This window comes from Paraburkholderia sp. (assembly GCF_050742655.1).
GTDB lineage: Bacteria > Pseudomonadota > Gammaproteobacteria > Burkholderiales > Burkholderiaceae > Paraburkholderia.
Genome location: NZ_JBOIGG010000005.1, coordinates 285548 through 331330, shown reverse-complemented (window position 1 = coordinate 331330; position 45783 = coordinate 285548). Strand labels below are relative to the sequence as shown.

39 protein-coding genes (1 of these 39 running past the window's edge) are annotated in these 45783 nt (G+C 65.3%); 21 read left to right on the top strand and 18 right to left on the bottom strand.

All coding sequences use genetic code 11. The annotated features are described in order from the left end of the window. Positions 1 to 75 precede the first annotated feature (75 nt). From pstC to phoR, 6 genes are all read left to right on the top strand, one after another. Positions 76 to 1077: a phosphate ABC transporter permease PstC gene (gene pstC / locus ACREXZ_RS10365; RefSeq protein WP_431763954.1), complete on the top strand. Its 1002-nt coding sequence runs from the start codon at positions 76 to 78 to the stop codon at positions 1075 to 1077. Next, positions 1074 to 1970, top strand: coding sequence for a phosphate ABC transporter permease PstA (gene pstA / locus ACREXZ_RS10360; RefSeq protein ID WP_431763953.1), 897 nt, complete (start codon positions 1074 to 1076; stop codon positions 1968 to 1970). The genes pstC and pstA overlap by 4 nt, the downstream gene beginning before the upstream one ends. A gap of 15 nt (positions 1971 to 1985) precedes the next feature. Further along, complete coding sequence (gene pstB / locus ACREXZ_RS10355) at positions 1986 to 2834, top strand: phosphate ABC transporter ATP-binding protein PstB (protein WP_431763952.1); 849 nt, start codon at positions 1986 to 1988, stop codon at positions 2832 to 2834. Between the two features lie 43 nt (positions 2835 to 2877). Further along, the gene (gene phoU, locus ACREXZ_RS10350; protein ID WP_431763951.1) at positions 2878 to 3582 is read left to right on the top strand and encodes a phosphate signaling complex protein PhoU; all 705 of its coding nucleotides are present in this window, start codon (positions 2878 to 2880) and stop codon (positions 3580 to 3582) included. A gap of 35 nt (positions 3583 to 3617) precedes the next feature. Beyond that, positions 3618 to 4319, top strand: a complete 702-nt coding sequence (gene phoB, locus ACREXZ_RS10345) for a phosphate regulon transcriptional regulator PhoB (protein ID WP_012400295.1) — start codon at positions 3618 to 3620, stop codon at positions 4317 to 4319. A 101-nt stretch (positions 4320 to 4420) separates the two neighbouring features. Next, positions 4421 to 5737, top strand: coding sequence for a phosphate regulon sensor histidine kinase PhoR (gene phoR / locus ACREXZ_RS10340; RefSeq protein ID WP_431763950.1), 1317 nt, complete (start codon positions 4421 to 4423; stop codon positions 5735 to 5737). 54 nt (positions 5738 to 5791) lie between these two features. On the opposite strand, the gene ACREXZ_RS10335 is transcribed toward phoR, so the two are convergent. Then, complete coding sequence (locus tag ACREXZ_RS10335; protein ID WP_431763949.1) at positions 5792 to 7822, bottom strand: FAD-dependent oxidoreductase; 2031 nt, start codon at positions 7820 to 7822, stop codon at positions 5792 to 5794. Between the two features lie 351 nt (positions 7823 to 8173). Between ACREXZ_RS10335 and ACREXZ_RS10330 the strand changes: the two genes are divergently transcribed. Beyond that, entirely contained in the window at positions 8174 to 8962 is a 789-nt protein-coding gene (locus ACREXZ_RS10330; protein WP_431763948.1) for a DUF4397 domain-containing protein, read from the top strand. Between the two features lie 126 nt (positions 8963 to 9088). Here the strand turns inward: ACREXZ_RS10330 and ACREXZ_RS10325 are convergent, their stop codons facing one another. Next, positions 9089 to 9229, bottom strand: coding sequence for an entericidin A/B family lipoprotein (locus ACREXZ_RS10325; RefSeq protein WP_431763947.1), 141 nt, complete (start codon positions 9227 to 9229; stop codon positions 9089 to 9091). A 265-nt stretch (positions 9230 to 9494) separates the two neighbouring features. On the opposite strand from ACREXZ_RS10325, the gene ACREXZ_RS10320 reads away from it, so the two are divergent. The 5 genes from ACREXZ_RS10320 to ACREXZ_RS10300 all read left to right on the top strand — a co-directional run bounded on the left by ACREXZ_RS10320 (position 9495) and on the right by ACREXZ_RS10300 (position 12977). Beyond that, positions 9495 to 9671, top strand: a complete 177-nt coding sequence (locus ACREXZ_RS10320; protein ID WP_431763946.1) for a DUF1328 family protein — start codon at positions 9495 to 9497, stop codon at positions 9669 to 9671. 84 nt (positions 9672 to 9755) lie between these two features. Further along, positions 9756 to 9917 carry a DUF1328 domain-containing protein gene (locus ACREXZ_RS10315; RefSeq protein ID WP_431763945.1) on the top strand — a complete coding sequence of 54 codons (162 nt, stop codon included), beginning with the start codon at positions 9756 to 9758 and terminating at the stop codon, positions 9915 to 9917. Between the two features lie 411 nt (positions 9918 to 10328). Further along, the gene (locus ACREXZ_RS10310) at positions 10329 to 11426 is read left to right on the top strand and encodes a catalase family peroxidase (RefSeq protein WP_431763944.1); all 1098 of its coding nucleotides are present in this window, start codon (positions 10329 to 10331) and stop codon (positions 11424 to 11426) included. Positions 11427 to 11467: 41 nt separating this feature from the next. After that, positions 11468 to 12013 carry an RNA polymerase sigma factor gene (locus tag ACREXZ_RS10305; RefSeq protein WP_431763943.1) on the top strand — a complete coding sequence of 182 codons (546 nt, stop codon included), beginning with the start codon at positions 11468 to 11470 and terminating at the stop codon, positions 12011 to 12013. Between the two features lie 37 nt (positions 12014 to 12050). Then, entirely contained in the window at positions 12051 to 12977 is a 927-nt protein-coding gene (locus ACREXZ_RS10300) for an anti-sigma factor family protein (protein ID WP_431763942.1), read from the top strand. A gap of 61 nt (positions 12978 to 13038) precedes the next feature. Here ACREXZ_RS10300 and galU read toward each other — a convergent pair whose 3' ends face one another. Beyond that, the gene (gene galU / locus ACREXZ_RS10295) at positions 13039 to 13920 is read right to left on the bottom strand and encodes a UTP--glucose-1-phosphate uridylyltransferase GalU (RefSeq protein ID WP_431763941.1); all 882 of its coding nucleotides are present in this window, start codon (positions 13918 to 13920) and stop codon (positions 13039 to 13041) included. 49 nt (positions 13921 to 13969) lie between these two features. Next, a complete protein-coding gene (locus ACREXZ_RS10290) occupies positions 13970 to 16852 on the bottom strand; it encodes a valine--tRNA ligase (protein WP_431763940.1) in 2883 nt (960 codons plus the stop codon). A gap of 258 nt (positions 16853 to 17110) precedes the next feature. Here ACREXZ_RS10290 and ACREXZ_RS10285 point away from each other — a divergent pair, with 258 nt between their 5' ends. Beyond that, on the top strand, positions 17111 to 19462 hold the full coding sequence (locus ACREXZ_RS10285; RefSeq protein ID WP_431763975.1) for a UvrD-helicase domain-containing protein: 2352 nt from the start codon (positions 17111 to 17113) through the stop codon (positions 19460 to 19462). Next, the gene (locus ACREXZ_RS10280; protein ID WP_431763939.1) at positions 19459 to 20250 is read left to right on the top strand and encodes a 5'-methylthioadenosine/adenosylhomocysteine nucleosidase; all 792 of its coding nucleotides are present in this window, start codon (positions 19459 to 19461) and stop codon (positions 20248 to 20250) included. Before ACREXZ_RS10285 ends, ACREXZ_RS10280 begins: the two co-directional genes overlap by 4 nt. A 473-nt stretch (positions 20251 to 20723) precedes the next feature. Here the strand turns inward: ACREXZ_RS10280 and ACREXZ_RS10275 are convergent, their stop codons facing one another. Both ACREXZ_RS10275 and ACREXZ_RS10270 read right to left on the bottom strand, forming a co-directional pair. Further along, a complete protein-coding gene (locus ACREXZ_RS10275) occupies positions 20724 to 22697 on the bottom strand; it encodes a propionate--CoA ligase (protein WP_431763938.1) in 1974 nt (657 codons plus the stop codon). 918 nt (positions 22698 to 23615) lie between these two features. Then, positions 23616 to 24866, bottom strand: coding sequence for an MFS transporter (locus ACREXZ_RS10270; RefSeq protein ID WP_431763937.1), 1251 nt, complete (start codon positions 24864 to 24866; stop codon positions 23616 to 23618). A gap of 389 nt (positions 24867 to 25255) precedes the next feature. Here ACREXZ_RS10270 and ACREXZ_RS10265 point away from each other — a divergent pair, with 389 nt between their 5' ends. Further along, the gene (locus ACREXZ_RS10265) at positions 25256 to 26938 is read left to right on the top strand and encodes a methyl-accepting chemotaxis protein (protein ID WP_431763936.1); all 1683 of its coding nucleotides are present in this window, start codon (positions 25256 to 25258) and stop codon (positions 26936 to 26938) included. Positions 26939 to 26953: 15 nt separating this feature from the next. Here ACREXZ_RS10265 and ACREXZ_RS10260 read toward each other — a convergent pair whose 3' ends face one another. The 4 genes from ACREXZ_RS10260 to ACREXZ_RS10245 are packed head-to-tail and all read right to left on the bottom strand — an operon-like array spanning position 26954 to position 31806. Further along, positions 26954 to 27814, bottom strand: a complete 861-nt coding sequence (locus tag ACREXZ_RS10260) for an efflux RND transporter periplasmic adaptor subunit (protein WP_431763935.1) — start codon at positions 27812 to 27814, stop codon at positions 26954 to 26956. 13 nt (positions 27815 to 27827) lie between these two features. Continuing rightward, positions 27828 to 28028 (bottom strand): DUF1656 domain-containing protein, encoded by a 201-nt coding sequence (locus ACREXZ_RS10255; RefSeq protein WP_431763934.1) that lies wholly within the window; start codon positions 28026 to 28028, stop codon positions 27828 to 27830. Beyond that, on the bottom strand, positions 28018 to 30240 hold the full coding sequence (locus tag ACREXZ_RS10250; RefSeq protein WP_431763933.1) for an FUSC family protein: 2223 nt from the start codon (positions 30238 to 30240) through the stop codon (positions 28018 to 28020). The genes ACREXZ_RS10255 and ACREXZ_RS10250 overlap by 11 nt, the downstream gene beginning before the upstream one ends. Before the next feature lie 12 nt (positions 30241 to 30252). Next, positions 30253 to 31806, bottom strand: coding sequence for an efflux transporter outer membrane subunit (locus tag ACREXZ_RS10245; protein ID WP_431763932.1), 1554 nt, complete (start codon positions 31804 to 31806; stop codon positions 30253 to 30255). 155 nt (positions 31807 to 31961) lie between these two features. Here ACREXZ_RS10245 and ACREXZ_RS10240 point away from each other — a divergent pair, with 155 nt between their 5' ends. Beyond that, a complete protein-coding gene (locus ACREXZ_RS10240) occupies positions 31962 to 32900 on the top strand; it encodes a LysR family transcriptional regulator (RefSeq protein ID WP_431763931.1) in 939 nt (312 codons plus the stop codon). 148 nt (positions 32901 to 33048) lie between these two features. Beyond that, positions 33049 to 33204: a hypothetical protein gene (locus ACREXZ_RS10235; RefSeq protein ID WP_431763930.1), complete on the top strand. Its 156-nt coding sequence runs from the start codon at positions 33049 to 33051 to the stop codon at positions 33202 to 33204. 30 nt (positions 33205 to 33234) lie between these two features. Here ACREXZ_RS10235 and ACREXZ_RS10230 read toward each other — a convergent pair whose 3' ends face one another. From ACREXZ_RS10230 to wrbA, 4 genes are read right to left on the bottom strand one after another with little or no spacing between them, the layout of a single operon-like run. Continuing rightward, positions 33235 to 34065: a metallophosphoesterase gene (locus ACREXZ_RS10230; RefSeq protein WP_431763929.1), complete on the bottom strand. Its 831-nt coding sequence runs from the start codon at positions 34063 to 34065 to the stop codon at positions 33235 to 33237. A 49-nt stretch (positions 34066 to 34114) separates the two neighbouring features. Then, positions 34115 to 35554, bottom strand: a complete 1440-nt coding sequence (locus ACREXZ_RS10225; protein WP_431763928.1) for an FAD-binding oxidoreductase — start codon at positions 35552 to 35554, stop codon at positions 34115 to 34117. Positions 35555 to 35597: 43 nt separating this feature from the next. Further along, positions 35598 to 36029, bottom strand: a complete 432-nt coding sequence (locus ACREXZ_RS10220; protein ID WP_431763927.1) for a DUF2069 domain-containing protein — start codon at positions 36027 to 36029, stop codon at positions 35598 to 35600. After that, positions 36026 to 36628, bottom strand: coding sequence for an NAD(P)H:quinone oxidoreductase (wrbA, locus tag ACREXZ_RS10215; protein WP_431763926.1), 603 nt, complete (start codon positions 36626 to 36628; stop codon positions 36026 to 36028). Before wrbA ends, ACREXZ_RS10220 begins: the two co-directional genes overlap by 4 nt. 154 nt (positions 36629 to 36782) lie before the next feature. On the opposite strand from wrbA, the gene ACREXZ_RS10210 reads away from it, so the two are divergent. Then, positions 36783 to 38063, top strand: a complete 1281-nt coding sequence (locus ACREXZ_RS10210; protein WP_431763974.1) for a YihY family inner membrane protein — start codon at positions 36783 to 36785, stop codon at positions 38061 to 38063. 108 nt (positions 38064 to 38171) lie between these two features. Here the strand turns inward: ACREXZ_RS10210 and ACREXZ_RS10205 are convergent, their stop codons facing one another. From ACREXZ_RS10205 to ACREXZ_RS10195, 3 genes are all read right to left on the bottom strand, one after another. Next, positions 38172 to 38492, bottom strand: coding sequence for an Mpo1-like protein (locus tag ACREXZ_RS10205; RefSeq protein WP_431763925.1), 321 nt, complete (start codon positions 38490 to 38492; stop codon positions 38172 to 38174). 101 nt (positions 38493 to 38593) lie between these two features. Beyond that, positions 38594 to 39439 (bottom strand): alpha/beta fold hydrolase, encoded by an 846-nt coding sequence (locus tag ACREXZ_RS10200; protein ID WP_431763924.1) that lies wholly within the window; start codon positions 39437 to 39439, stop codon positions 38594 to 38596. Then, a complete protein-coding gene (locus tag ACREXZ_RS10195; protein ID WP_431763923.1) occupies positions 39436 to 40743 on the bottom strand; it encodes an O-acetylhomoserine aminocarboxypropyltransferase in 1308 nt (435 codons plus the stop codon). The genes ACREXZ_RS10200 and ACREXZ_RS10195 overlap by 4 nt, the downstream gene beginning before the upstream one ends. Positions 40744 to 41073: 330 nt before the next feature. Between ACREXZ_RS10195 and ACREXZ_RS10190 the strand changes: the two genes are divergently transcribed. From ACREXZ_RS10190 to aroC, 3 genes are all read left to right on the top strand, one after another. Further along, a complete protein-coding gene (locus ACREXZ_RS10190) occupies positions 41074 to 41532 on the top strand; it encodes a CBS domain-containing protein (protein WP_431763922.1) in 459 nt (152 codons plus the stop codon). A gap of 211 nt (positions 41533 to 41743) precedes the next feature. After that, complete coding sequence (locus tag ACREXZ_RS10185) at positions 41744 to 43699, top strand: MFS transporter (RefSeq protein ID WP_431763921.1); 1956 nt, start codon at positions 41744 to 41746, stop codon at positions 43697 to 43699. A gap of 143 nt (positions 43700 to 43842) precedes the next feature. Continuing rightward, on the top strand, positions 43843 to 44943 hold the full coding sequence (aroC, locus tag ACREXZ_RS10180; protein ID WP_431763920.1) for a chorismate synthase: 1101 nt from the start codon (positions 43843 to 43845) through the stop codon (positions 44941 to 44943). Between the two features lie 80 nt (positions 44944 to 45023). Here aroC and ACREXZ_RS10175 read toward each other — a convergent pair whose 3' ends face one another. Next, a protein-coding gene (locus ACREXZ_RS10175; RefSeq protein WP_431763919.1) for a 4Fe-4S dicluster domain-containing protein crosses the window boundary here: on the bottom strand, positions 45024 to 45783 show its end. 914 nt of this gene lie beyond the right edge of the window; 760 of the gene's 1674 nt are visible here — the last part of the coding sequence; the start codon falls outside the window, past its right edge; it ends in the stop codon at positions 45024 to 45026.

The window sequence follows — 45783 nt, the reverse complement described above, 5'->3', positions numbered from 1 at the left end:
CGCGAAATGCGCGGCCGGGCGGCTGCAGTACCGGCGGCCGGCATCGTGTCGCGCCGCATCTGGAAACAGGCTCTCATGTCCGACATCCAATTCGTGTCGAACGCGCCCGGCGCCAGTCCGCCCGGTAGCGCGGCACAACAGAAAGCGCCCAGCCGTGCCGGCGACGTGATCTTCGGCGGCCTTACACGGGGCGCCGCGATCATCACCCTGCTGCTGCTCGGCGGCATCATCGTTTCGCTGATCGTCGCCTCGTGGCCGTCGATCCATCAATTTGGTTTCAGCTTCCTCTGGACCTCCGACTGGGATCCGCCCAGCCAGAAATTCGGCGCGCTCGTCCCGATCTACGGCACGATCGCCACGTCAGTAATCGCACTCGTCATCGCCGTGCCGGTCAGCTTCGGTATCGCGCTCTTTCTCACTGAGCTGTCGCCCGCGTGGCTGCGCCGTCCGCTCGGCATCGCGATCGAGCTGCTCGCCGCGATTCCGTCGATCGTCTACGGGATGTGGGGCCTGCTCGTGTTCGCACCGATCTTCGCGACGTGGTTCGAGAAGCCGCTCGGTCAGTTGCTCGGCGGCATGCCGGTCGTCGGAGCGCTGTTCCGCGGCGCGCCGATCGGCATCGGCATCCTGTGCGCCGGCGTGATCCTCGCGATCATGATCATCCCGTACATCGCCGCGGTGATGCGCGACGTGTTCGAGGTGACCCCCGTGCTGCTGAAGGAATCCGCGTACGGCATCGGCTGCACGACGTGGGAAGTGATGTGGAAGATCGTGCTGCCGTTCACGAAGTCCGGTGTGATCGGCGGCGTGATGCTCGGTCTCGGTCGCGCGCTCGGTGAAACGATGGCCGTCACGTTCGTGATCGGCAATACGAATCTGCTCGACAACGTCTCGCTGTTCTCGCCGGGAAACAGTATTACGTCGGCGCTCGCTAACGAGTTCGCGGAAGCCGACCCGGGTCTGCACATTTCGGCGTTGATGGAACTGGGCCTGATCCTGTTCGTGATTACCTTCATCGTGCTGACGATCTCCAAACTGATGCTGCTGCGTCTCGAGAAAGGGGAGGGCGCGAAATGAGCGAGCCGATCCTCAACATGCCGGGTCTTGCGAATCCGGCCGCGCTCGAAGCGACGCGCAACCGTCTGCAGCGCCGCCGTCGCGCGACCAACGCGCTCGCGCTCGCGCTGTCGCTCGCCGCGATGGCCTTCGGGCTGCTGTGGCTCGTCTGGATCCTGTACACGACGCTGAGTCTCGGTATCGGTGGCCTGTCGGTCGAACTGTTCACGCAGTCGACGCCTCCGCCGAACACCGACGGCGGCGGTCTCGCGAACGCGATCGTCGGTAGTCTGATCCTCGTGCTGCTCGCGACCTTCATCGGCACGCCGATCGGCGTGCTGGCCGGCGTCTACCTCGCCGAATACGGCCAGAAGCGCTGGCTCGCAAGCGTCACGCGCTTCATCAACGACATCCTGCTGTCGGCGCCTTCGATCGTCGTCGGGTTGTTCGTGTACGCGCTGATGGTGCCGACGATGGGGCACTTCAGCGGCTGGGCTGGTGTTGTCTCGCTCGCGCTGCTGCAGATTCCGATCGTGATCCGCACGACCGAGAACATGTTGAAGCTGGTGCCCAACGCGCTGCGCGAAGCCGCGTTCGCGCTGGGTACGCCGAAGTGGAAGATGGTGCTGTCGATCACGCTGAAAGCGTCGATCGCGGGTATCGTGACCGGTGTGTTGCTCGCCATTGCACGGATTGCCGGCGAGACCGCGCCGCTGCTGTTCACTGCGCTGTCGAACCAGTTCTTCTCGCTGAACCTGAACCAGCCGATCGCCAACCTGCCGGTCACGATCTACAAGTTCGCGATGAGCCCGTTCTCGCAATGGCAGTCGCTTGCATGGGCTGGCGTTTTCCTGATCACGCTCGGGGTGCTGGGATTGAACATCCTTGCGCGCTCGATCTTTTCGAACAAGTAAGGGCGGAGCAATCCGATGAACATGGCAGAAAGTCACTTCAATCCCGCTGAGCGTGCGACGTCGCCGTCGGGTTTCGATCCCGCCCAGGGCGAACAGGCTCATGCGCCGGCACGGCCGAAGATCGAGGTCAACGACCTGAACTTCTTCTACGGCAAATACCACGCGCTGAAGAACGTCAACCTGAAGATTCCCGAAGGCAAGGTGACCGCGTTCATCGGTCCGTCGGGCTGCGGCAAATCCACGCTGCTGCGCACCTTCAACAAGATGTACGCGCTCTATCCGGAGCAGCGTGCCGAAGGCGAAATCCTGATGGACGGCGAGAACCTGCTCGCGACGAAGCGCGACATCTCGCTGCTGCGCGCGCGCATCGGCATGGTGTTCCAGAAGCCGACGCCGTTCCCGATGTCGATCTACGACAACATCGCGTTCGGCGTGAAGATGTTCGAGTCGCTGTCGCGCTCGGAGATGGACGACCGCGTCGAGTGGGCGCTCACCAAGGCCGCGCTGTGGAACGAGGTGAAGGACAAGCTCGCGCAGAGCGGCTACGGTCTGTCCGGCGGTCAGCAGCAGCGACTGTGCATCGCGCGCGGCATCGCGATCCGCCCCGAAGTGCTGCTGCTCGACGAACCGTGCTCGGCGCTCGATCCGATTTCGACAGGCCGCATCGAAGAACTGATCGCGGAGCTGAAGAGCGACTACACGGTGGTAATCGTCACGCACAACATGCAGCAGGCGGCACGCTGTTCGGACTACACTGCTTACATGTATCTCGGTGAGCTGATCGAATTCGGCGATACCGAAAAGATCTTCATCAAGCCGCTCCGCAAGGAAACCGAGGATTACATCACCGGCCGGTTCGGCTAAGCGCCACGCGCTGCCGTCACGCAGCGCCAGAAGGGAGTACGACATGTCCGACAAACACCTCTCCAGCCAGTTCGATGCCGACCTGAACCTCGTTTCGTCGAAGGTTCTCGAAATGGGCGGCCTCGTCGAATCGCAGATCGTCAAGGCGATGCAGGCGCTGAACGGCTTCGACGGCGAGATCGCCGACGAGGTGATCGCCGCCGAAGAGCGCCTGAACACGATGGAAGTCGAGATCGACGAAGAGTGCAGCAACATCATCGCGCGCCGCCAGCCGGCCGCGCGCGACCTGCGCCTGCTGATCGCGATCTCGAAGACGATCACGAATCTCGAGCGCGCCGGCGACGAAGCCGAAAAGATCGCGAAGCGCACGAAGCGCCTGATGGAAGAAGGCTCGTCGCGCAACATCAACATCGCCGAGATCAAGCTGTCGGGCGAGATGGCCGTGTCGATCCTGCGCCGCGCGCTCGACGCGTTCGCGCGTCTCGATACCGTGGCCGCCGCGCAGATCGTGCGCGACGACAAGGCGATCGACGAGGAATTCCGCGCGTTCGTTCGCAAGCTCGTGTCGTACATGACCGAAGATCCGCGCACGATTTCGGCGGGGCTCGACTTCCTGTTCATCGCGAAGGCGATCGAACGGATCGGCGACCACTCGAAGAACATCGCCGAGTTCATCATCTACATCGTCAAGGGGACCGACGTGCGGCACAAGTCGCGCGACGCCCTCGAGCGCGAAGCGCTTAGCTGATCCCGTTACTCATTGTCAAAGGTCAAGAGGTGTCGATGCCCAGCAGCATTCTCGTCATCGAAGATGAACCCGCTATCTCTGAACTGATTTCGGTCAATCTTCAACACGCGGGACATTGCCCGATTCGCGCGTACAACGCGGAGCAGGCGCAAAACCTGATCAGCGACGTGCTGCCCGACCTGGTCCTCCTCGACTGGATGTTGCCGGGCAAATCGGGTATCGCGTTTGCGCGCGACCTGCGCAACAACGAGCGTACGAAGCATATCCCGATCATCATGCTGACTGCCCGCGGCGACGAGCAGGACAAGGTGCTCGGCCTCGAGATCGGCGCCGACGACTACGTGACGAAGCCGTTCTCGCCGAAGGAGCTGATGGCGCGGATCAAGGCCGTGCTGCGCCGCCGGGCGCCGCAGCTGACCGAAGACGTCGTCGCGATCAACGGGCTCAAGCTCGATCCCGCCACGCACCGCGTCGCCGCGCATGCGCAGGGCAGCGAGATCAAGCTCGATCTCGGCCCGACTGAGTTCCGTCTGCTGCACTTCTTCATGACTCATCCGGAACGCGTGCACAGCCGCACGCAGTTGCTCGACCAGGTGTGGGGCGACCATGTATTCGTCGAGGAACGGACCGTCGACGTGCACATCAAGCGTCTGCGCGCCGCGCTCAAGCCTGCCGGGTGCGATGCTATGATTGAGACGGTACGCGGCAGCGGTTACCGGCTCGCGAAAAGCGCGTAGTCTCTGCCCTGTGGTGCCGCCTTGCGCGGCGCCACAGGATGCGATAGCAGGCGCCACGGCCTGCGCGCCGCGTGCGTTCTCCTTTCTTCGATCGCTAGAACATGAACGTCATCTGGGCACGCTCCATCGTGTCGATCGTGCTGCTTGCCGTTCTGTGCGCAGTGCTTGGCGTGCTCTTCAACGTCAAGACGGCGCTGACAGTCGCGGTCCTCGTGCTGCTCGCACAAAGCTTCTTCAGTACCTTCCACAAGCAGCGCCTGTGGCGCCTGCTCGATGCGCCGGTGTACGGCGAAGTGCCGAGCGCTTCCGGCATCTGGGGCGAAATCTACTACCGTTTGCACAAGCTCGCGAAGCGCTGGCATGCGCAGGTGCGTCAGGTCGAGCAGGCGCATTCGCGTTTCATCCAGGCTATCCAGGCATCGCCGAACGGTGTTGCGATGCTCGACGATCACGATCAGATCGAGTGGTGCAACGCGATCTCCGAAGTGCATTTCGGTCTCGACGCGCGACGCGATCTGCGTCAGCACATCACGCACCTCGTGCGCCAGCCCGAGTTCGTCCGCTATCTGAACTCGCATCAGTACGAAGAGATGCTGATCATGCGCGGGATGGGCGACAAGCGGCAGAACGTGTTGTCGGTGCAGGTGTTTCCGTACGGCGAGAACCGCAAGCTCGTGCTGTCGCAGGACATCACCGAGCTCGAGCGTACCGACGCGATGCGCCGCGATTTCGTCGCGAACGTATCGCACGAACTGAAGACCCCGCTCACGGTGCTGTCCGGTTTTCTCGAGACGATGCGCGAGTTGCCGCTCGCCGAGGCCGAACGCACCCGCTATCTCGAACTGATGGAACAGCAGGCGGCGCGGATGCGCCACATCGTCAGCGATCTGCTCGTGCTCGCCACACTTGAAGGCGACGGCAAGCCGCCGAGCAGCAGCCAGATGATCGACATGCGCGCGGTGCTGCGGCATCTGAAGGAAGACGCGCAGAGCCTGTCGGGCGACCGTCACCGCATCACGTTCGACGCGGACGAAGTGCTGACCGTCACCGGCGTCGAAACCGAACTGCTGAGTGCGTTCGGCAACCTCGTGACGAACGCGATCCGCTACACGCCGGACGACGGCACGATTCACGTGACATGGGGCGTGCAGGGCGAGTGCGCGGTGTTCTCGGTCGTCGACAGCGGGTTCGGCATTCCGGCTACCGACATTCCGCGGTTGACCGAGCGCTTCTATCGCGTGGACCGCAGCCGTTCGCGCGACACCGGCGGCACCGGCCTCGGTCTCGCGATTGTCAAGCACGTGCTGCAGCGTCACGACGCGCAGCTCGAAGTGAAGAGCGAAGAAGGGCGGGGCAGCACGTTCTCCGTGCGCTTTCCTGCTTCGCGTACCGCGCGCAGGCAACCTGCGCCGGCGTGAGCCGTGGCAGCGTGCATGCTTCCGTACTAAACCACCCGGCTAAAGCCCACCCGCCTACAACCGCGCCGCAAGCTCCGCTCCTTCGCGAATCGCCCGCTTCGCGTCCAGTTCAGTCGCAAGCGCCGCGCCGCCGATCAGGTGATAACGCGTGTCGCCCGCCGGCTGCGCATCCGGATACAACTCCCGCAGCGACTCCTGCCCCGCGCACACGACGATCGTTTCGACGTCGAGCCATTGCGTCTCGCCGTTGCGCGCGATCTTCAGCCCGCGCGCGCCGATCTCCTCATACGTCACGTTATCGAGCATGCGCACGCCGTTGCGCATCAGCGTCGCGCGATGCACCCAGCCCGACGTCTTGCCGAGGCTTGCGCCGAGCTTGCCGGCCTTACGCTGCAACAGCCAGATGTCGCGCGGCGGATGCGCGTCAGCGGCGGGTTTCAAGCCACCGCGTTCAAGAACCTGAAGATCCACGCCCCATTCGTCGAGCCATGTATCGGGAGGCATCGGCAACGGCGTGCCGGCCGGATGCAGCAGGAACTCGCTGACGTCGAAGCCGATGCCGCCCGCACCGATCACCGCGACCGTGCGACCGACCGGCGCACCGCGCAGCACGTCGACGTACGACAGCACGTTCGGCGCGTCGATGCCCGCGATCGCCGGCTTGCGCGGCACGATGCCGGTCGCGACGATCACGTCGTCGTAGCCGCCGGCTTCGAGCAACGCCGCGTCGACGCGCGTGTCGAGCCGCACATCCACTGCATGACGTGCGAGCTGGCTGCCGAAATAGCGGATCGTCTCCGCGAATTCTTCCTTGCCCGGCACGCGCATCGCGAGATTGAACTGACCGCCAAGCGTCGATGCCGCATCGAACAGCGTCACGCGATGCCCGCGCGATGCGGCGACTGTCGCCGCCGACAGACCAGCCGGCCCTGCACCGACCACTGCAATGCGACGGCGCGCCGGTTCGCCGGTCACCGGCCGGTACACGAGTTCGGTCTCGCGGCCTGCGCGAGGATTCACGAGACAGGTCGCGCGCTGGTTCTGGAACGTGTGATCGAGGCACGCCTGATTGCACGCGATACACGTGTTGATTTCGTGCGCGCGACCCTCCGCGGCTTTCACGACGAACGCCGGATCCGCGAGCAGCGGACGCGCGAGCGACACGAGATCGCCGGTTCCTTCGGCAATCAGACGCTCCGCTAGATCGGGCGTGTTGATGCGGTTCGACACGATCACCGGTACGCGCACGGCGGCCTTCAATCTCGCGCTCAACGGTGCAAACGCGGCGCGCGGCACCGACGTCACGATGGTCGGCACACGTGCCTCGTGCCAGCCGATGCCGGTGTTGAACATCGTTACGCCCGCGGCCTCGAGCGCCTGCGCGACCTGCACGGTTTCATCCCACGTATTGCCGCCTTCGACGAGATCGATCAACGACAGCCGGTACACGACGATGAACCGCTCACCGCACGCGACGCGCACCGCTTCGACGATTTCGCGCGCGAGCCGCATCCGGTTCTCGATGCTGCCGCCGTAACCATCGCTACGATGGTTCGTGCGCGGACACAGGAACTGGTTCAGCAGATAACCTTCGCTGCCCATGATCTCGACGCCGTCGTAACCCGCACGTTGCGCGAGCCGCGCGCAGCGCGCGTACGCACGCACCGTGCGCGCGACGCCCGCTTCGGTCAGCGCGCGCGGCTTGAACTTCGAGATCGGCGATTTGAGCGCGGACGCAGACACGACGAACGGTTGATACCCATAGCGTCCCGCATGCAGGATCTGCAGCGCGATCTTGCCGCCTTCCTCATGAACCGCGCGCGTGATCAACCGGTGATTGCGCAGATCGAACACCGAGTTCAGCGTGCCGCCGAACGGCAGCAGCCAGCCCTCGCGATTCGGCGAGATGCCGCCGGTGATCAGGAGACCCGCACCGCCTTTCGCGCGTTCGCGGAAATACGCGGCGAGCTTCGGATAGTTCCAGAAGCGGTCTTCCATGCCGGTGTGCATCGAGCCCATCACGACGCGATTGCGCAGCGTCGTGAAGCCGAGATCGAGCTCGGCGAGCAAGTTTGGGTAAGGCATGCAGGGCCTCTTGTAAAGTTTGGGTGCGCACGAACAATACACTGCGTCCTGCGCCAAACCTCCGAGGGAAAATTCTAATCCGCGTCGTGCGAGGCGACAGCGGGCCTCGTCGAGCGCACGCCCTCTCGCACCATCGCGAGGCACATCGATTGCTGAATCCGGGTGTCCGAAAGACGCGTGCAATTTTTTGCAGCACCGGGATGGTGTCGCACCGCACGCACAGGGATACGAATGGTCGCCGTTCTTTCCGGCGACGTCCGGTGCCGTTTCTCTTTTGATGAACGAGGTACCCGGACGTTTGCGGCGACCGCAAATCAACGGATGGATACCCATCATCGAAGAGGTGGAAACATGAAACTTATCCGGACCATGGCGGCGCTCGCGGGCGCGGCGTCGATACTGGCGGCGTGCGGCGGAGGCGGGCACGATGTCGGCAAGGAACTCGGCCTGCAAAACCCGGAGATCCATTTCGTTCACGCGATTCCAGGCGGACCTGCTGCCGACTTTCTCGTCAACGGTGCCGCACTGCAGACCAACATCAGCTACAAGGGCGTGACGAACTTCGCGAACATTGGCACAGGGCAGACGTCGGTTGCGTATGCGCCGACCGGCACGACTACGGCGATCGCGAGCGGCGCGTTCTCCGACGTCGCGAACGGACACGAGTACACGGTGATCGCGTTGCCCGGCACACCGACGAGCGACATTGGCCTGATCGACGATCCGTTCGACAAAGGCCTGCTGTCGAACAGCGCACGTCTGCGTGCGTTCAATGCGTCGGTGAACGCATCGAACCTCGACCTCTACCTCGTGCCGGCCGGCACGACCGACGTGACCAGCATCAGCCCGTCGATGGCAGGCGTCGCGTTCAAGAACGCCGTGCCGGCGAGCGGTCAGGATTCGATCTACGTATCGGGCGGCACCTATGTGCTGATCGCGACGCAGGCGGGCAGCAAGACGCCGATTTTCCAGTCCGCGTCGTTCAATCTCGACAACAACGCCGACTGGCTGGTGACCTCCGTGCCGATCGCGGGCGCGTTGAGCCAGCTGTTGCCGAACCAGATCCACCTGCTCGTCGCGCAGGGCGGCAACACGTCGCAACCGGCGCTCGAACTGACGAATACGTTGAACGGTCAGTAGCAGTCGGCAAGCGTTTCAACACGAAGCATGCAACGGATAGCGGCGATCCTCGAAAGAGGGCCGCCGTTTTTTGCGGTTACGTTGAACGTCGCGCTGCTGCGTGCAGCGCGGGCGTCGCTACTGCCGTTACTGCGATGCCTTGTCGGCGGAGTTCGTGATCGCATGACCACCCTTCGAAATGTCTTCGCCAGCGCCCGCCATCGTATTGCAGCCCGTGGCGAGCAGTGTGGCGCCGGCGATCAGAAACAGCGCGATGAGTCGAGTCATGGTGTGTTCTCCGTTGATGGGAAGGCATCGTTCGATCCGGCCTGATTTGCAGGTCACGAAAGCGTGCCGCGCTGCACTGGCCACGAGCCGGGTCGACATGAAGAGCAGCAATGCGTGTGCCTGACCCGCCGCGCAGACGGACATAGGGCGATTCTCGCCCGCGAAACGGGCCTCGCAGCGGCAGGCGCGAATTGTGCTGACTCCGATGAAACACACCGTTGAACCGCACAGTCAACCGCGATGCAACGAACTCAAGGGAGTCGACATGCTGAAATGGGCGTTGTTTTTCGCGGTGATTGCCGTGATCGCCGGTCTGCTCGGATTCACGGGTATCGCGGCCGGCGCGGCAGTGATCGCGAAGTTCCTGTTCGTGCTGTTCCTGATCATCTGCGTCGTGTTCCTCGTGCTCGGCTTCGTCGTGACGAAGAAAATCGTCGACTAGCGAAGACCGTCCCGCCGCCCGCGCGCATCCGAACGAACGGGCGGTCTCATCTAACCGGACTCGATCCGGACCAGGGAGGCGCTCATGCTTCATTACGCACTGGTGTTCTTCGTGATCGCGATCATCGCGGCCGTGTTCGGCTTCACTGGCATCGCAGCCGGCGCGGCGGAGATCGCGAAGATCCTGTTCTATCTCTTTCTGATCGTCTTCGTCGTCACGCTGCTGCTCGGCGTGTTCAGGACGTAGCGTCGAACCATCGCCGGGCGATCGCGCGTTCGTGCGATATCACGCTGCTGGACAGGAGGGAACCGCATCGACACGCCGCGCTGAACAGCACGGTGTTCGGCTCGCGACCGCAACGCATCGCGACGTCCCCTCTTCTCAAATAAAACACCGTCCCCACAGACTTTATTCCCCGCACATATTTCCGCGTGTTTGCGTAATTCGTCAGTTAATTGAAGGCCTATGGCAATATAGTGGCCCACTTGGCGAGCATTTGTGCGCTCCCGCCCGATGTCTGTCTTCTCGTCCCACGCAGAGCGTCTACTGCTGTCCCATGCACTAAACGGGATTCACCCGATGCACGACCCGCACGATCCAGCTGCGCCCCTTCGTACCGTCCCGCGGACTCGCCGCCGGTTCTATGCGATCGCGGCCGTGAGCGCGATCGTCGCGACGGGCGCGCTGTTCACGTGGGCGCTGCACGTGCATGCGGAAAATGTGCCCGTGCCCACCCGTATCGTCGATCTGTTCGAGCAGGACGGCGGACGTCATCCGGGCTTCCGGCGCAATCACGCGAAGGGCGTCTGCGTGAGCGGGCATTTCGACAGCGACGGGCAGGGCGCTGCACTGTCGCGCGCATCGGTTTTCGAGCGCGGCAGCGTGCCGGTGATCGGTCGCTTTTCGGCGCCGGGCGGCAACCCGCAACAGGAAGACGCGGACACCACCGTGCGCAGCTTCGCGCTGCTGTTCAGATTGCGCGGCGGCGAAGAGTGGCGCGTAGCGATGAATTCGGCGCCCGTGTTCATGGTTGCGACACCGCAGGCCGTGCTCGAACAACTCGATGCATCGCGGCCCGATCCGCGCACGGGCCGCGCCGATCCCGAGCGGCTCGCCGCGTTCCAGCAGCGGCACCCGGAAACGCGTGCGCTGCTCGACTGGGAAAACGCGCATCCGCCGTCGTCGGGTTTCGACAATGCCGCGTACTACAGCATCGACACGTTCCGCTTCACGGATGCGGCGGGCAGCACGCACCCGGTCCGCTGGCGCGTCGAACCGCAGCGGCCGTACCAACCGGTAAGCGATGCGCCGGCCGACGATCCGGATTTTCTCGAGCATCGGCTCGCGCACGACGTCGAGCAAGGGCCGGTGCGCTGGCATCTGGTGCTGACCGAAGCGCGACCCGGCGATCCGCTCGACGACGCGACGCGCGCGTGGCCCGACGACGGTCGGCATCGCGAGATCGATGCCGGTACGCTCGTGCTCGATCGGGTGCAGTCGCAGATCGACGGACCGTGTCGCGACGTCAACTTCGATCCGCTCGTGCTGCCGGCCGGCATCGCGGCGTCGAACGATCCGCTGCTCGTGGCCCGTTCGACCGTGTACGCGGAATCGTTCCGGCGCCGCGTCGGCGAGGAGGCGCAGGCACAGCAGGGCCATACGCCGCGCGGCTTGACCGCGTGGCTCGCCGCGGTGAAAGCGTGGATCGATCCGTCGCGGTCGTCCGGTACGTCCGGTACGCGTCGCACCGACTGACAACAGGCTGGGAAATACGGTAAAAGGATACGGGTACGATCATGGCCGGACCTGTTTTAGGCGCGGGCGCCGCGCTGGCGGAAGCGCTTCCGCAGATGCTGCCGAGGCTGTGGGCGTTCGCGCTGCGTCTGTCGGACGACACGCACGACGCGGCGGACCTTGTGCAACTATCCTGTCTGCGGGCGCTCGAACGCAGTCATCACCTGCAACCGGACACCGCGCCGCTCAGCTGGATGTTTTCGATCCTGCACACGATGTGGCTCAACGAGCTGCGCGCGCGGCGGGTGCGGCAGCGCTCGCGCGTCGAGTGGGACGACGAACTCGTCGACACGGTGCCGGACGAAGCCGCGAGCGATCCGCAGGCCGAGGCCATGCATGCGCAGATCATCCGCGAGGTGCAGCTGTTGCCGGATGCGCAGCGCGCCGTGATGCTGCTCGTCGCCGTCGAAGGGCTCAGCTACCAGGAAGCGGCCGACACGCTGGGCGTGCCGATCGGCACGGTGATGAGCCGTCTGTCGCGCGCGCGGCAAGCGATCGGCGAACGCTTCGGAACCCCGCGGCGCGCGAAGGTGTCCAGAACGACGTGAACGGTACGAATGATATGAATGGGCAGGAATAAGGTCCATGAGCATGGACGAAACACGGTTGATGGCGTACGTCGACGGCACGCTGCCGGTGGACGAGCGCACGGAGATCGAACACGAGATCGCCGGATCGCCCGAAGCCGCGGAATGCGTCGCGCGATTCGAAGCGTCGCGGCTGCCCTATCGGGAGGCCTTCGCGCGCCAGAAGCTGCCGCCCGTTCCGCCCGAGCTGGCCGCGCAGATCGACGAACTCGCGCGCCTGCATGCGCCGCGCAGCGAAGCCAGTACGGACTACGGCCGTCGTTATCCGGCAAGCGGTAACGACGCGGTCGGGCCGGATGAATCGTTGCCGCATACGCCGATTCGTTCGCGGCTACGCATCGCGCCGGGGTGGCTCGCGGTAGCGTTCGTCGCGGGCGCGTTCTGCGTCGGCGCAGTGCTGCGGTTCGCGCCCGATGGCACGTCTGGCGCAGGCGCGCCGTCGCCGTGGGTGCAGGCCGCGACCGGCTATCAGCGGCTCTATTCGCGCGCGACCGTCGCCGATGTGCGGCCCGATGCGGGTGCGGTATCGCGCGCGATCGACGCGGTTCGCCACGACGACCGGCTCGCGCTGCGCGTGCCCGACCTGCGCGAGGCGGGCATGACGTTCAGCGAGATCCAGCGGCTGCGTTTCGACGGCCGGCCGCTCGTCCAGCTGGTCTATCTGCCGGCGCGTGGCGAGCCCGTTGCGCTGTGCGTGATGAAGCAGGTCGGTCCCGATCAGCCGATCGCGTGGCGGGCCGTCAATGGCATGCACGTCGTCACGTGGCGTCAGGGTGAACTCGCGTATGCGCTGATCTCGGCGTCGACCGACGTCGATCTCGCGACGCTCGGTCGGCGCATCGCGGATCGCAGCTTCGATCAGATTTCGGGAGGCAGTGCGACGCCCGGAAACGGCAAGGGCGTCGACGAGGGGAGATGGGGATAACGCAAAGAGGGAGTGACCAACACGGAGGCCATGTACAGGCCTCCGTGCATAAAACCGCCGCTTACCCTTCGAGCACTGGCGAACGGGTGCGCAGATACGCTTCGAAATCGGCGGCGACTTCCGGATGCCGCAGCGCGAATTCGACGGTGGCCTTCAGATAGCCGAGCTTGCTGCCGCAGTCGAAGCGGGTGCCGTGATACTTGTACGCGAGCACCTGCTCGTCGGCGAGCAGCGACTGGATCGCGTCGGTGAGTTGCAGCTCGCCGCCCGCACCTGGCTTCAGCGCGCGGATGTGTTCGAAGATGCGCGGCTTCAGCACGTAGCGGCCGACCACGCCGAGGTTCGACGGCGCGACGTCCGGCGCCGGCTTCTCGATGATCCCCGACATCTTGATGATCGAGTCTTCCCACTCCTTGCCGTCGACGATCCCGTACGACTTCGTCTCCGACGGCGGGATCTCTTCGACGCCGATCACCGAGCTGTGATAGTGATCGAACACCTCGATCATCTGCGCCATCACCGGCGGCGTGCCGTACAGCAGATCGTCCGCGAGGATCACGGCAAAGGGGTTGTCGCCGACCAGCTTCTCCGCGCACAGCACCGCGTGACCCAGACCGAGCGCTTCGGGCTGACGCACGTAGAAGCAGTCCACATGACTCGGCTTGATGCTGCGCACGAGTTCGAGCAGCTTGACCTTGCCGCGCGCCTCGAGTTCGGCTTCGATCTCATACGACTTGTCGAAGTGGTCTTCGATCGCGCGCTTGCTGCGGCCCGTGACGAAGATCATTTCGGTGATGCCGGCGGCCATCGCTTCCTCGACCGCATACTGGATCAGCGGCTTGTCGACGATCGGCAGCATTTCCTTCGGGCTCGCCTTCGTGGCCGGGAGGAACCGGGTGCCAAGACCTGCTACCGGAAAAACAGCTTTTGTAACTTTTAGCATGTGATTACCCTGATCCTCTTGGTTACGTTACCTGTCGCGCCGCGCGGGTTCAGCCCGGCAGACGCGCGAGCTGGGCGCCGAGCTTCTCGAGCGTGCCGCGGAACTCCACGAGCCGCCGCTGTTCCTGCTCCACCACGGCGGGCGGGGCCTTGGCGACGAAGCTCTCGTTCTGCAGTTTCGCATCGGCTTTCGACACTTCGCCGGTGAGCCGCGCAATTTCCTTCGACAGACGTTCGCGTTCGGCCGCGATATCGATCTCGACCTTCAGCACGAGCTTGTCATTCCCTACGATAGCAAACGGCGCGCCATGTGCGGCTGCATCGAGCGTCGCTTCGTCGGCGATGATCTGCACCTCCGACAGCCGCGCGAGCGCCTGCACGTAGGGCGCGAACGTACGCAGCCGGTCGGCGTTGCCGGTGGCGAGCAGCGGCACCTTCGTCGCCGGCGACAGGTTCATTTCGCCGCGCAGGTTGCGGCATGCGTCGATCGTCGCCTTCAGGTCGGCGGCCCACTGCTCGGCGGCCTCGTCGATTTTCTTCGGCTCGGCAACGGGGTAGGGCTGCACCATGATCGAGGCTGTGCCGTCGGCTTCGTCGATTTTGCCGGCCGGATAGCGGTCCGTCAGCGGCGCGACTTTCTGCCACAACGCTTCGGTGATGAACGGGATCACCGGATGCGCGAGCCGCAGCACCGTCTCGAGCACCCGCAGGAGTGTGCGACGCGTGGCGCGCTGCTGTTCGGGCGCGCCGGTCTGCAACTGCACCTTGGCCAGTTCGAGATACCAGTCACAATATTCGTCCCAGACGAACTTGTATATGGCATTTGCCACATTGTCGAAACGGTAGTCGGCGAAGCCCTTCGCGACGTCCGCTTCGACGCGCTGCAGATGCGACACGATCCAGCGGTCCGCCTGCGAGAAGTCCGTGTAGCCGCCGGGACCGCAGTCGCCGGGCTGGCAGTCGCCGGGTTTGCCGAAGCCGCAGTCCTGGCCTTCGCAGTTCATCAGCACGAAGCGCGTCGCGTTCCACAGCTTGTTGCAGAAGTTGCGGTAGCCCTCGCAGCGCGCGAGGTCGAAGTTGATGTTGCGGCCGAGCGTCGCCATCGACGCCATCGTGAAGCGCAGCGCGTCGGTGCCGAACGCCGCGATGCCGTCGGGGAATTCCTTGCGCGTCTTCTTTTCGATCGACGCGGCCTGCTTCGGATTCATCAGCCCGGTGGTGCGCTTTGCGACCAGCGCGTCGAGATCGATGCCGTCGACGATGTCGATCGGGTCGAGCGTATTGCCCTTGCTCTTCGACATCTTCTGGCCTTCGGCGTCGCGCACGAGGCCGTGCACGTACACGGTGTCGAACGGCACCTTGCCGGTGAAGTGCGTGGTCATCATGACCATCCGCGCGACCCAGAAGAAGATGATGTCGAAGCCGGTGACGAGCACCGACGACGGCAGGAATGCCTGCAATTCCCGCGTATCGTTCGGCCAGCCGAGCGACGAGAACGGCACGAGCGCCGACGAGAACCACGTGTCGAGCACGTCCTCGTCGCGTTTCAGCGCGCCGGTGTAGCCCTTCGCCGCGGCCTGTTCACGCACGGCCGCTTCGTCCTTCGCGACGAAGATCTCGCCGTTCTCGCCGTACCACGCGGGAATCTGGTGGCCCCACCACAACTGCCGCGAGATGCACCAGTCCTGGATGTTCTCGAGCCACTGGTAGTAGGTCGACGTCCAGTTCTCCGGCACGAAGCGGATCTCGCCGTTGCGCACGACGTCGAGCGCGGTTTCGGCGATCGACTTGCCCGGATTGAACGTGCCTTCCGGCGCGGGCTTGCTCATCGCGACGAACCATTGATCGGTGAGCATCGGTTCGATCACGACGCCCGTGCGGTCGCCGCGCGGCACCATCAGCTTGTGCGGCTTCACCGATTCGAGCAGACCGATCGCTTCGAGGTCGGCGACGACCTGCTTGCGCGCATCGAAGCGGTCGAGGCCGCGATACTTCTGCGGCGCGTTGTCGTTGATCTTGCCGTCGAGCGTGAGAATTTCGATCTGCGGCAAGCCGTGGCGCTGGCCGACCTGATAGTCGTTGAAGTCGTGCGCGGGCGTGACCTTCACGACACCGGTACCGAACTCGCGGTCAACGTAGTCGTCGGCGATGATCGGGATTTCGCGTTCCGACAACGGCAGCTTCACGGTCTGGCCGATCAGATGCGCGTAGCGCTCGTCTTCCGGATGCACCATCACCGCAGTGTCGCCGAGCATCGTCTCGGGGCGCGTCGTCGCGACGGTCAGATGGCCGCCTCCCTGCGCTTGCGCGAGCGGATACTGGATGTGCCACAGGAAGCCGTCTTCTTCCTCGCTGACCACCTCGAGATCCGACACTGCGGTGAGCAGCACCGGATCCCAGTTCACGAGCCGCTTGCCGCGATAGATGAGGCCCTGTTCGTAGAGCTGCACGAACACGTCGCGCACGGCCGCCGACATCTTGTCGTTCATCGTGAAGTATTCGCGCGACCAGTCGATCGATGCGCCGAGGCGGCGCACCTGGCCCGTGATGGTCGAGCCCGACTGCTGCTTCCATTCCCACACGCGCTCGACAAATTTCTCGCGGCCGAGATCGTGCCGCGATACGCCCTGCGCATCGAGCTGCCGTTCGACGACGATCTGCGTCGCGATGCCCGCATGATCGGTGCCGGGCACCCACAGCGTGTTTTCGCCGAGCATCCGGTGATAGCGCGTGAGGCCGTCCATGATTGTCTGGTTGAACGCGTGGCCCATGTGCAGCGTGCCCGTGACGTTCGGCGGCGGCAACTGGATCGAGAAGTTCTTGCTGCCCGGCGTGAAGGCAGGGGCGGCGTAGCCGCGTTTTTCCCACTCGGGTGCCCAATGGGCCTCGATGGTCTGGGGCTCGAAACTCTTGGGAAGCGTGCTGTCGCTCATGTGTGGGGATCTGCTCTGAATGCGTGGAAAGAGGCTGGAATCCTTGAATTATAAAGGGAGTGCGTGGCAAACCGGCCGCGCGAAGCCGACGCGGGCCGTGGCGGCTGGATGTCTCCTGTTTGCGGGCGTCGTGAGAACGCCGGATCGCAAGGCGGCGAGCCGCCCGCAGACGCGGGACATATAATGTCGAACGACCGGTCCGCACGCGGTCCGTACGACATTCCGATCCGCCGCCATCCGCCGTTTCCCCCCGCACACATGCCCGATCTGCTCGCGAATCTGAACCCCGAACAACACGCCGCCGTCACGTTGCCGAACGAACCGGCCCTCATTCTGGCCGGTGCCGGCAGCGGCAAAACGCGTGTGCTGATCACGCGGATCGCGTGGCTGATCCAGCAGGGCTTCGCATCACCGATGACCGTTCTCGCGGTGACGTTCACGAACAAGGCCGCGCGCGAAATGATGTCGCGCCTGTCCGCGTTGCTGCCGATCGATACGCGTGGCATGTGGATCGGCACGTTCCACGGCCTGTGCAACCGGATGCTGCGCGCGCATTTCCGCGACGCGGCGTTGCCGTCGACGTTCCAGATTCTCGATACGGCAGACCAGCTGTCGGCGATCAAGCGCTTGATGAAGGGCCTCAATATCGACGACGAGAAATACCCGCCGAAGAACCTGCAGTACTTCATCAACAACGCGAAGGAGCAGGGGCTGCGGCCGAAGGACGTCGACGCGACGGATAACTTCAACCGCAAGTTCGTCGAGCTGTATGAAGCGTACGACCAGCAGTGCCAGCGCGAAGGCGTCGTCGATTTCCCCGAGCTTCTGCTGCGTTGCTATGAACTGCTCGCACACAATCCGCCGCTGCGCGCGCACTACCAGGCGCGCTTTCGCCACATCCTCGTCGACGAGTTCCAGGACACGAACAAGCTGCAATACGCGTGGCTCAAGATGCTCGCGGGCGCGACCAATTCGATCTTCGCGGTCGGCGACGACGACCAGTCCATCTACGCGTTCCGTGGCGCGAACGTCGGCAATATGCGCGACTTCGAAAACGAGTTTAACGTCCGCAACCTGATCAAGCTCGAACAGAACTACCGCTCGCACGGTCACATTCTCGATGCGGCGAACCAGCTGATCGCGAACAACGCGCGGCGGCTCGGCAAGAATCTGCGCACCGACGCGGGCCACGGCGAGCCGGTGCGGGTGTACGAGGCCGCGACCGATTCGCAGGAAGCCGGCTGGATCGTAGAAGAAATTCGCGCGCTGCTCGACACAGGTCTCTCGCGCGGCGAGATCGCCGTGCTGTACCGGAGCAATGCGCAGTCGCGGACGATCGAGCACACGCTCGTCAACGCGGGTATTCCGTATCGCGTGTACGGCGGTCTGCGCTTCTTCGAGCGTCAGGAAGTGAAGCATGCGCTCGCGTATCTGCGGCTCATCGACAATCCGAACGACGACACCGCGTTCGCGCGCGTCGTCAATTTTCCGACCCGCGGCATCGGTGCGCGCTCGATCGAACAGGCAGCGGATGCCGCGCGCCTCTACAACTGCTCGATGGCCGCGGCGATCGTCTATGTGGCCGGTAAGGCCGGCTCGAGCCTCGGTGCGTTCGCGAACCTGATCGCGAAGATGCGTGCCGAAACGCAGCAGATGAGCCTGCCGGAAACGGTCGAGCACGTCGTGCGCGCGAGCGGCCTCGCGGACTTCTATCAGAACGAAAGAGAAGGTCAGGACCGGCTCGAGAACTTGCAGGAACTGGTCAACGCGGCCGCGGCGTTCGTCAGCGAAGCGGGTTACGGGCTCGACACGCCGGCCCGTTCGATTCCGCTGCGGCCGGGCGCGACGTCCGCGCCTGAACTCGAAGTGGAGGGCGACGGCGTGATCGTGCTCGATGCGCCGGGCGTCACCGATCCCGCGCAGAATCCCGACACGATGACGCCGCTTGCCGGCTTCCTGTCACACGCATCGCTCGAAGCCGGCGACAACCAGGCGCAGGCTGGCCAGGATGCGGTGCAATTGATGACCGTGCACGCGGCGAAGGGGCTCGAATTTACCGCGGTATTCATCACGGGTCTCGAAGAAGGGCTCTTTCCGCACGAGAACAGCGCGATCGAGGCTGAGGGTCTCGAAGAGGAGCGACGGTTGATGTACGTCGCGATCACGCGCGCGAAGGAGCGGCTGTACCTGTCGTTCGCGCAGAGCCGGATGCTGCATGGCCAGACGCGCTACAACATCCGGTCGCGTTTCTTCGACGAACTGCCGCAGGACACGCTGAAGTGGCTCACGCCGAAAGTCGAGGCGGGTTCGCGCTGGGGCGGCCGTTCCGACAACGCCGGTTATGGGCGCGACTGGTTTGCGCGACCCGACCGTCAGCGCGACTACGTCGACCCCGCGGTGAGTGCGCCGCTGCCCGCGTTCGCGAACGCGCAGCGTGCGGCGGAAAGCGGCTTTCGCGTCGGCCAGCAGGTGTTCCATACGAAATTCGGCGAAGGTACAGTCACCGCGCTCGAAGGCGGCGGCACCGATGCAAAGGCACAGGTGAAGTTCAAGCGGCACGGCGAGAAGTGGCTCGCGCTTGCGGTCGCGAAATTGCAGGCGGTCGAATGAGCGTGCTTGTGGAAACGAAGCCTGCCGCTCGTCGGCCGCTCGGTGTGCTCGCGGCGCTGCCCGAGGAACTCGGTGACCTGATCGCCGCGATGCGCGAGAACGGCGGCATGCGTACCGTTACGCATGGACGACGCGACTATCACGTCGGCAGCGTGCACGGCGTGCCGTGCGTTGTCACGCTGGCGCGTATCGGCAAGGTCGCGGCCGCGGCGACGGTGAGCGCGCTGATCCATGCGTTCGACGTCGAGGCGATCGTGTTCGCCGGCGTCGCGGGTGGGGTCGGGCGCGCGGTGCGGATCGGCGACATCGTCGTGTCCGATGCGCTGTTGCAGCACGATCTCGATGCGTCGCCTTTGTTTCCTCGCTATGAAGTGCCATTGCTCGGCGTGTCACGCTTTAACGCCGATCCTTCGCTCGCTGCGAGGCTTGCTGATGCTTGTGAGCGTTTCGTTGCGGAAGAGGGTGCGATGCTTGCTGCGCGCTTCGGTACGCAGCTGCCACGCGTGCATCGCGGGCTCGTGATCAGCGGTGATCGCTTTGTCGCGAGTGCTGCTGAAGTTGAAGCGCTGCGCGACGCGTTGCCCGATGCGCTTGCGGTCGAGATGGAAGGCGCCGCGATCGCGCAGGTCTGCTATGAGTACGGCGTGCCGTGTGCGGTCGTGCGGACGATTTCCGATACCGCTGATGCGCATGCGGCGGCTTCGTTTGAGACGTTTTTGAGTGAGATTGCTGGGACTTATTCTGCTGGGATTTTGTCGCGGTTTTTGAGGGATTACGCGGTGACGTAGCACTTGCGCGACGCTACGCGGCCGGGTTCTCGATGGTTGCTGGATCGTGCGGCGCAACTGTTTGCCGGAGCGCGTCTTTTGCACCCGTGCCGATCGTGCGGCTGCTCTCAGTTCTTTCTGCGCGGCGGTGATAGTTAGCGCCTTCGCGGCGCAGGCGTTGCCCCTGTGCGGGGCAGCACCTACTTTCTTTGCCGCGGCAAAGAAAGTAGGCAAAGAAAGCCGCCCGACACGTTACCGGGTCCTTTCCGCGCGTAACCAGAGATGGCCCGCATCTAAGTGTCGTTCTCGCGGGGACGCGGTAGTGGTCCGAGACGAGATCGTCCCCCGTGTCGCAAAGCGGAGTGACAAGGCGCCCGCCCATCCCGCGGCGCACTGCGTGCGCGCGGCACGGTATGCATTGAACATTCGTGCTGCGCTGGACGTTTCTGTCGCTCGGGCACGGCTCGGTGACGTGGCACTTATGCGACCCGCCGCTACGCACCGCGCTGCATCTGCAGCGCTTCGCGAATCTGCAGTAATGCTGCCGGGTCCTCGATGGTCGGCAAATCGCCTGGGTCGCGGCCTTCCGCGAGCGCCGCAATCGCGCGACGCAACAGCTTGCCGGAGCGCGTCTTCGGTAGCATCGCGACAACGTGTACGCGCGCCGGCCGCGCGATCGCTCCCAACTGACGGTCCACCGTCGCAGTCAATTCGATTTCGAGCGCGCGACGCGCATCGTCGGCCGCAAACGGCGCCGCGTCGCGCAACACAACGAACGCGAGCGCCACCTGTCCCTTCAGCGCATCCGTCACACCGACCACCGCCACCTCCGCGACCGCCGCGTGACTCGACAGTGCTTCCTCGATTTCACGTGTGCCCAGCCGGTGGCCCGCGATGTTGATCACGTCGTCGGTGCGGCCGAGGATCGTCACGTAGCCGTCTTCGTCCTGTACGCCCCAGTCGAACGTCGAATAGACGGTCTGGTTCGGCACGCTCGACCAGTATGTATCGACGAAGCGCGCATCGTCGTCCCACACGGTCGTCATGCAGCCGGGCGGCAACGGATAGCCGAGCGTGATGACGCCTTTCTCGCCGGGCACGCACGGCTCGCCGGTGTGCTCGTTGCGTAGCGTCAGGTCGTAGCCATACACCGGCACGCCCGGCGAGCCCAGCTTCGGCGGCAGCGCTTCGACGCCGCGCTGGATCGCAAGCATCGGCCAGCCCGTTTCGGTCTGCCAGTAGTTGTCGACGACCGGCTTGCCGAGCGCGTCGCCGATCCATGCGGCAGTCGGTTCGTCGAGCGGCTCGCCGGCAAGGAACAGTGTGCGCAGGCTCGACAGGTCTGCCTGTTTCAGCAGCGCCGGGTCCTGCTTCTTCAGCACGCGGATCGCGGTCGGCGCGGTGAACATCAGGTTGATCCGGTATTGCTCGACGAGTCGCCACCAGATCCCGCCGTCCGGACGGACCGGCGTGCCTTCGTACATCACCGTGGTGAGGCCCGCGAGTAGCGGCGCGTAGATGATGTAGCTGTGGCCGACGACCCAGCCGATGTCCGACGCGGTGAACATCGTGTCGCCGGGTTTGCCGCCGTAGATGTATTCCATCGATGCCGCGAGCGCCACCGCATAGCCGCCGACGTCGCGTTGCACGCCCTTCGGCCGGCCCGTCGTGCCAGACGTGTACAGCACGTACGACGGTTCGTTCGATTCGAGCCATTCGCATGGCACGTGCGTATCGAAGAACTGTTCGCGTAGTGGCTCGTAGTGGACCAGATAGCTCGCGTCGAGCCGCTCGGGCGCGAGCTGCCGGTCGATCAGCAAGACGTGCGGCGGTTTGTGCGTGGCACGCGCGAGCGCTTCGTCGACGAGCGGCGTGTAGTCGATCACCTTGCCGCCGCGCGCGCCCGCGTCGGCGGTGACGATCAGCGCGGGCTTCGCATCGTCGATCCGCGCGGCGAGGTTCGGCGCAGCGAAGCCGCCGAACACGACCGAGTGAATCGCGCCGAGCCGCGCGCACGCGAGCATCGCGAACACGGCCTCGGGGATCATCGGCAGATAGATCAGCACACGGTCGCCGCGCCGCACACCGAGCGAGCGCATCGATGCGGCCATCCGGTTGATCTCCGCGTGCAGTTCCGCATACGTGTAGCGGCGCTCGATGCCGGTTTCCGTCGATACGTAGACGAGCGCGTCCTGCTGCGCGCGTTCGGCGAGATGCCGGTCGACCGCGTTGTGACACAGATTCGTGCGGCCGCCGCAGAACCAGCGGGCGAACGGCGGATTCGAACGGTCGAGCACGGTGTCGAATGGCGTTTCCCAGTGGATGCGTTTTGCTTCCTCGCGCCAGAACGCTTCGGGATGTTCTATCGAGCGGCGGTGGAAGTCGTGGTAGCCGGACATGGGGCAGGCCTCTCTCTTTCTGGGTTTGCTCTTGCTTGCGCTTATTGATTGGGGTTGCGTGTTCAGCATAGAGCAGCGGGGCGTTGGGCGGCAACGCGGGTTCACCATGATCTGGAGTTTGCTTTCTTGCCCTGGCAGGCGGGTGCTTATTCGCGCCTCGCGGCGCAGGCGTTGCCCCTGTGCGGGGCGGCACTTACTCTTCTTTGCCGCGGCAAAGAAGAGTAAGCAGAAGAAAGCCGCCGAGACGTTACCGGGTCCTTTCCGTGTGATACCGGGAATGGCTCTCGCCTAAGTGTCCGCCTCGTCCACACTGGGTAGTGGTCCGAGACGAGACCGTCTCCCGTGCCGCAAACCGGAGTGACACGGGGCCCGCCCACCCCGCGGCGCACTGGTGTGCGCGCGGCCGGGTCTGCGCGGGAAACCGTCGGGTAGGAGTGAGGACGCAGTGCGGAACAGCGATCGCGTAATCGAGGGTGTTATGCCCGTCGGCGGCGAAGCCCGCCGGAACGGATGACTGCTGTGTCACTAACGCGTGTGGTGCGAGGGCGGGTCTCGTCTCGGACCACTGTGCTGTGTGAACGAGGTGCCCACTTAGGCGAGGGCCATCTTCGGTATCACACGGAAAGGACTCGGTAACGTCTCGGCGGCTTTCTTCTGCTTACTCTTCTTTGCCGCGGCAAAGAAGAGTAAGTGCCGCCCCGCACAGGGGCAACGCCTGCGCCGCGAGGCGCGAATAAGCACCCGCCTGCCAGGGCAAACAGCAAAGGACAACGCCTGCGCCGCGAGGCGCGAATAAGCACCCGCCCGCAAGGGCAAACAGCAAAGATCAACGCCCGCGCCGCGAGGCGCCAGATCGCAGCCGCCTGCAAGGTCAAGAACCAGAGAGCAACGCCAGCGCCGCGAGGTGCAAATAAGCACCCGCCTGCAAGGACAAAAACAACAAAGCAAAGAAACTCAGGCGCCGCCACGCAAAAAACAAATCAAAACCTAAGCTGCCACCTTCCTCTCCATATCCGGCAAAAACACCGTCAACACGCCGATCAACGGCAGGAACGAGCACACCTTGTACACGTATCCGATGCTCGTCGCGTCAGCCAGTTGCCCCAGCACCGCGGCACCAATGCCGCCCAAGCCGAACGCGAAGCCGAAGAACAGGCCCGCCACCATGCCGACGTTGCCCGGAATCAGTTCCTGCGCGTAGACCAGGATCGCGGAGAATGCCGACGCGAGCACGAGGCCGATCACGATGGTCAGTACGCTGGTCCAGAACAGGTTCGCATACGGCAGCAACAACGTGAACGGTGCAACGCCCAGGATCGATACCCAGATCACGTACTTGCGGCCGATCCGGTCGCCGATCGGCCCGCCCGCGATCGTGCCCGCCGCGACCGCCGCAAGAAACACGAACAGGTGGATCTGCGCGACCTGCACCGGCAGATGGAATTTGTCGATCAGATAGAACGTGAAGTAACTGTTGATGCTCGCGAGATAGAAGTACTTCGAGAACACGAGCAGCACCAGCACACCCATCGCAGCCATCACCTTGCCGTGCGACAGCGTCGGGTGGCCGGTCTGCGCGCCGCGCACCTTCTTCGTCGCTGGATGCCGTTTGTACCAGCGGCCGATCTGCGTCAGCACGACGATCGCGACCAGCGCCGCCACCGAGAACCACGCGATGCTGCGCTGTCCATGCGGAATCACGATCAGCGCCGCGAGCAGCGGTCCAAGCGACGAGCCGGCATTGCCGCCCACCTGGAACAATGACTGCGCGAGGCCGTGCTGACCGCCCGACGCCATCCGCGCAACCCGCGACGACTCCGGGTGAAACACCGACGACCCGCAACCCACCAGCGCCGCCGCGACCAGCAACACGCCGAAGCTCGGCGCGACCGACATCAGCAGCAGACCCGCCAGCGTGAAGCCCATGCCGACAGGCAGCGAATACGGCTTCGGATGCTTGTCCGTATACATGCCAATGAGCGGCTGCAGCATCGATGCGGTGATCTGGTACGTCAGCGTGATCAGCCCGATCTGTCCGAACGACAACGAAAAGTTGTCCTTCAGCATCGGATAGATCGCGAGGATCAGCGACTGGATCATGTCGTTCAGCAGATGCGAAAAACTGATCGCACCAAGCACGGAATACACCGTGCGCTGCACGCTGGTCGTCGTACTGCCGGCGGCATTCGCGGGGACGGTCCCGCCGGCCAGCGTGCGCTTGTCGAGGCTGGTTTCCATAGTGATCGGAAGAAAAGTGAGAAAAGGCCGGCGTTTCCTCGCTGCGACATCGCGACGCATTGACCGGCAGGTGATTCGTTTTTAGCAATCGTTCGAAGAAGTGTAATGTGGCTCCCCCGAATTGTCCGGCCAAACTTTGTCGCGAATCGGACATCGAGCGGACCTCGCCGGCACCGCGTCCCCGCCAAAGCACGCAACCGCGTCGGGCGAATTTTGGCCGTGTATAAAGCGGTCGCGGGTGTACGGCCCACGAAGCGGCGCGCCCGGGACCGGGCTGTCATGGCCGCCGCGACGCTAAAGATCGACGCTGCATATGCCGTAGACCCGGAGAGACAGGCCGGAATGCCGGAACAGACCTTTCCGGTGCCCGACACGTGAGGGTAAAACACATGAAAGCAGTTTCGCTGGGCAGCCAGCCGGGCGCGGGGTTCGTACCGGATGGCGAGTCGGCCGGGGATGCGTCGCAATCGAACAGCGGCGACAGCGTCCAGCGCCGACGGCTGAAAAGCATGTCCGTCAAGACGACGCTGCGTCTCGCATTCGCGGTGCTGCTGATCGGCACGCTCGCCATCGGCGTGTTTTCGCTGACGCAGATCAACCGTCTGAACGGCTCGACCCGCTCGATCTACGACCAGGGGCACGTCGCGAGCCGGGCGGCCGAGGAAGCGCGCGCCTATGTGCTGCGCGCGAGCCGCGCCCAGAAGATGCTGTTGACGGCAACCACGGCGAAGGAGCGCGACGAACTCGGCGCGGACATCGACACTGGCCTGAACGCGATCACCGCCGAGCTGACCACGCTGCAGCGCTACGTCGATCCGTCCGATGCAAAGGCTGTCGCGCAGCAGAAAGCTTTTGCGACCGCGGTCGGTGTGTGGAGCGGCCATCTGCGCGATTTCGTGAAGCTCGTGAAGGCGCAGCCGCTCGATCTGTCGCAGATGAACTGGCAGGTCGGCACGCAGGACGTGTCGCTGCTCGTCGAAACGGGCAAGCTCGAGAAGCTCGTCGATGTGCTCGTCGCGCAGCGCGGCACCGCCGCGAAGGCGACCATCGATGCGTCGGCCTTCATCTTCCGTTCGTCGTTCGTGATGATCGCGGCGATGACCGTGGCGCTGATCGTGCTCGCGTTCGTGATCAGCGAATGGGTCGTGCGGCGGCTCGCGCGGCAGCTTGGCGGCGAGCCGGTCTACGCGAAGGAGATCGCGAGCCGTATCGCGTCGGGCGATCTGTCGAACGAGATCGCGCTAGGCCAGCGCGACACGTCGAGCATGCTGTCCGCGTTGCGCGACATGCAGGGCGGGCTGTCCGGGACGGTGTCGGGCATCGCGGCGAGCGCGGAAGCGATCGCGCTTGCGTCGGGCGAAATCTCGATGGGCAATCTCGACCTGTCGCAGCGCACTGAACAGCAGGCGATGGCGCTCGAACGCACGGCGAGCAGCATGGAAGAGTTGACGTCGACGGTGCGCCAGAACGCCGACAACGCCAAGCAGGCGAGCACGCTCGCGTACAACGCATCGGAGATCGCGGAGAAGGGCGGCGCTGTCGTGAGCCGCGTGGTCGCGACGATGAGCCAGATCAACGACAGCGCGAAGAGCATCCGCGACATCATCGGCGTGATCGAGGGGATCGCATTCCAGACCAACATTCTCGCGTTGAACGCGGCCGTCGAAGCGGCGCGCGCGGGCGAAGAAGGGCGCGGCTTCTCGGTCGTCGCGGGCGAGGTGCGCAATCTCGCGCAGCGCAGCGCGGCCGCCGCGAAAGAGATCAAGACGCTGATCAGCGCGTCGGTCGAGCGCGTCGCGAACGGCTCGACGCTCGCGCAGGATGCGGGTCAGACGATGGACGAAGTCGTGAAGGCGGTGAAGCGCGTCACCGACATCATGGGCGAGATTTCAGCGGCGTCCGCGGAACAGAGCGCGGGTATCGAGGAGATCAACCTCGCCGTCACGCAGATGGACGCGGGCACGCAGCAGAACGCGGCGCTCGTCGAAGAGGCTACCGCGGCGGCGCGTTCGCTCGACGATCAGGCGCGCGCGCTCAAGCAGCTAGTGGGCAAGTTCCGGCTGCACGCATAGCGGCACACGTCGTATTCAACCCGGCGACACGACCACGGTACAGGTCGTGCCCGCCGACAGCACGAGGCCGTCCGGCACGCTGTCGATGTGGATACGCACCGGCACGCGCTGCGCGAGCCGCACCCAGTTGAACGTCGGGTTCACGTCGGCGAGCAGTTCGCGGCTCTGCGGATTGTCGCGGTCGTAGATGCCGCGCGAAATGCTCTCGACGTGCCCGCGCAGCACACCGCCGCTCATCAGGCGGATCTCCGCCTTGTTGCCGATCTTCACGCGCGGCAGCTTGGTTTCCTCGAAGTAGCCGTACACCCAGAACGAATGGCTGTCGACGATCGCGAGCTTTGCTGCGCCGGCGATCGCGTAGTCGCCGCGATACACGGAGAGGTTCGTCACGTAGCCGTCGACCGGCGACACGACGCGCGTGCGTTCGAGATTCAGCTTCGCCGCATCGAGCGCGGCGAGCGCCTGCTGATACTGCGCTTCCGCGGCATTTGCCGTATGCGATGCGTTGTCGCGGCTTTCCTTCGACACGACGAGGCTGTCCAGGTCGGCGCGCCGCTGCGCGTCGTCGCGGCGCATCTGCAGTTCGGCCTTGCGCGCCGCGACCGCGGCCTGCGCCTGCTCGACGGCGATCTGGAAATGCGACGGGTCGATCTGCATCAGCAGGTCGCCTTTCTTCACGAACTGGTTGTCGTGCACCGGCAGTTCGACGACGGCGCCCGATACGTCCGGCGCGATGTTGACGACTTCCGCGCGCACGCGGCCGTCGCGGGTCCACGGCTCGTCCATGTAGTGAATCCATAGCGCGCGGCCGATCACGATCGCGACGATGAAGATAAGGGCGGTCGCGATGAAGCCCAGGATGTTTCGGATGGTCATGATTCGACTCTGATCAACGATAGACGGCGAGGCCAAGGAGGCCGCACACACAGACGAGCAGGCTCGCCCGGAACAGGGAGGGGTGCCAGACGATACGGTAGACGCCCGTCACGGCGATCAGCCGGTCGAGCAGCCAGGTCACCGCCGCGCCGGCGATGAACAGCAGCACGACGGCCGGCACGTACGCGTCGAAGACGGCAATCTCACGGGGCATGGCGGACTCCTTCACGGGTGGCGTCGTCCGTACCGCTCGAATCGCCTGCGCTGCCGACCAGTTCGGCAAGCGGCGACTGCGGGTCGAGCAGCGCGGTACGGATGAAATGCAGGTGACTCAGAATGCGTTGCAGCCGATGGCGTTCGTCGCGCGGCGGCGTGAAGGCGACGAGCAGTTGCTGCACGGCGGCGATTGCATCGGCGGTCGCGGCGAGCGCTGCGTCGAGGCGATCCGCTCGCGGGTTGTCGTAGAGCGCGACGAGCCGCTGGCGCATCGTGCGGATCGCGACGCGCCACGGCATCGTCTCCGCGTAGCGCGCGTCGGCCGGCAGCCCGTCGATCTCGCCCCGCAGATCGATCACCGCGTTGCCGGCTTCGAGCACCGCGAACAGCCAGCGCAACGTGTCGCGCCGCAGTTCCGGTTCGCCTTCGGCGAGCGCGTTGATCTGGAACATCAGGTCGCGTGCCCCGCTCTCGAAGCGTGTGCGCAGACCCTTGAGCCGCGCACGGCACGCGAACACGACCTGACCGCGCAGGTCAGCGAAGAGGCGGTTTCGCAGCCATGGCGTCGACGGCGGCAGCAGCACGGCGAACGCGAGCACCGACACCAGCATCGACAGCACGAGCGCGAGCGCGTCGTTCAGGAAGGCGGTCGGCTCGTAGTGGATCACGAGATCGGGGCCGGCGAGAAAGCAGAAGTAGATGCAGTAGCCGACGCCGTAGCCGGCGAGCTTCGGCCGTGTCGTCAAGAAGACGCCGAGCAGCAGGAACGGCGTGAGCGCGGCGCACAGCAGCGGAAAGCCGTCGATGTGCGGATAGACGCCGAACACGGTCACGAGCCCCATCAGCGCAGCCAGCACGGTACCACCCGCCATCTGGAACGCGGTGCGCGTCGGGTACGGCGACGACGACGCGAGCGCACACACCGCGGCGGCGTTCAGCACGAGCGTCGAACCGCTCGGCCATGCGGTCGCGATCCAGAACGCGCCGAGCACCATCATCACGATCGCGGCGCGCACGCCGGCGACGCCTGCGGCGATCGGGTTGGTCTTCGGCTCGTAGCGCTCGATCCAGCGTTCGCGTTCGTGCGTGTCGACTGCGAGCGACGCATACGTCGCCGCGTATGCATGCAGATCGTCGACGAAGCGGTACAGCAGTTCGGCCGCGGTGTCGAAGTCGAGCAACGGCACGTCGGCACGCTTTTCGAGTTCGGTGCGCGTCGCGCGCACGCGCTTCGGCAAGTCCGCCTTGTACGCTTCGAGCTGGCGCGTCGCGTGTGCGGCGTCGGCTGCGGTCAGTACCGGTTCGCCCGACTTGTACAGCAGCGGCGAAATTTCCTTGAAGTACGGTTCGATCACGCCGACCGTGACGGTCGAGCCGCTGTCGTGCAACCGGTTCATCAGTTGGTGCAACGCGTGAAAGCGCGTCGACGCAGTCATGAACTCGCTGTTCAGTCGCGCGAGGCGGCCGCTGCGCATCCGTGAGTCGGGGCTTTCGAACACCGCGACGCTGCGGGTCGCCTCGAAGCCGACGATGTCGGCGACGAAGCGCGCGTTGGTCGCCTCGATCTGTGCGCGATCGGCCCGTCCCGACAGCGACGCGGACACGTAGTCGACGAACGACGAGAAGCGCGCGCGGATCGTCGTGCGCATCTGCTCGCCCGCATGCTCGGGCAACACCAGCCCGCTGACGGCACCCGCGCAGAGGATCCCCACCACGACCTCGGTGACCCGCGTGAGCGCGGACAGGAACGCGCCGTCCGGATTCTGCGACGCCGGGAAGCCGATCAGTGCGGCCGTGTAGCCCGCGAGCACGAAGCCGTACGAGCGGAAGTTGCGGTTGCGCGCGGCGCCCGCGGTGCAGATGCCGACCCAGATCGCCGTCGTGACGATGAACAGTTCCGGCTGCTGCGCGAACAGGCCGATCAGCGCAAGCATGACGACGAGCCCGACGAGCGTTCCGCAGATCCGGTAGAAGCTTTTCGCGAACACCATCCCGCTTTGCGGCTGCATCACGATGAACACGGTGGTCATCGCGGTGCGTGGCTGCGGCAGGTCGAGCTTCATCGCGATACCGAGCGCGAGCAGTGACGCGGCGATTGCCTTCGCCATGTAGATCCACGCGCGACCGTCGGTGCGGGCCCAGTCGGCGGCCGCCGCGAAGAGCGCGGCGAGCGGCATGGTGCGCGGAGTGGAAGAGGGTGTGGTGGACATGAGCGGCTCCGCTTACTGGACCGACTGGCCAGCAGTGGTGGTGACGCTGTCCTGGCTCTTGCGTTGATCTTTGCGCTGATTCTTGCCATGCGCAGGCAGCGTGTCGGCCGCGGCCGGGCCGTCCGTGGGATCGGCGAGCCCGCCGCCCAGCGCGGCGACGAGCGTCGCGTGCGCGCTGAGCCGTTCTGCGTCGATCCGCGCGACGCCTTCCTGCGCGTGCAGCAACTGGTTTTGCGCGACCAGCACGTTCAGGTAGTCGGTCAGGCCGCGCCGGTAGCCTTCGCGCGACAGCGCGTAATTGCGCTGCGCGACGTCGACGGAACGTTGTGCGTCCTTCGCCTGGGTCGCGAGCGAGCGCATCCGCACGACCTGGTCCGCGATCTCCTTCAGCGCGCCGACGATCGTCTGGTCGTAGTTGCCGACCGCTTCGTCGTAACCCGCCGATGCAACGCCCAGCTGCGCGCGCAGCCGTCCGCCGTCGAAGATCGGCAGCGACAGCGCGGGGCCGGCGGTCCAGCCGCCGTTCGCCGAACGCAGGAACTGGAACAGCGGGCCGGCCGCCGCGAAGCCGCCGAGCGAGCCGAGCAGGTCGACGTCCGGATAGAAATCGGCCTTCGCGACGTCGATGCCACGCGCCTGCGCGGCGACGCTCCAGCGGGCCGCGACGACGTCGGGCCGGTGGCCAATCAGATCGGCGGGCAGCACCGACGGCAGGCCGGCCGGCGTGGTCAGCGCGAGCTGCGGGCGGGTGAGCGTGTCGCCGGCGCCCGGGCCCTTGCCGGCGAGCGCGGCAAGCTCGTTGCGGTTCAGCGCGATCGCTTCGTCGAGCGAGTCGATCTGGCGTTCGTAATCGGGCAGCGGCGTTTCGGCTTGGCTCACTTCGAGCTGCGTGCCGAGGCCGCCCTTCAGGCGCCGCTGCGCGAGCGTGAGAATCTGCTGCTGCTGGTCGCGCGTTCCCTTCGCGATGTCGAGCAGCGCGTAGTTCATCGACATGTCGATGTACGCGCGCACGACGTTCGCCTCGAGTTCGAGCTGCGCGGCGCGCGCATCGGCGGCACGCACATGTGCGAGATCGAGTGCGCGTTCGGCCGCATTGCGGTCGCGGCCCCACAGGTCGAGGTGATACGACAGGCCGAGCGTGCCGGTGTTGTTCCAGGTGTTCGCGTTCGAGAGCGGGCCCGGACCGTAGTAGACGTTGTCTGGCCAGTGCTGGCGCTGGATCGACAGATTGCCGTTGAGCTGCGGCGCGAGTGCGGAGGCGGCGACACTCGCCATCGACTGCGCTTCGCGCACACGCGCCTGCGCGACCGCGAGCGTCGGACTGCCGGCTTCGGCCGACTCGATCCACGTGTTCAACTGCGGGTCGCCGTAGGCGCGCCACCAGTCGGCGGCGGGCCAGTGCGCGTCGGCGTCGGCCGCGCGGATGGCGGCGCCGGCGTCGAGCGACGACGGGTCCATCGCGTTTGTTTGAGGTGCAACGCCCCCGGTACTGGCACAACCAGCGATTATCAACGAGATCGTAAGAACCGCGGCTGCGGCGATCCCTTTTGGTACCGGACACTGCACGATTTCCTCCCTGAATGCGATAGAACCCTGTGGGTCATTATATTTTCCGGAGGATTGGCGAATAACCCGTAAAAATGCGAAGGATTCTTACCGCTCTTGAGATAATCGCTTTAGCAATTCATGTAACAATCGACGCGTCCCAGCAAGGAACCGATATGGATACGCTTCAAAATATGCGCGTATTTGTCCGCGTCGTAGAAGCGGGCAGTTTCACCGGTGCCGCGCAGCACCTCAATGCGACGACCGCCTACGCGTCGCGGGCGGTATCCGATCTCGAGGCGCATCTGCGCACCCGTCTGCTGAACCGCACGACGCGCCGCATCGCGCTGACCGAAGCGGGCGAGCGTTACCTGCAGCGCTGCGAGCAGATCCTCGCGTACGTCGATCAGGCCGAAGCCGAGGCGAGCGACGCGCACGCGCGGCCGTCCGGCAAGCTGAAGGTCCACTCGATGACGAGTTTCGGCCAGCACTATGTCGTTCCGGCGGTCGGGCGCTACCAGCAGCGCTATCCGGACGTGCAGGTCGAACTGACGCTCGCGCAGCGCATGCCCGATCTGCTCGACGAAGGCTTCGACGTGTCGCTCACGCTCGCGACTGGTCTGCCCGATTCAGGGCTCGTGTCGCAGCGGCTCGGTGCCGCGTTCAGCATCGCGTGCGCGTCGCCGGGCTATCTCGAGCGCTACGGCGTGCCGCAGGCGCCCGCCGATCTGAAGGATCACGTCTGCCTCCGGATGGTGACGCCGGTATTTCCCACCGACGAATGGACCTTCGACGGCCCCGACGGCCAGCAGACCGTCGTGCTCGGTCAGTCGACGTTCCAGGTCAACTTCGCCGAGGCGTTGGTGGTGGCGGTGCGCGAGGGGATGGGCATCGGATTGATTCCGCTCTATTCGGCGATCGCCGGGCTGCGCAGCGGCGACCTCGTGTGGGTGCTGCCGGCGTACACGTCGCAGGACATGAACCTGTACGCGCTGTATCCGTCGCGCCAGTATCTGGATGCGAAGATCCGCACGTGGGTCGAGTTCCTGCGCGACGAGCTGCCCGCGACGTTCGCCGCGGACCACGACGAACTGAGACGGTTCGCGCGCACGTGAGCGCAGGTGTTACAGACAGGCGGTGCGGTGCAACACTTCCTTACTCTTTCGCGCGAATTGGCCTGCTAACGTGTGGTCATGCGCTGGCCGTTTCACGCATTACCAGACGCAGCTTTCCATACCGAAATACCGAAACGAAGGGGGACTCATGGACACGAACCTGATGATTGGCGTTGCCGTCATGCTCGCACTGATCGGCGTTGCCGCGTCGCGCGACCTGCTGCGCCGTCTGCGTGGCACGCCGCAACTGGTTCCGGTGCGGGTGCGCCGCGACATGCCGTCGCGCGACGCGGGCCGCCGCTAAGCCACTGATTCCAGCGTCGTTACCGGAGCGTCACAATTCGACGATCCGGTCCCACGTGAAGTCGGGGTTCTCGAGCCGGCCGGTGCGTCGGTCGATATAACCGCGCGGGTTGCACACCACGCGCGTGCCGTTCAGCGTGTAGTCGAACGCGGTGTGCGTGTGGCCGTGTATCCACAGCGCGACGGGCGCACGTACCAGGTCCGGTAGATCGCTGACGAAGCCCGCCGACACCCGGTCGTCCGCATAGCGCTCGGCAAGACTCAGCCGGTGCGGCGCGTGATGCGTGACTACCACCGTCTTTCCCGCGAACGGTTTTGCCAGTTCCGCCGCGAGCCATGCGCGGGCGCGTACGTGCAGCGCGAGGCTGTCTGCGGGCGTGAAGTCGCGGGCGGCTTGCGTTACCGGTAGTCCAGCAGGGCGGTCGGCCGGGTCGGGCCACGTCACCTGAATCAGTCCACGAAAATCCAGCATCGCTTTTTCCGCCGCCGCGATCGATTCGGCGCGTGTGTCGTCGTCGGCACCATATAGCGCGAAGTCGGTCCACAGCGTCGTGCCGAGCACGCGCCAGTGGCCGTCCGGATCGACGAGCGTTGCGTTGTTCAGGAAGTGCACGTTGTCGACCGATGCGGCCGCGTCGTGCATCGCCAGCTCGAGCGCGCCGAACTCGCCGTCGTAGTACTCGTGATTGCCCGGCACGTAGACGACGGGCACGCTGCCGTCGAACATTTCCGCGGCCCAGCGCAGGCCGGCCGCATGATTGTGGATGTCGCCGGCGAGCACGACCAGATCGGCGCCCGCATGCGGAATCGCTTCGGGTTCGTCGGCCTCGAGATGCAGATCGGACAGCACGCGAATTTTCACGGAGACGGCTCCTGCTAACGCGGAAAACCTGGGTGCGGGGGAGAGGCGTCTAGCGTAGCACCTTGCCCGGATTCATCAGCCCGAGCGGATCGAGCGCCTGCTTCACCGCGCGCATCAACCGCACCTCGACCTCCGACTTATAGTGCGCCGCTTCGTCGACCTTCAACTGGCCGAGGCCATGCTCGGCACTGATGCTGCCGCGATGCCGGTGCGCGCTGTCATAGACGATCCGGTTGATCGGATCCTGCCATTCGGCGAGAAAGCGTTTCGTATCGACGCCCTCGGGGGCCTGCACGTTGTAGTGCAGGTTACCGTCGCCGAGGTGCCCGAACGTGACCATCCGCGCGTCCGGCACCGCCTGCGCGATCGCGACGTCGGTCTCGTCGATGAAATGACCGATTCGCGAAATCGGCACCGCGATATCGTGCTTGATGTTCAGCCCTTCTTCCGCCTGCGCGAGCGGAATGTGCTCGCGCAGATCCCAGAACGCCTGCGATTGCGCGAGGCTTTCGGCGACCACCGCATCGTCGACGATACCGGCTTCGAGCGCCGCTTCCATCAACTGCTCGAACAGCGTGCGCGCGTGCGCTTCGCTTTCGCTGTCGGACAGTTCGAGCAGCACGATCTGCGGATGCGTTTCCGCGAACGGATAGCGCATCTGCGGGAAATGCTGGCCGACGAGCCGCAGACAGAAATCCGACATCAGCTCGAAGCCCGTGAGCATGGGGCCGGTCATCCGTTGCGCGAGCGCGAGGAAATCGAGCGCGGCGTGCGGCGACGCGAGCGCGGCGAGCGCCGTCACGCGCGCGGCCGGCAGCGGATGCAGTTTCATCACCGCGGCCGTGATGATGCCGAGCGTCCCTTCCGCGCCGATGAACAGGTCGCGCAGGTCGTAGCCGGTGTTGTCCTTGCGCAGGCCGCGCAGACCGTCCCACAGTTCGCCCTGCGGTGTCACGACTTCGAGCCCCAGACACAGCTCGCGCGTGTTGCCGTAGCGCAGTACGCCGGTACCGCCGGCGTTCGTCGCGAGATTGCCGCCGATCGTGCAGCTGCCTTCCGCGGCGAGGCTCAGCGGAAACAGGCGTCCCGCTTCTTCCGCGCGTGTCTGCACGTCGGCGAGCACGACGCCTGCCTCGACGGTGATCGTGTTGTTGTGCGGATCGATGTCGCGTACGCGGTTCAGCCGGCGCAGGCTTAGTACCGCCTGATGGCCGGTCGCGTCCGGCGTGGCGCCGCCGGCGAGGCCCGTATTACCCCCTTGCGGCACGAGCGAGACGCGGTGCTCGACGGCGAGCTTCACGAGCGCCGCGACCTGTTCGGCGGTCGACGGGTTCAGCACCGCGCACGCCGCGCCGATGTAGCGGCGTCGCCAGTCGGTGAGGAACGGCTCGGTGTCGTGCGGATCGGTCAGCACATGCGCCGCGCCGATCGCATCGCGGCACGCATCGACGAAGGACTGAACGGAAGTAGAAGCGGCAGTGTCGGTCATGATCGTGGAAGAAATTCGAAGCGGAGCACGCGGCGTGTTTTACTCACGGGCGTGAGAGTTGATGTTGACGCGCGCGTTTCGCGGCACGCTTGAACGGCGCGACGTAGGCGAGCGCCGCGACGAAGAAGACGAAGGCGAGCGCCACCTCGATCCAGCCGAGGGTCGCGCTGAAACCCGGGTCCGACATGCCGCGCACGATGCCTTCGGCGAGATACAGCAGCACGAGCATCGATGCCCATTGCAGCGTGTACAGCCGGCGTCGCAGCACGCCATTGAGCGCGCACAGCAGCGGTACCGCCTTCAGCACGAGCAGCGAACCGCCCGGACGCAGCGGCGCGAGCCGCCATTCCCACGCGATGCACAGTGCGATCAGGGCGAGCAGCGCGATGGATGCGACCGTGGCAACGCTACGATTGCCGGCGACCGGCACGGAGGACGGCACGCTCGCGGGAGCCGACGCGCGCGGCGCGTTCATGGCTGCTCGCCCAGTGCAGCGGCCGTGCGCGCGATGCGTGTGCCGAGCGCGACGGCGAGCGTTTTTTCGTCGGCGGACAGGCCTTGTTGCGAGGACGCGGCGCGCGCGAAGTGCGACGCGCCGTACGGCGTGCCGCCGGTCAGCGTCGCGGTGAGCGCGCTCTCGGTGTACGGCAGGCCGACGATCAGCATCCCGTGATGCAGCAGCGGCAGCATCATCGACAGCAGCGTCGATTCCTGGCCGCCGTGCAGACTGCCCGTCGACGTGAATACGCACGCGGGTTTGCCGGCGAGTGCGCCGGACAGCCATTGCGGTGTCGTGCCGTCGAGGAAATATTTGAGCGGTGCGGCCATGTTGCCGAAGCGGGTCGGCGAGCCGAGTGCGAGGCCCGCGCATTCTTCGAGGTCGCGCAGTTCGACGTACGGTGGTCCCTCGTCGGGGATGTCCGGCTGGGTGGCTTCGCAGACCGTCGAAACGGGCGGTACCGTACGAACGCGCGCCTGCATGCCAGCCACGCTGTCGACGCCCTGCGCGATCGCGAGCGCGAGTTCGCGGGTGGCGCCGTAGCGGCTGTAGTAGAGCACGAGGATGTCTTTCATAGGCCTTGTCGGTGAGCGGTTATTATAGGGGTTAGGCTTCGTGCAGGGCCTGGAGCAAGGCTGCGCGGCCGATGCGGCGTGCAGGTTGACGCGCACTTCACAGTAAGGAAGGAGGAAGGTTTTGTCGTTGTCCAGAGTGCGTATCGATCTCGACATGCTCAAGCGTCTCGCGCATTTCGCCGCGCAGCGCAGCGGCGAAGATCGCATTCCCCAGGTGGCGGGCAGTCTGACGTTCACCACGATGCTGTCGCTCGTACCGCTGGCGACGGTCGCGTTCGCGCTGTTCACCGCGTTTCCGATTTTCTCGTCGTTCCAGGCGTCGCTGCAGGGCTTTCTGGCCGATCACCTGATGCCCGCGCAGTTCAACAGCCAGATCTTCCGCTATCTGAACCAGTTCGCGGCGAAGGCGAAGAGCCTCACCACACTCGGGATGATCGTGCTGGTGGTCACGTCGGTGATGACGATGATGACCGTCGAGTCCGCGTTCAACGTGATCTGGCGTGTGCGCAAGGCGCGGCCGTTCGCGCAGCGCGTGCTCGTTTACTGGGCGATCCTGACGCTCGGGCCGATCCTGATCGGCGTGAGCCTGTCGATGTCGTCGTATCTGTTCACGCAGTCGATGACCTTCCACGCCGCGCAGCGCATCACGCCGGTGATCGAGTGGGCGCTGACCGGCGCCACGCTGCCGCTGACTATTCTCGCGTTCACGATGCTCTACGTGTATCTGCCGAACTGTCGTGTCGAGTGGCGCGATGCGGTGGTCGGCGGAATCTGCGCGGCGATCGCATTCGAAATGGCGAAGCGCGGCTTCGGCTATTACATCCGCCGCATTCCGACCTACACGGCCGTGTACGGCGCGTTCGCCGTCGTGCCGATGTTCCTGCTTTGGATGTACCTGACCTGGTTCATCACGCTGGCCGGCGCCATGATCGCGTCCGCGCTCCCGGCGATCCGCACCGGACAGTTCCACCGGCCGCAGTTTCCCGGCAGCGATCTGTTCGACGCGCTCGAACTGCTCGCGCGGCTCGCCGAAGCGCGCGACGCGGGCAGGCGGGGCTACCCCGTGCAGCGGCTCGCGCGGATGCTGCGCCGCGACCTCGACACGACGTCGCGGCTGCTGCAGGAACTGGAGGAGATCGAATGGGTGGGGCAGATCGAGGAGAACAGCGCGCAGCCGTGTTTCCTGCTGCTCGCGAATCCTGCACAGGTGACGGTCGAGCGGCTGTTCAGCCTGTTCGTGATCGATCGCGCGGAGCTGGAATATCAGCTCCATCTCGATTCGACGCGGGTCGACGGCGCGACGCTGCTCGGTGCGCTCGATAACGACAAGCTCAGTGTGTCGCTCGCGACGCTGCTGGCCGCGCGCGCCGCGGCGCGCGCACGGGCGGCGGAGGATGGGCACCGCGCGTCGGCGATGCCGCATCAGGCGGCGTGATTCCGTATCGTGTGGGGTGTTGTTGTGTGGCGACGCCGAAGGCAGCGGGCCACCCCGTGAAACGCGGCTCGAACGCGTCCGCCGTTCGTTGTCCGTCGCGCGCCTGAACTAAAGCGAAATCTTGCCGATGCAGATGTCCTTGAACATCACCCAGTCGCCCATCAGGCTGTAGATCGGGTGACGGAACGTGGCTGGCCGGTTTTTCTCGAAGAAAAAGTGGCCGACCCACGCGAAGCCGTAGCCGCACACGACCGCGACCGGCAGCCATAGCCAGTCGCCAGTGGCGAGCGCCATCGCGAGGCAGCCGATCACGCCCAGTGACCCGATGAAATGCAGCCGCCGCGATGTCCGGTTGCGATGCTCGTCGAGATAGAACGGATAAAACTCCGCGAAACTCGCGAAGTGGTCGGTATGTGTGGTTTGGCCCATGGTGGCCCCCTGTTCCGTTTCTGCTGCCAGACCATTGTGCTGCGATCGCCCGCGCCGCGCAACCAGGCCGTTCGGCCGATGGCGCACGGCCCCAGGCAGGGTTACCTTGATACCGTGGTGTTGAGCTCGGCGGTTCCCGATGCGAACGTGAACAGCGCGTCGAGCGTCGCGTCCGGCTGTTCGGTCATCAGCGCGTGACCGGCGTCGAGCGTGACGGTGTCCACTACGACGCCCGCAGCGGTGAGCGCGTCGGCCAGCGCGCGGGCCGCGCGTGGCGGCGTCATCGCATCGCGCCGCCCGATGACGAACCGCACCGGGCACCGAACCTGCGTCGCGCGGGCGATGCCGTCCGCATAGTCGTTGCAGGCTGTGAAATCGGTATGGAACAGACGCGCTTCGCCGGTCGCGGACACACGCTCCATCAGACGCTGGTTCATGCCGTGCAACCAGAAGCCGGGACCGGGGCTCGACGGCTTGGCCGCGATCGTCGAGTGCGACCACTGGTTCACCATCTCGATCGCATCGGGTTCGCGGTCGCGTGCCGCGTCGAGCAGCGTGGACGAAACGGTCATCGGCACGGCGGTGGCGAGCAGCGCGAGGCGGGTCGCGCGGTCGGGGTAGCGGGCGGCGAAATCGAGCGCGACGAGCGAGCCCATGCTGTGTCCCGCGACGAACACGCGCGGCACGTTCACGGCGTCGAGCAATGCCGCGAGCCAGTCGGCCATCGCGGCGATGCTGGTCAGCGCCGGGCCGGCGCTGCGATGGTGGCCCGGGAGGTCGGGCGCGAGCACGCCGAAGCCGTGATGCGCGAAGTAGCGGGTTTGCAGCGCCCACACGCTGTGGTCGTGTTCCGCGCCGTGCAGGAACACGGCGCACGGCAGCGCCGGGTCGAACGGTTTACCACCGGTGTAGACATAGGCCGGCGTGCCGTGGATGTCGACGATCATGCGGACTCCTTGGGCGCGGCGGCTTTCTGTGCGGCTTTGAGCGCGCGCTTCAGGTCGTCGATCAGGTCGTCGGGATCCTCGAGGCCGATCGACAGCCGGATCGTGCCTTCCGCGATGCCGGCGGCCGCGAGCGCGGCGGCGTCCATGCGGAAGTGCGTGGTCGAGGCGGGGTGAATGACGAGCGAGCGCGCATCGCCGACGTTCGCCAGATGCGAGAACAGCGACAGGCTTTCGATAAAGCGTCGCCCGGCCGCGCGGTCGCCGCGCAGGTTGAAGCTGAACACCGCGCCCGCGCCGCGCGGCAGCAGGCGCTTCGCGAGCGCGTGGTCCGGGTGCGATGCAAGCTCGGGGTAAGCCACCGATTCGACCGCCGCGTGCGCTGCGAGAAACTCGACCACTTTCCGCGTATTGGCAACGTGGCGTTCCATCCGCAGCGGCAGCGTCTCGATGCCCTGCAGCAGTTGCCACGCGGCCTGCGGATGCAGACACGCGCCGAAGTCACGTAGCCCTTCGCGTCGGGCGCGCAGCAGGAACGGCGCGACGGTGCTTTCCTCGGCGAAGACCATGCCGTGAAAGCCGTCGTAAGGCTCGGTGAATTCGGGGAAGCGGCCGGACGCGACGAAGTCGAACGTGCCGCCGTCCACCAGCACGCCGCCGATCGTGGTGCCGTGGCCGCCGAGGAATTTGGTCGCGGAGTGATAGACGAAATCGGCGCCGTGCGCGAACGGCTGCAGCAGGTACGGCGTCGTGAACGTCGAATCGACCAGCAGCGGCACGCGGTGTTCGTGCGCGATCTGCGCGACCGCGGCGATGTCGAGCACGTCGAGGCCCGGGTTGCCGAGCGTTTCGCCGAACAGCAGCCGTGTGTTTGGCCGCAGCGCGGCGCGCCAGCCGGCGAGATCGCCGGGCCGCACGAAGGTCGTCTCGATCCCGAAGCGGCGCAGCGTGTAGTGGAGCAGGTTGTGCGAGCCGCCGTACAGCGCGCCCGATGCGACAATGTGCGAGCCCGCGCCCATCAGCGTGGCGATCGCGAGATGCAGCGCGGCCTGGCCGCTCGCGGTGCCGATCGCGCCCGCGCCGTTCTCGAGGGCGGCGACGCGCTCCTCGAAGACGGCCACGGTGGGGTTGGAAATACGCGAATAGACGTGGCCCGCGCGCTCCATGTTGAACAGCGCCGCCGCGTGGTCGGTGTCGCGGAACGAGAACGACGTCGTCTGGTAGATTGGCGTCGCGCGTGCGCCGGTGGCGGGGTCGGGCGCCGCGCCGGCGTGCAGCGCGAGCGTGTCGAAACGGTTGGCGGACATGCTGGGCGGCGCAGCCGCGAGCGGCGTGCGCGAGAGGTGAAGGTGCCGGCCATCGTATCATCCGGCCTGCGCGCGGGCGGCGCTTTTTGGGGCGCTTCGGGAGGTCTTCCGGGCGCGGCTTCCCTACGGGCTGCGCCGCCGGCCCGTTGCCGGACGGGCTTCCGGCAGGCGCCGGTGCGCTTTCCGCATGCTTTCCTTTTGCGGGCCTTTCCGCTAGCATCGAAAGTCAGTCATGCCTCAGTTATGCAATACCGGCACCATCCGCAACTATCTTTGCATGGGACCAGAGTAAGCGCTGAATCGCCAGCTCTGATCGATAGGAGACAAATCATGCGAGTCAGCGACATTCTCAAGGTCAAGGGCAACACCCTTTTTACGGTCACGCCCGATACGTCGTTGCACGACGCAGTCAACGCGATGGCGGAGCACGACATCGGTTCGCTCGTCGTGATGGAATACGGCGATCTGGTCGGCATGCTGACGTTCCGCGAAATCATCCTGACGCTGCGCACGAACGGCGGCAGCGTCGGTTCGTCGACGATCCGCAAGGTGATGGACGATCATCCGATCACCTGCACGCCGGAAACCGACGTCAACGAAGTACGCCGCATGATGCTCGAACATCATGTGCGCTATCTGCCGGTGCTCGAAAGCCGCGCGCTGATGGGCGTGATCTCGTTCTACGACGTCGCGAAGGCGGTCGTCGAGGAACAGGGCTTCGAGAACCGCATGCTGAAAGCCTATATCCGCGACTGGCCGGAAGAGCAGGAGCCGCAGCAGGCGCGCTAGCCTCGCGAGGCGCCGCGATGCCGCGGCCGTCCGGTCGCTGTCGCCGTCGCTCGGTCGAGCAATTCAAGCAATCCGGGCGATACCAGGGCGTGCGCGAAAGCGCGCGCTTTTTTTGTGGGCGTCCGCTGGAGTGTGCGGCGCGCTTTCCCGCTCCGAACGCATCCGCGAGCGCATCCATTTTCACACGTGCGTTGCCGCAACTCCGACATCCATGAGCGACCGTCCGTCACCTCCTTCATCTCCGATACCCGCTGCCCGCCGTGCCGCCCGCGGCGATCACGCGCAGGAATCCCAGTTCCGCCTGCTGCGCGAGGGCCGCTTCGCGCCGTTCTTCTGGACGCAGTTCCTCGGCGCGATGAACGACAACGTGTTCAAGATCGGCTTCACGTCGCTCGTCACGTATCAGGCCGCGCGCTTTTCTGGCGTCGATCCGAAAACGGCCGCGTTCCTGATCTCAGCGATCTTCATCCTGCCGTTCGTGCTGTTCTCCGCCACGTCCGGCCAGATCGCCGACAAATACGACAAGGCCACGCTCACGCGTTTCGTGAAGACCTTCGAGATCGGCGTGATGCTGATCGGTGGCGCGGGCTTCTGGTTTCACAACGCGTCGCTGCTTTATCTCTGCACGTTCCTGATGGGCGTCCATTCGACGCTCTTCGGCCCGGTCAAATATTCGTACCTGCCGCAGCATCTGTCGAAGGCGGAACTGGTCGGCGGCAACGGCATGATCGAGATGGGCACGTTCGTCGCGATCCTGATCGGCACGATCGCGGGCGGCGCGGCCGCGGGGTTCGTCGAGCACGGCGCCGGGATACTCGCGGGGATGTGCGTGGTGATTGCGCTCGTGGGGCGCGCGGTGTCAATCCTCGTGCCGACGACGCCGGCTCCGCAGCCAGATCTGCGTATCAACTGGAATCCGGTCAGCGAGACGTGGCGCAACCTGAAACTCGCGCGCGAAGACCGCACGGTGTTCCTGAGCCTGCTCGGCATCTCGTGGCTGTGGTTCGTCGGCGCGACGTTCCTGTCGTCTTTCTTTCGTTTCGCGAAGGAGGTGCTGTCGGCGAATCCGGACGTCGTGACCGTGCTGCTCGCCACGTTCTCGATCGGCATCGGCGCGGGTTCGCTGATGTGCGAACGGCTGTCGAAGCATCGCATCGAAGTCGGCCTGGTGCCGCTCGGTTCGATCGGCATGAGCGTGTTCGCGATCGATCTCTTCTTCGCGAGCCACGCGCTGCCAGCCGCGCCGCATCTCCTCACGGTCGGTGAGTTTCTCGCGGTACCCGCGCACTGGCGCGTGCTCGCCGACTTGCTGCTGCTCGCGATGTTCGGTGGCCTCTACAGCGTGCCGCTGTACGCGCTGATCCAGAGCCGCAGCCAGCCGACGCATCGCGCGCGGATCATCGCCGCGAACAATATCCTCAATTCGCTGTTCATGATCGTGTCGTCGCTGATGGCGGTCGGGCTGACGTCGCTCGGTGTCGGCATTCCTGGCATCTTCCTCGCCACCGCGCTGCTGAACATCGTCGTCGCGACGTATATCTATTCGCTCGTGCCGGAGTTTCTGCTGCGCTTCGTCGCGTGGGTGCTGGTGCACACGTTCTACCGCATCCGCCTCGTGCACGCGGAGCGGATTCCGGAAGAGGGCGGGGCGGTGCTGGTCTGCAATCACGTCAGCTATGTCGACGCGATCGTCATCATGGCCGAGAGCCCGCGGCCGATCCGCTTCGTGATGGACCACCGGATTTTCCGTTCACCGTTCGCGGGCTGGGTGTTCCGTCATGCGAAGGCGATTCCGATCGCCCCCGCGCACGAAGACGAAGCGCTGCTCACGCGCGCTTACGAACGCTGCGCGCAGGCGCTCGCCGACGGCGATCTGGTGTGCATCTTCCCCGAAGGCAAGCTGACGAAGACCGGCGACATGAACCCGTTCCGTCACGGTGTGACCGAGATCATCCGCCGCTCGCCGGTGCCGGTCGTGCCGATGGCGCTGCGCGGGCTGTGGGGCAGCTATTTTTCGCGCAATACCGATGCCCGTGTGCCGCGGCCGATGCACAAGGGCGTGATGAGCCGGCTTACGCTGGCGGTCGGCGAGCCGTTGAGTCCGGAGGAAGCGACGCCGGAACGTCTGCAGGAGATCGTCGGCGAGTTGCGGGGCGCGCGGAAATAACGCACGCTTAACTGGCGCGTCGTACCTGCCGCTGCGCCGCCCGCGTAACGCCACGCGAGCCCACCGCTCGACATGCCGGCCGCCTCTGCGACAGGTGGGCTGGCATAATATCGCCTTCCCCGCATTTCTTTGGACTCTCTCTCATGTCCGGCAATACCCTCGGTACGCTCTTCACCGTCACGAGTTTCGGCGAGTCGCACGGACCGGCGATCGGCTGCGTGATCGACGGCTGTCCGCCCGGCATGACGCTGTCCGAAGCGGACATCCAGCTCGAACTCGATCGCCGCAAGCCGGGCACGTCGCGCCACGTGACGCAGCGCAAGGAAGAGGACAAGGTCGAGATCCTGTCGGGCGTGTTCGAAGGTCGCACCACTGGCGCGCCGATCACGCTCCTGATCCGCAACACCGACCAGCGCAGCAAGGACTACGGCAACATCGCCGACACGTTCCGTCCCGGTCACGCCGACTACACCTACTGGCAGAAGTACGGCATCCGCGACTATCGCGGCGGCGGCCGTTCGTCGGCGCGTCTGACAGCATCGACCGTCGCGGCCGGCGCTGTCGCGAAGAAGTGGCTGCGCGAACAGTTCGGCACCGAGATTCGCGCGTACATGGCTGCGCTCGGCGAGATCGACGTGCCGTTCGTCGACTGGTCGCACGTCGGCGAGAACCCGTTCTTCGCACCGAACGCGGACATCGTGCCGCAGCTCGAGGCGTACATGGACACGCTGCGCAAAGACGGCGATTCGATCGGCGCGCGCATCAACACGGTCGCGTCGGGTGTGCCGGTCGGGCTCGGCGAGCCGCTGTTCGATCGGCTCGACGCTGACATCGCGCACGCGATGATGGGCATCAACGCGGTGAAGGGCGTCGAGATCGGCGCGGGCTTCGCGAGCATCGCGCAGCGCGGCTCCGTACACGGCGATGAACTGACGCCCGAGGGCTTCGTCGGCAATCACGCGGGCGGCGTGCTCGGCGGCATTTCGACGGGGCAGGACATCACGGTGTCGATTGCGATCAAGCCGACGTCGAGCATCCGCACGCCGCGTCGCTCGATCGACCGGAACGGTCAGCCGGTCGTCGTCGAAACGTTCGGACGCCACGATCCGTGCGTCGGCATCCGCGCGACGCCGATCGCCGAAGCGATGCTGGCGCTGGTGCTGATCGATCACGCGCTGCGGCATCGCGCGCAGTGCGGCGATGTGACGGTCGCGACGCCGAAGATCGCGGCGAGCGCACCCTGAGCGGCCACAAAGCCGCCCAATGAGAAACGCCGCAATCAAGCGGCGTTTTTTTCATGCGGACGGCACTGAATGACGCCCCGTCACATATTCGGATAATTCGGACCGCCGCCGCCTTCCGGCGTGACCCACACGATGTTCTGCGTCGGGTCCTTGATGTCGCAGGTCTTGCAGTGCACGCAGTTCTGCGCGTTGATGACGAGGCGTTCGCTGCCGTCGTCGTTCTTCACGAACTCGTAGACTGCCGCAGGGCAGTAGCGGCTTTCCGGTCCCGCATAGGTGCGCAGGTTGACGTCCACCGGCACGCTCGGGTCCTTTAGCGTCAGGTGGGCCGGCTGGTTCTCCTCGTGATTCGTGTTCGAGATGAACACCGACGACAGCCGGTCGAACGTCAGCTTGCCGTCCGGCTTCGGGTACTCGATCGGCTTGCTCTGCGATGCCGGCTTCAGCATCTCGTGATCCCAATGCTGGTGATGCAGTGTCCACGGCACGTTGCCACCGAGCACCTTCTGCTCGATACCGACCATCAGCGTGCCGAGGTACAGGCCCTTGCTCATCCACTGCTTGAAATTGCGCGCGCGATTCAGCTCGGTATGGAGCCACGATGTCTTGAACGTTTCGGGGAACGCGACCAGTTCGTCCGACTGGCGGCCGGCCTGCACCGCGTCGAACGCGGCGTCGGCGGCGAGCATGCCGGTCTTGATCGCCGCGTGGCTGCCCTTGATCCGCGCGGCGTTCAGGAAGCCCGCGTCGTCGCCGACCAGCGCGCCGCCTGGAAACACCAGCTTCGGCAGCGACAGCAGACCGCCCGCGGTGATCGCCCGCGCGCCGTACGACACGCGC

Coding starts and splice junctions, on each gene's coding strand:
- pstC (WP_431763954.1), top strand. CDS start 76: ATGTCCGACATCCAATTCGTGTCGAACGCGCCCGGCGCCAGTCCGCCC.
- pstA (WP_431763953.1), top strand. CDS start 1,074: ATGAGCGAGCCGATCCTCAACATGCCGGGTCTTGCGAATCCGGCCGCG.
- pstB (WP_431763952.1), top strand. CDS start 1,986: ATGAACATGGCAGAAAGTCACTTCAATCCCGCTGAGCGTGCGACGTCG.
- phoU (WP_431763951.1), top strand. CDS start 2,878: ATGTCCGACAAACACCTCTCCAGCCAGTTCGATGCCGACCTGAACCTC.
- phoB (WP_012400295.1), top strand. CDS start 3,618: ATGCCCAGCAGCATTCTCGTCATCGAAGATGAACCCGCTATCTCTGAA.
- phoR (WP_431763950.1), top strand. CDS start 4,421: ATGAACGTCATCTGGGCACGCTCCATCGTGTCGATCGTGCTGCTTGCC.
- ACREXZ_RS10335 (WP_431763949.1), bottom strand. CDS start 7,822: ATGCCTTACCCAAACTTGCTCGCCGAGCTCGATCTCGGCTTCACGACG.
- ACREXZ_RS10330 (WP_431763948.1), top strand. CDS start 8,174: ATGAAACTTATCCGGACCATGGCGGCGCTCGCGGGCGCGGCGTCGATA.
- ACREXZ_RS10325 (WP_431763947.1), bottom strand. CDS start 9,229: ATGACTCGACTCATCGCGCTGTTTCTGATCGCCGGCGCCACACTGCTC.
- ACREXZ_RS10320 (WP_431763946.1), top strand. CDS start 9,495: ATGCTGAAATGGGCGTTGTTTTTCGCGGTGATTGCCGTGATCGCCGGT.
- ACREXZ_RS10315 (WP_431763945.1), top strand. CDS start 9,756: ATGCTTCATTACGCACTGGTGTTCTTCGTGATCGCGATCATCGCGGCC.
- ACREXZ_RS10305 (WP_431763943.1), top strand. CDS start 11,468: ATGGCCGGACCTGTTTTAGGCGCGGGCGCCGCGCTGGCGGAAGCGCTT.
- ACREXZ_RS10300 (WP_431763942.1), top strand. CDS start 12,051: ATGAGCATGGACGAAACACGGTTGATGGCGTACGTCGACGGCACGCTG.
- galU (WP_431763941.1), bottom strand. CDS start 13,920: ATGCTAAAAGTTACAAAAGCTGTTTTTCCGGTAGCAGGTCTTGGCACC.
- ACREXZ_RS10290 (WP_431763940.1), bottom strand. CDS start 16,852: ATGAGCGACAGCACGCTTCCCAAGAGTTTCGAGCCCCAGACCATCGAG.
- ACREXZ_RS10285 (WP_431763975.1), top strand. CDS start 17,111: ATGCCCGATCTGCTCGCGAATCTGAACCCCGAACAACACGCCGCCGTC.
- ACREXZ_RS10280 (WP_431763939.1), top strand. CDS start 19,459: ATGAGCGTGCTTGTGGAAACGAAGCCTGCCGCTCGTCGGCCGCTCGGT.
- ACREXZ_RS10275 (WP_431763938.1), bottom strand. CDS start 22,697: ATGCTGAACACGCAACCCCAATCAATAAGCGCAAGCAAGAGCAAACCC.
- ACREXZ_RS10270 (WP_431763937.1), bottom strand. CDS start 24,866: ATGGAAACCAGCCTCGACAAGCGCACGCTGGCCGGCGGGACCGTCCCC.
- ACREXZ_RS10265 (WP_431763936.1), top strand. CDS start 25,256: ATGAAAGCAGTTTCGCTGGGCAGCCAGCCGGGCGCGGGGTTCGTACCG.
- ACREXZ_RS10260 (WP_431763935.1), bottom strand. CDS start 27,814: ATGACCATCCGAAACATCCTGGGCTTCATCGCGACCGCCCTTATCTTC.
- ACREXZ_RS10255 (WP_431763934.1), bottom strand. CDS start 28,028: ATGCCCCGTGAGATTGCCGTCTTCGACGCGTACGTGCCGGCCGTCGTG.
- ACREXZ_RS10250 (WP_431763933.1), bottom strand. CDS start 30,240: ATGTCCACCACACCCTCTTCCACTCCGCGCACCATGCCGCTCGCCGCG.
- ACREXZ_RS10240 (WP_431763931.1), top strand. CDS start 31,962: ATGGATACGCTTCAAAATATGCGCGTATTTGTCCGCGTCGTAGAAGCG.
- ACREXZ_RS10235 (WP_431763930.1), top strand. CDS start 33,049: ATGGACACGAACCTGATGATTGGCGTTGCCGTCATGCTCGCACTGATC.
- ACREXZ_RS10225 (WP_431763928.1), bottom strand. CDS start 35,554: ATGACCGACACTGCCGCTTCTACTTCCGTTCAGTCCTTCGTCGATGCG.
- ACREXZ_RS10220 (WP_431763927.1), bottom strand. CDS start 36,029: ATGAACGCGCCGCGCGCGTCGGCTCCCGCGAGCGTGCCGTCCTCCGTG.
- wrbA (WP_431763926.1), bottom strand. CDS start 36,628: ATGAAAGACATCCTCGTGCTCTACTACAGCCGCTACGGCGCCACCCGC.
- ACREXZ_RS10210 (WP_431763974.1), top strand. CDS start 36,783: ATGCTCAAGCGTCTCGCGCATTTCGCCGCGCAGCGCAGCGGCGAAGAT.
- ACREXZ_RS10205 (WP_431763925.1), bottom strand. CDS start 38,492: ATGGGCCAAACCACACATACCGACCACTTCGCGAGTTTCGCGGAGTTT.
- ACREXZ_RS10200 (WP_431763924.1), bottom strand. CDS start 39,439: ATGATCGTCGACATCCACGGCACGCCGGCCTATGTCTACACCGGTGGT.
- ACREXZ_RS10195 (WP_431763923.1), bottom strand. CDS start 40,743: ATGTCCGCCAACCGTTTCGACACGCTCGCGCTGCACGCCGGCGCGGCG.
- ACREXZ_RS10190 (WP_431763922.1), top strand. CDS start 41,074: ATGCGAGTCAGCGACATTCTCAAGGTCAAGGGCAACACCCTTTTTACG.
- ACREXZ_RS10185 (WP_431763921.1), top strand. CDS start 41,744: ATGAGCGACCGTCCGTCACCTCCTTCATCTCCGATACCCGCTGCCCGC.
- aroC (WP_431763920.1), top strand. CDS start 43,843: ATGTCCGGCAATACCCTCGGTACGCTCTTCACCGTCACGAGTTTCGGC.